The following is a 40,607-nucleotide window of genomic DNA, read 5'->3' on the forward strand; positions in this document are numbered from 1 at the left end:
CGATCATCTTCGGTGCGCTTGGCGCGATCGGGCAGGAAAATCTGAAGCGCCTGCTGGCCTATTCGTCGATCAACAATATCGGCTTCATCCTGCTAGGTCTGGCGGTTGCCAATCCCAGCGGTGCCAGCGCGATGCTGGTCTATCTGTTCATCTATGTCGCCATGAGCATCGGCAGCTTTGTCGCCCTCCTGATGCTGCGCGGCGAGGACGGCGCCTTGTTTGAAACCTTCGCCGATATTCGCGGGCTTTCAGTGACGCAGCCGGCGATTGCCTGGGCGCTGCTGATGTTCATGTTCAGCCTGGCGGGTATTCCGCCGCTGCTCGGCTTTTACAGCAAGTTTGTGGTGTTTCAGGCGACGATTGAGGCAGGGCTGGTCGCTTTCGGCGCCATTGCCATCGCTGCGAGCGTTATCGGGGCGTTCTACTACATCAAGTTCGTGAAGGTGATGTTCTTTGATGAACCGGCCGGCGTGGTCACCGGCAAGAGTAATACGGGGCACTGGGTGCTGCTGGGCCTTTGCGCGCTGATCGTCTCGCCGCTGGGCTACCTGCTGACCCCGTCGCTGACCGATCTGGCCGACAAGGCTGCGGCTTCGCTGTTCCTCCCGGTTTGACCAGAACGCCTGACATTGTGCTGGTTGAAGAGACCGGCTCGACCAATGCCGACCTTGCTGCTGCCATTCGCGCTGGCGAGGGCTGGCCTGAAGGCAAGTGGCTGGTGGCCCGCCGCCAGACCGCAGGGCGCGGTCGCCAGGGCCGGGCGTGGTTTGACGGGGCTGGCAACTTCATGGGGTCGGCCGTGGTTGCCATCGGGGAGGGCGGGCCGCCGCCCGCCAGCCTCAGCTTCGTGGCCGCGCTTGCCGTACGTGATGCCGTCGCTGCGGTGCTGGGAGAGGACGCAGACCTTGCGCTGAAATGGCCCAATGATGTGCTGCTGTCAGGCGGCAAGCTGTCCGGTATCCTGCTTGAAATGGCGCGCGGCCATATCATCGTCGGTATCGGCGTAAACCTTGCCAAGGCGCCCGATCTTCCGGATCGCAAGACCGCTGCTGTCGCGCAGGTCACACCCCCTCCCGCGCTTGAGGATTTTGCCGCCAGTCTGGCGGGCGCGTTTGATCGCAGGCTCGAAAGCTGGCGTACCTATGGCCTTGGCGCGACGCTCCAGGCGTTTCTGGTGCAGTCGATCCACGCACAGGGCTCCCCGCTGACCGTGCACGATACCGATGGTTCGGTGCTGTCGGGCTCCTTTGCGGGGCTTGAGGAAAGTGACGGCGCGTTACGGCTGCGCTTGGCGGATGGCAGCGAACGTGTCATTCGCGCTGGCGACATTTCGTAAGGGAAGGACTGCCAGAGATGCTGCTCGCCGCCGATGTCGGGAACACCAATGTCGTCTTCGCCCTGTTCGCCTACGGGGAGGACGGCACGCATCACATTCGTGCGCGCTGGCGCATCGCCACCGATCCGCGCCGGACGGGCGATGAATATGCGGTGTGGTTGCTCCAGCTGCTGAAGATCGAAGGGGTTGAGCGGGACCAGATCACTCAGATCATCGTTGCTTCGGTCGTGCCGCGCGCCGACCACAACCTGACCGTGCTCTGCCAGAAGTATTTCGGCATTACGCCGCTGTTCGCCGGGCAGGGCAAAGCAGCGTGGCAGTTCGAGATCGATGTCGATCAGCCCTCTTCGCTGGGAGCGGACCGGGCGCTCAACATTCTGGCGGCGCACCACAAATTTGGCGGCGATCTGATTGTGGTCGATTTCGGCACGGCGACCAAGTTTGAAGCGGTCGATTACACCGGCGCCTACAAGGGCGGATCGATTGCACCGGGGATCAATCTTTCGCTGGATGCCTTGGTCGGCAAGACCGCCAAGCTCCCGCGGATCGCCATCCGCGCGCCGTCCACCCGCAGCGTTATTGGTCGCAACACCGAGGATCAGATGCTGATCGGCGTGTTCTGGGGCTATGTTGCGATGATGGAAGGCATGGTTGCCAAGATGAAGGCCGAAATTGGTCGCCCGGCAAAGGTTGTAGCGACCGGCGGGCTCGCCATATTGTTCGATGACGCCACCGAAATTTTCGATCACGTCGATGCCGACCTCACGCTGGACGGCCTCGCAATTCTAGCGCGTCAGGCTGAAGCCGCCTGACCATTTTTCAAAGAACCGGAAAACTCTTGAAGAACGATTTTACTCCCGAAGACGAACTCCTGTTTCTTGCTCTTGGCGGATCTGGCGAGATTGGCATGAACGTCAATCTCTACGGCTGTCAGGGCAAGTGGATCATGGTTGATCTCGGCATGACCTTTTCGGGCAATGAATATCCCGGCGTGGAACTGGTGTTCGCCGATCTCGATTTCATCGAGGAACGGCGCAAGGACCTGATCGGCATCGTGCTGACCCACGCGCACGAGGATCATATCGGCGCCGTGCCCTATTTCGCGGGCGAACTGGGCGTGCCGCTCTATGCCACGCCCTTCACCGCCGATCTGGTGGCGCGCAAGCTGGAAGAAGCCGGGCTGCTCGGCAAGGTCGAGATCATCATCATCGAGGAAGATCACGGTGAGATTGAACTCGGCCCGTTCACCATCACGTACCTCCCGCTGGCGCACTCGATTGCCGAGGGCAACGCGCTGCTGATCGACACGCCGCATGGGCGCATCTTCCACACCGGGGACTGGAAGCTTGATGATGATCCGATCATCGGCGAGCCGACGACCGAGGAAGAACTGCGCGAAATCGGCGATGAGGGCGTGCTTGCACTGGTCTGCGATTCCACCAATGTCTTCAATCCCAAGCCTTCAGGCTCGGAAGGCGCGGTGCATTCGGCGCTGATGGAGGAAGTCGCGCGCCACAAGGGCAAGCGTGTCGTCGTTACCACCTTCGCCAGCAATGTCGCCCGCCTGCAAACGCTGGGTGAGGTCGCGCGCGAAACTGGTCGGCAATTGTGTGTTGCGGGCCGCTCGCTCGACCGGATTATCGAGGTGGCGCAGGATAATGGCTATCTTGAAGATTTTCCCACCCCTGTCAGTTTCGATACCGCGATGGGCCTTCCGCGCGGCGAGATTTTGATCATCGCGACCGGCGGTCAGGGCGAACCGCGCGCGGCGCTGGGCCGGATGGCGGACAACAACCACCCGATCGAACTGGTCGCAGGCGATGTGGTGCTGTTCTCCTCGCGCCAGATCCCCGGCAATGAAATCCCGATTGGCAAAATCCAGAACCAGCTTGCCGCGCGCGGCATTCAGATGGTGACCGATCGTCAGGCCTTTATCCACGTGTCAGGCCACCCCGGTCGGCCCGAACTCGAAGCGCTGTATAGCTGGCTGAAGCCCCAAATCCTTGTCCCCGTGCATGGCGAGATCCGCCACATGGCCGAGCAGGCGCGCGTCGGCAAGGCGAGCGGAATCCCTTCTCAGGTCGTGCAAAAGAATGGCGATCTGGTCCGGCTCGCTCCGGGCAAGCCCGGCAAGATTGCCGAGGTGCGTGCCGGGCGCCTGGTGCTCGATGGCGATATCATCGCGCCGGCCAATGGCGATGCGATCACGATGCGGCGGCGCATTGCGCAGGATGGCGTTCTGGTGGTGGTGCTGGCGCGCGGAGCCAAGCCGATGATCGAGGCGATCGGCCTGCCGCTTGATGAAGACCTGCCCGATTTCCTTGAAGAAGCGGCGAATGACGTTCTGGCAGCCATCAGCCGTCTCAAAGGCAAGGACGCCCGCGATCAGGCTGTTATCCGCGAAGCTGCGCGGCTTGCCGCACGCCGCGCGGCCCAGCGCTGGTCTGGCAAGAAGCCGCAGGTGCGGGTGGTCATGCCGGGGGGGGGGGCGGCAGCCTGATGCAGATCACCTCCGTCGCGGCGATCTATTTCCTGTTCTGGGTGATGAGCGCCTTCGTGATGCTCCCCTTCGGGGTGCGGACGGCCGAGGAGGCGGGTGTGGATCATGTCCCCGGCCAAGCCGAAAGCGCGCCGGTGAACTTTCAGCCGCGCAAGCTTGTTCTGCGCGCGACCATCATCGCTACAGTGCTGACCGGGCTGTTCATTGCCAATTACATGAATGGCTGGGTAACGGCGGCCGATATCGATTTTCTGCCCAAGCCGCCGTTAGCAGGCCAAACCTAGCGCAGGCGCTGGATCGCGTGGGCGAGGGCGACGTAAAGTTTGCCCATGTCCGATCCCAGCATCGTCACGCTCAGCACATGCCCATCGCGGGTTGAGAGCGTTTGCCGCAGCAGCGCTTCAAAATCGTGGATGTACCGGCTGACATTCGCCTTGAAGCTGTCGTCATTCGAATAGAGCGCGGCGATATCCCTGGCGGTGCCATTATCGATCAGGCGGACAGCCCGGCGTGTAAAGATGCCGCGGTCACCTTTCAGATAGGCGTCCCATGCGGTGTCGGCGATTTCGGTCGACAATGCGCCTGAGATATCGATGGCGGCCGAATTGAGGCTGTCCGTGATCAACGCCATGCGCCGGGTGAAATCATTATTCACCTGCTCCTCGGCCAGTTCGCGCGCCCGGTTGACGCGTTGTTCGAGATTGCCGGTGAGCTCGTTGACCTTCACCAATTGATCGCGCAGCTGAATCGCAGCCTCGCGCCCGACGCCTGAAGCATGCGCGGCCGACTGTTCGAGCTTGCCGAGGGTCGTCGCGCTTTCGTTGCGCAATGCCCGTTCGAGCACTTCGACTGCCTCGCTGCCGATACTGTTTGCCAGCGCCAGCATCTTTTCGCGCGCGCCGTGTTCAAGGGTGGAAAAGGCCTGCGTGATCGCGGCCTCCAGCCGGCCGAGCGATTGGCGCAAAGCCTCCTGCGTTTCGCTGGCGAGCGCGCCGCTTTCCTCTGCAAGCCGGGCAAAGCCGCCTCGCAGGCCTTGCAACCGCGCCAGCGCATCGTCTGCCCCTTCGGCCAGATTGCTGCGCAGCCCAGCAATTGCGCTGTCAGCCGCGTCAATTTCAGCGCGGGTGCCCTGCAAATAGGCCGACAAATCGGTGCCGGCGTTGGCGCTGCTCAGCATCAGCGTTTCAACCCGTGCCGCCCGCGTCTCGACATTTTCAAGCGCGGCGTTGGCGCTCTGAATGGCACCCGTCAGATCGCCCTTGCAGGTGCGTTCCCCGGACTGAAGGATCTCCAGCAACCGCACGCTGCTGTCTGTCAGCTCATTCAATTGCGCCGCTGTTGCAGCAAGGGCAGCGCGCTTGTCGGCGAGTTGCTGCGCGAGGGCCCCGATGCCGGTGCCCAGACTGGTGCGGGCCGTCTCGCCCAACTCGCTTGCCTCGCCAATGATCCGTGCCAGCTCTGCGGTTCGCCCGGCGAGGGCATCACCTTGCGCCACCAGCTTTTCCGCATCGGCGATTTGCGCGTCGCGGCGCTGGGACAGGGCATCATCCAGCGCTGCAAGCCGCTGGGCCAGCACTTCGCTCGCCTGCGTCTCGTGGGTGTCAAATGCCGCCTGCCGCTGCTCCATCGCTTCGGCCAGAGCCAGATTGCGGTCGGCAAGCTGAGCGCTGAGGTCTCCGATTTGCGCGCGCAGTTGTGCGATACGATCAGCCGCAGCCTCGCTCGTCTGGCGCTCAATCGCTTCCACTTCGGCCAGCTTTTGCGCCATTTGCGCATGCAGATCGGCCATGGCTTTTTCAAGCTGCTGCTGCGCGGTCTGGGCGGCAGCCTGCATGGCAGAGGCAAGCGCATCGGTTGTGGCTGAGGTCTGATGCGCCCGTTCGCGCAGCGCTGCCAAAGCCTCCGTTTCAAGATCGCTCACACGGGCGCGGTAAGCATCAGCCTCGGTACGGAGCGACGCAAACCGGTCGCCGATCAACGCCTCGATCCGGGCCAATTGATTTTCAACGCCGGTCAGGGTTTCAGCAACGGCGGTTCCCACCTGATCGACCTGCACTTCGCTGGCCTTGCCCGCTGCGGTAAGGCGATCAAAGCCGCCCGCCAGCTGCCCCAATTGGTCTGCGGCCACCCGTCCGGCGCTGCCGATCTGATTGGCGACGTCGCGCGCGGCATTGGCGATGACGGGCAGGTCATCGCGTAGCTGGTTCATGTTGCCGAGCGCGGTCTCGCTGGCGCTGCCGATGGCTTCGACCTGCGCGCCATTGCTGGCGATCAGCGTCTGCAATTCGCCCGCATGGACCGACAACCGTTCAGCTGCGATCCTGCCCAGCGCATCGAGATCGCGCGACTGTGCTGCCAGGAACTCACGGGCGAGGCTAAGCTCGCGGTTGACCACCTTGAGCCGTTCTTCCAGGGCAGCGCTCTCGCGGTTCATCAGAGCAGCCGTGGCGGCAAAGCGGTGCGCCTCGGCGCGCGAGGAGCGCATGGCGAGAAGCCATGCAATTCCGACCAGCGTCACAGGAACCGACCACTGCGTGGCCCAGTTTGCCCATTGCGCAGGCGCGGCACCGGCCTGCATGGCGGTGAGGTGCGCCCAGCCATAAAATGCGGTCCACCCGGCAATCGCCAGCCCTGCCAATGTCGGCGCAAGCCAGGGCGCAGATGCTGACGGCACAGAATCTTGCGCCGCGTCTTCAAGCCAGGGTTCACCAAGATCAAGAGGTTCGCTCAACGCTGGCACGTCCGGCAAAGCCGGCGCGTCCGCTTCGTCATGGCCGCTTGTGCGCCCGACGGCGCTCATCTTGTTTTGTCCCGTCATGACACAAGGCATACCACACCCCGGGCCGTGATAAACCCTGCTTTAACCTAATCCGGTCTATCCCCCGGTCATGGCATTCAGTTACGGAGCCCTTGATGCGACCCTCGCGGCAGCGGCCGGCAATGATGCCGCCTTGCTGCGCGAGCTGCGCACAGCCTTTCTCGACAGCGCCGCGCGTCAGCTTGATCTGCTGAAACGGGCCCGCTGCGATGGAAACTGGCATGTCGCAGCGATGCGCCTCAAGGGGCTGGCGGCAAGTTTTCATGCGGATGACCTGCTTCAGGCGGCGGAAATCGCGCTCCACGCCGCGCCCGGTGAACCGATGGCGATCCGTGAGGTTGAAGCGGTGCTGGCCCGGTTCCAGCGCGCGCAAAGCCGCGATCCCCAGCGCTAAGCGCGGGCGCCTGACGCAAGGCGGGGGCAAAGCTGCTCTGCCTGCTTGAACGTGCTCCCACAAACCGCCACCTTTGCGACCACTGCACCAGGCAGATGGTCGAAAGGGGTTAAACAATGCGCATCGGCCTGATAGCCGCGCTGAAGCGCAGCGACGAGGGCGCACGGCGGGCAAACCTGCTGCTGGCGGGGCGCAGTGTCATCGGATGGCAAGCAGCCTTGTTGCAGGAACTTGGGGCCGAGCGGGTGCTGTGCCTGACCGACAGAACGCCGGCATCGGGCGAGATTCTGGCATTGCAGCATGCGCTTGAAGCCGGCGGTTGCGATTTTCACGCGCTCACCGGGTTTGCCGCGCTTGCCGCTTTGGTGCGCGCCGAAGACGATCTGGTGATTATCCAGGATGGGTTGGTGCCCGGCACGGATATGGCCAAATCGTTGTTCAATGCAGGGCCCGCGCTGCGCCGGGGTGTGGCGACGCTGGCTGCGGATCATCCGCTGGCCGCCGCGTACCCGGATGATTTCGAGCGGATCGACGCAGCAAGGCATTGGGCCGGCGTCTTGGTGATGCGCGGCGCCGCCGTACAGCAGATCGCTGACTTTCCAGCGGATTGCGATGCGATTTCGCTCCTGCTGCGGCTCGCCCTGCAGGCTGGGACACCGTGCCGCGATCTTGGAGCGCGCGAACTGGTGACAGAACAATGGCTGTTGGCCAGCGATCTGCAGACTGTTGATCATTATCAGGCAGGATTGATGGCGCGCCTTGCCCCGCCTGCCGATGGGTGTGCGCCGTTCCATGCGCTTGCCGGGATGCTGGCGCGCGATCTTGTGACGCGCGGTCTGGAGCAAGGTGGCAAGGTGGCCGCTGGCGCCGGGCTGATCGTGCTGCTGGCGGCTATCACAGTCGCTGTGTTCGGCTTTCCGGCCATCGGGCTTGGGCTCGCGGCACTTGGCGCTTTTGGCGCTCAGGTCTCGCTGGCGCGGCTTGCGCTTGTCAGCCGCCTGCAAAATCGCCTGTCACCGGCACCTTCAGCAAAGCGGCTTGGTGGCGTCACTGACGGGTTGGTTGGTGTGACGTTATGGTGTTCATTGACCCCAGACCTGACCGGGCAGCCGCTTGCGGTGCTGGGCCTGCTGACCATCGGCCTTGCGCGGCTTGCAGCCCGGATGCGGCCTGCGCCTGTCGGCATCATTGCGTCAGACCGCGTCACCATTGCGCTCGTATGCTGCGGCGCGGCCAGTTTGGGCGTACTGCTCGAAGTGACGGCCTGTCTCGCCTTGGGGCTATTGACAGCTTTGCTACTGCGCACTTCCCCGGAATAATCTAACCCGGCCTTAACTATACGAATGTTATGGCCGCAGGAGCATGGGCGAAGAGACGATTGACCTTGCCGCCGACAACGCTGTCGAGGCGATTGTGCGGGACGAGCTCGCGCGGGAAACCCGCGCGCTGAAGGCGGTTGTCCCAGTCTTGCGCCACCTGCTTGCCAGTGATGCCCATGCCTTGGTCAGCGACGCCATCTTGGCGCGGGTGAGAGGCATGATTACCGATCTTGCCGGGCAATTGCTGGCCGCCGAGGCTGGATATGACCCTGCCATCCGCAGCGGCGCCGTCAATCCTGCTGCCGTTGATCAACTGGCCCAGACACTGATGGCGCAAGAGGCGTTGCTGCGCTTTTGCCACGCTTTGGCGGCGGAATATCTCATTGCCGAGCGATTGCAGCAGCGCCATGCCATCGATCCGGTGCTCAGCCCCTTGTTACAGGAACTGATTGCCTCCGACGATCCGGGCATTGCTGGCCTTGCGATGAGCACGCTCGCCGCGCAGTCCCGTTTTATCCAGAGCCAGCGGCGAATGGAGCTGGCGCTAGGCGAGCTTCCGGCCGAGCTTTTTCACGGCCTCGCCGCACGGGTTGACAACAGCGCGGGTCTGGCCCGCTTGCAGGCCGATTATGACGAGGCGAGGGGGCGGTTGGGCTTGCTCGCCCGTCTGGTTGCTTCCATGCGGCGCGGCATGGTTGCCGCCCTGGGCCTCGATCATGCCGGGCTCGCTCTGTTTGCCAGCGCGCTTGATGCGAGCACGCGCTGCGGGCGGGATGATGCCGTGCTGGCCTGTCATGAAGGCCAGAGCATGCGCCTCGCCTTGCTGCTGCGCGTCAGCGGCCTGAGCGATCCTGCCATCGGGCGTCAGCTGGTGCTGGTCGATCCAGCCGGCCAGCTGCCACTTGCGCATGGTCAGCTTGCCGCAGACCGTGCCGCTGCGCTGCTTGCCTCGCACGATAGCTTGCAATGAATACGATGGACCGCACCGACAGCCTGCTCGGTACCTATGTGCTGACCGACGCGCGGGACCGGCTGCTCAGTGCCGATGCGCCGTTGGCCGAGTTGCAGGAACGCTGCGGCGGTGATCTGCCCGGAACGCTGGCGATCCCTGAACTGTTGGCGCTGGTGCAACAGGCCCGGCGCATGGGTCTCAAGATCGCGCGCAGCTTCAGCGCCTTTGACGGAGAGGCCGAAGTTACCGGCTTTGCCCGCATCCATCCGTTGGGCGAGCATGACGGCGGCGGCTGCGAGGTGTTGGTCGAAAACTGGCAGCGAAGCCCGCTTGTCCAGCCCAGCACGCGCGAATTTGCTGCCCGGCTCGACGCGATCGACCGGGCCACCGCCGAAGTCAGCGCGCGGCTTGATGCCCGCCAGCAACTCCAGGTGCTCAGCACCAGCGCGCCCGATGCTGCAGCGCTTCAGGTTGCCGCTCTGGCCGCGCATGGGACAGTGTGGAGCGCCTTGGTCGAATTGACCGGCATAACCCACCACCAGCCGCTGCACTGGCGCTTGCTGGACGGGGCTGCCTGCCGGTTTGCCGGATCGCAGCGGCATTGGCGCGTGCGGCTGATCCCGCTGGGGCCAGATGAACAAAACCCCTCGGGCTTCGAACTGCTGTTGATCGCCGATGAGCCGATGGCGGAAGAGACCCCGCCCGATCACGCTGAACCGGCTGCTGCCGAGGCCTCACCTGCGCGGCTTGTCGGCATGTCGCTCACGCCAGTACTCCGCAAGCCGGTTGCGCGGATTATTGCCAATGCCGAGACGATCCATGCCCGTCTCGCTGGCCCCTTGCGCGAAGAATACAGCGAATATGCCGGAACCATCGCCAGCGCAGGTCAGCATCTGGCCGCGATGCTGGACGATCTGGCTGACCTCGAAGTGGTCGAGACGCCGGGCTTTGCAACCGCGCGCGAACCCGTCGATCTGGCTGACGCTGCCGCGCGGGCGGCGGGCATTCTCGGAGTGCGAGCACAAAATCGTGACACCGTGCTGCGGCTCGAGGGCGTTCGCGGGGCGGCGGTGGCCAATGCCGAATTCCGCCGCGTCTTGCAGATCCTTATCAACCTGATCGGTAATGCCATCGCCTATTCCCCTGCGGCCAGCACGGTGACCATTGCGGCGCATGGGGCAACCGCGGGGCGGGTGGCCGTTACGGTCGCTGATGAGGGGCCGGGCATAACGCCTGAGCAACGCACCCGCATTTTCGACAAGGGCGAGCGTCTGGGCCGCGATAGTGATGGCGGGCGAGACAGCGGTTCGGGCCTTGGCCTCTATATCTCGCGCCGTCTGGCCGAAGCCATGGACGGGAGTCTGACGGTCGAAAGCGCCCCGGGCGGCGGGGCCCTGTTCCGGCTTGAATTGCCGGCCGGCTGAGGCACCTGGGTACCCTACTGCAACTGCAAAAAACGCGTCATTTGCTGCTGCGGTACCGAACTAGTCCAATAATCGCTGCGCCTGCAGCTGACAGGGCAAGACCGCGCAGCACCCAGTCGCCTTGCCCCAGCATGAAACTATCCGCAGGCCAGCCGAGCAATCCGGCGCCCTGCAGGGCCCAGATGATGCCCAGCGCAATCAGGAACAGGCCTGCTGCGCGGAGCATCATCATGGGAATGGCTGCCGCTTAACGCTTGCCCAGCGGCACGTAATCGCGCTGTGTCGGGCCGGTGTAGAGCTGGCGCGGGCGACCGATCTTCTGGCCGGGATCGCTGATCATCTCGTTCCACTGTGCCACCCAGCCCACGGTGCGGGCCAGCGCGAACAGCGCGGTGAACATGGTGGTCGGGAAGCCGATCGCCGACAGGATGATGCCCGAATAAAAATCGACGTTCGGGAACAGCTTCTTCTCTATGAAGTACGGATCGTTGAGCGCGATTTCTTCAAGCTGCAAGGCGGTCTCGAACAGCGGATCGGTCACCTTCAGGGCCTCGAACACTTCGCGCACGGTCTTCTGCATCACCGTGGCGCGCGGATCGTAGTTCTTGTAGACCCGGTGACCGAAGCCCATCAGGCGGAACGGATCGTTCTTGTCCTTGGCGCGCTCGATGTAATGCGGGATCTTGTCCGGGGTGCCGATCTCACGGAGCATGTTGAGCGCCGCTTCGTTCGCACCGCCATGCGCCGGGCCCCACAAGCAGGCAATGCCAGCCGCGATGCAGGCAAACGGGTTCGCGCCCGAAGAGCCGGCAAGCCGTACAGTCGAGGTCGACGCGTTCTGTTCGTGATCGGCATGCAGGATGAAGATCCGGTCCAGCGCGCGTTCGACCACCGGGTTCACCACATAGGGCTCAGCCGGCACGCCGAAGGTCATGCGCAGGAAATTGCCGGTGTAGCTCAGCGAGTTATCAGGATAGATAAAGGGCTGACCGACCGAGTACTTGTAGGCCATAGCCGCGATCGTCGGCATCTTGGCAATCAGGCGGTGCGAGGCGATCATCCGCTGCTGCGGATCGGCAATATCGGTGCTGTCGTGATAAAATGCCGAGAGCGCGCCGACCACGCCGCACATCACCGCCATCGGGTGAGCATCGCGGCGGAACCCGCGATAGAAGGTCATCAGCTGCTCGTGCAGCATCGTGTGGCGGGTGATGGTGTAGCTGAAATCGTCCAGTTCTGCCTTGCTCGGCAGTTCGCCGTTGAGCAACAGGTAGCTGACTTCCATGAAGCTGGAATCTTCCGCCAGCTGTCCGATCGGATAGCCGCGGTGCAACAATACGCCCTCATCGCCATCGATATAGGTCAGTGCGCTTTCGCACGATGCGGTCGACGTGAAGCCGGGGTCGAAAGTGAAGGCACCCGTCTGGGCATAGAGCTTGCGGATGTCGATAACATCCGGGCCGGTGCTGCCCTCCAGCACGGAATAGTCGAAGGATTTACCCCCGAGTTCGAGTTTCGCCAGCTTGTCTGCCACGATGATTCTCCTGTCCAAGTTTTCTGCCCCCGCAGCGGCGCGGCTATGCAGCCTGTGCGTCGAGCCGAGCGAGAGCTTCGTCCCGGCCCAGAAGGACCAGAACGTCAAAGATACCGGGTGAGGTGGTCGTCCCGGTGAGCGCCGCGCGCATCGGCTGCGCCAGCTTGCCAAGTCCCAATCCCAGCTCCTCGGCGAGCGATTTCGTAGTGGCTTCGAGCGCCTCGCTTGTCCAGTCGTTTTCCGCCTGAAGCGCCCCGTGGATCTTGCGTAGAATCGAACGCGCGTCGCCTTCGAGCAGGCTTGCGGCTTTCTCGGTCATTTCCAGCGGATGCTTTGCGAACAAGAAGCCAGCACCGTCAGCCACTTCATCGAGGTTCTTGGCACGCACTTTGAGCACCGGCATGGCGCGGGTCAGCAGGTCCACGTCAGCTGCCTCGCCGATGCGCGCCGCCACCAACGCGGCCAGGCGCGCATCATCGGCCTCGCGCAGATAATGGCCGTTGAGGTTCTCGAGCTTCTTCATATCGAACCGCGACGGGCTCTTGCCGACGCCTGCCAGATCGAACAGCTGGGTCGCTTCTTCGCGGGTGATCTCCTCGCGGTCGCCGTGACCCCAGCCCAGCCGCAGCAGATAGTTGAACAGCGCTTCGGGCAGGATCCCGAATTCGTCGCGATAAGCCTCAACCCCGAGCGCGCCGTGGCGCTTGGACAGCTTGGCACCGTCGCTGCCGTGAATCAGCGGGATATGGGCGTAGACGGGATCGGGCCAGCCGCCCTCGATTTCGTTCATCGCCCGGATAATCGGCAGCTGGCGGAAAGCATTGTTGAGGTGATCGTCGCCGCGGATCACATGGGTCACGCCCATGTCGTGATCGTCCACCACCACCGCGAGCATATAGGTCGGCGTGCCATCGGCGCGCAGAATGATGTAATCGTCGATTTCCTCATTCTTCACCGTGACCGCGCCCTGCACCTGATCGTGAATGGTCACTTCGCCCTCGGTGGGGGTCTTGAGGCGGATGGTGAAGGGCGCGCCTTCGGGGGCCTCGGCAGGATCGCGGTCGCGCCAGCGCCCGTCATAGCGCAGCGGCTTTTTGTTGGCCCGCTGTTCGGCGCGCATCGCTTCGAGTTCTTCGGCCGTGGCAAAGCACTTGTAGGCGTGGCCAGCGTTCAGCAGCTGCCAGGCGACCTCGGCATGGCGCTCGGCCCGGTCGGATTGGAACACCGGGGGGGCATCGTAATCCAGACCCAGCCAGGCGAGTCCTTCGATGATTGCATCGATCGCATCCTGGGTAGAACGCTTGGCGTCGGTATCCTCGATCCTGAGCAGTGTCCGGCCGCCATGGTGGCGGGCATAAAGCCAGTTGAACAGCGCCGTGCGGGCGCCGCCGATATGCAAGTAACCCGTGGGCGACGGGGCGAAGCGGGTGACGACTTCGCGGGCCTTGCTTGCGGCGGGGCTGCTGCTTTCGCTTGCCATATGCTTTGAATTCCTGTTCACTTTGAGCGGCTTGGCGATGGCCTGAGGTGGGGCCTGACATGAGACGGGCCGATCGGGGGATGAGCCGATGCGCAACGTGCCGATCATTCCGATGGGCGAGGACCCGGACGGGCGCGGTGCCGCCGGACAACCGACGCCGCGCCCTTGGCAAACACCGCGCCCCTTGTCCAGCACCGCGGGCCGGAACGGGCGTTGGATCGGCACAGCCGACCGTTTTCTGGCCGAGGCCGGGTTTGACCGTGCGCCCTGGTTGGCGGTGATCTTTGCGCTCGGGATCGTGGTCTGGTTTATCCTGCCCAGCAAAGGGATGTGGTTGGCTGCCATCAGTGCCAGTATGCTGGCTGCGCTTGGCGCAATGGCGGCCTGGCCGACCGGCAGCCCTGCGGACGAAAACCGTGCCAGCCTGCGCCTCGCCGTGGTTACCTGCGCATTGGTCTTTGCGCTGGGCATCGCGGTGATCTGGGCCCGGTCCAGCATTGTTGGTGCAGAGCCCATCGCGCGCCCTGTCGTCATGTTGCTGCATGGCAAGGTGATCGCGCGTCAGGACCAACCCGCAGAAGGGCGGCTGCGGTTGACGCTGGCCGTCCGCGAGCCCGCAACGGGCGCGGCGCGCAAGATCCGGGTCAATGTGCCACTGGATGCGCTCGGGCCAGCCGGGCCGCCGCCGGGCCTTGCCGAAGGCGCTGTGGTACGACTGCGGGCGAGGCTGATGCCCCCGGCCAGTCCGATGCTTCCGGGCAGCTACGATTTTGCGCGGGCCGCATGGTTTCAGGGCCTGTCGGCAACCGGGACCATGGTCGGCCCGTTGGTGGTGATCAACCCGGCCATCGCCGACCAGGGGATCGCAGGCTTGCAACGGTCGCTGGCAGAGCATGTCCGCGCGCGGGTGGATGGTTCGCCCGGCGCCATCGCTGCCGCATTTGCCAGCGGCGACCGCGGCGGGATCGCCGAGGCGGACGAGGCGGCGATGCGCGATTCGGGGCTGACGCACCTGCTATCGATCAGCGGGTTGCATGTGAGCGCGGTGATCGCGGCGGCCTATGTCGCTGCGCTGCGATTGCTGGCGCTGTGGCCAGCTTTGGCGCTTCGGGTGCGGCTGCCGGTGGCGGCGGCCGGGATCGGCGCGCTGGCCGGGATCGGTTACACCTTGCTCACCGGCGCCGAAGTGCCCACCGTGCGCAGCTGCGTCGCCGCTTTGCTGGTGCTGGGCGCGCTCGCGCTGGGGCGCGATGCGCTATCGATGCGGATGGTGGCTGTGGCGGCAGGGTTTGTGCTGCTGCTCTGGCCGGAAAGCGCCATCGGGCCGAGCTTCCAGATGAGTTTTGCCGCAGTGCTGGCGATCATCGCTGTGTCCAGCAGCGCGCCGGTGCGCGCCTTTCTTGCCCCGCGCGAAGAGCCGTGGTGGAGGCGGACCGGGCGTCAGGTGGTGATGCTGTTTGTCACTGGCGTGGTGATCGAACTGGCGTTGATGCCAATCGTTCTGTTCCATTTTCACCGGGCGGGCATGTACGGTGCACTCGCCAATGTGGTAGCGATCCCGTTGGTAACATTTGTCTCCATGCCGCTCATCGCGCTCGGTTTACTGCTCGACCTTGTGGGCCTCGGCAGTCCTGCATGGTGGCTGACAGAGCGCTCGCTCGCATTGCTGCTGGCGATTGCCCACATCACGGCCGCACAGGCAGGCGCGGTCACATTGATGCCGCAGATCAGCGGGCTTGCGGTCGCGCTATTTGCGGCAGGCGGCCTGTGGCTGGCGCTCTGGCACGGACGGGTGCGGCTTGCGGGATTGGCGCCGGTGATGCTGGCAAGCCTGCTGGTCGTGCTGACCCCGGTTCCCGATCTTCTGGTCGCAGGTGACGGTCAGCAGGTGGGCATCACCGTGCCCGGCCCTGATGGAAGGCCGCGCCTTGTCTCCCTGCGTGATAGCCGTTCATCCTACACCCGGGACAATCTGATGGAGCTTGCCGGCGTTGCGGCCGAGCCGGTGCCGATTGCCGATTGGGAGGGCGCAAACTGCTCCTCGGCATTTTGCACCCTGGTGCTGAACCGGGGTGGACGTGACTGGGTGGTGCTGCTCGGGCGAGGGCGGGCCCAGGTCGAGGAGCGCGCTCTTGCTGCCGCCTGCGCTGAAGCCGATGTCATTGTGTCCGAGAGGTTCCTACCGCGATCCTGCCGCCCCCGCTGGCTTAAGGCTGACCGGCGCTATCTGGCTCAAAGAGGAGGGCTGGCGATTGATCTGGCCGCTGGCCGGATCACCACTGTTGCTCAAAGCCAAGGCACGCATGGATGGTGGCGTCCCGCGCCCGATCAGCCCCGCCCGGCCGCGCCGCAACCACCGTCCTAGCCGCATCAGGCAGAGGTCAAACCCGAGGCAGAACCGATCTGGCAGGGGGGCTAAAGCGATCAAGGCCGCCCCAAGGATCCGCCTGGAGCGGCCTGATGTTCGATCTAACTATTGTAATATCCTGAAAACAAGCCGGGCCTGCGGTTTTGTACGCGAAGGTCAGCTCACCACCTCAATGATAGCGGCGCAGCAGCCCGGCCAGCTTGCCCTGAACTTCGACTTCATCGGACCGGTAGAATTGCGGATCATAGGCCGCATTGGCCGGATCCAGCCGCACCTGACCGCCTTCCTTGCGCAGGTATTTGAGCGTTGCTTCCTCGCCGCGCACCAGCGCCACCACGATCTCGCCATCGCGGGCGGTGTTGGTGCGCCGCACCAGCGCAAAATCGCCATCGAAGATCCCGGCTTCAATCATCGAATCGCCTGATACTTCAAGCGCATAATGCTCCCCGGGCCCAAGCAGGGCCGCAGGCACCGGAAGGGTCGAATGGCCTTCGAAAGCCTCAATCGGCGCGCCGGCCGCAATCCGCCCGTGCAGAGGCAGTTCGATCACGTCATTCGCTGCAACGCTCTCCGCGACGCGCGGCGCAGGGGGGACCATCGGTACCACATTATCGCCCGCCGGCACGGCGGCGCGGGCCGGGGTCGTGTCACCGGGTTCGCGGATCACTTCGAGCGCGCGCGCGCGGTTGGGCAGGCGGCGCAGGAAACCGCGTTCTTCCAGCGCGGAAATCAGCCGGTGCACGCCCGACTTGCTTTTCAAATCGAGCGCTTCTTTCATTTCCTCGAAACTTGGCGAGATCCCGGTTTCCTCCAGCCGCTGCTGGATGAAACGGATCAACTCGTGCTGTTTGGCTGTCAGCATGGATCAAAACTCCCTTGGTCGCATTCACGCCCCGCCAATCGGCCCGGCGCCAGTCCCAGATGTGCTCCAAGAGGCACCGGCCCGGATGAGCCTGTGGTGCTTTGCGTGCACGCCCGTTCCGCCTTGGCATGGTTGATGCCATTAAGGTGAACGAACAAGGAACAATTAGGCAACTGCCGCAAAGCTGTCAAGCGCGCCGAACGCCAAACCCGCGCAATTCAGCCATTTTGGAGCTTGAACACCGGAACAGGCGACCCTGCGGCAAGCGGCGGGGCATGGGCGGGGCGATCGATCAGACAATCCGCCGCCGCCAGCGCAGACAGGGCCGAGGAATCCTGCGAGCCGGCCAGCTGCGGCGCGCCGTCATGAAACACCGCGCGCAGGAATTCGCGCCGGGGGCCAACAGCGGGCAGGTCTTCACCCGCATAGGCCATCTCTACCTTGGGCAGCGGTTCGGGATCGCCCTGTGCCGCACGCACCAGCGGCAGCGCAAACAGGAAGGCGGTAACGAAGCTCGACACCGGATTGCCGGGCAGGCCGAGGATCACCTGCGTGCCGCTCGCACCCGGCCGGGTGGCGACCAGCAGCGGCTTGCCGGGCTTTATGGCAATCTTCCAGAACGCGATTTGGGCGCCCCAATCGGTCAGCGCGGGCTTGATGAGGTCGTGATCGCCCACCGAGGCCCCGCCCGAGGTGATGAGGATATCGGCCCCTTCCGCCTTGGCCAGCGCAGCGGCGAGCGCGGCGCGGTCGTCCGGTACCGGGCCCATGCGCGTGATCTCGCAGCCCAGCGGCGCCAGCATGGCTGCAATCATGGCCGCATTGCTGGCGGGAAGCTGGTGAGGGAGGCAATCGGCAGGGTCAGCCGCCAATTCGTCGCCGCTGTCCATCACGGCCACACGGACCGGGCGGGTTACGGTCAGCGTGCCGTGTCCCGCCGCCAGCGCAAGAGCGAGGCGGGCGGGGGTGATGCGGGTGCCTTTGGTCAGCAACAGGTCGCCCGCATGAAAATCGAAGCCGCGTGCCCGGATATGGCGACCGGGCGGCGGCAGCTCGGTCGCCAGAATGAGGCCAGCTTCATTGACCGCGTCTTCCTGAAGCAGCACCCGGTCCGCGCCCGGAGGAATGACCGCGCCGGTCGAGATCCGCACGCACTGATTTTCGGCCAGAAGCTCGCGGTAGGGCGCGCCGGCGCGGCTTTCTCCCACGAGCAGCCAGGGCCCTTCGCCGGGCGCGAGGGCATAGCCATCCATGGCCGAAAGATCGGCGGCAGGCTGGGTGCGCGCGGCGCGGAGATCTTCGGCGAGGATCCGACCAAGCGCGGTATCGGCGGCGACAGGCTCAGACGGCAGCAGCGGCGCCAGCGCCAGCAGCATTGTCTGGGCTTCTTCAAGGTCGAGCAGCGCGCTCAAGCGTCGTCCATATCCCGGGCGGCCCAATCGCCCGAGTTGCCGCCCGACTTGGCCACCAGGCGGATGCTGCCGATCACCATCCCCTTGTCCAGCGCTTTGGCCATGTCGTAAATCGTGAGGAGTGCGACAGAAACTGCTGTCATCGCTTCCATTTCGACCCCGGTTCGGCCCGTCAACGAGGCTGTGGCGGTGACGCGGATCCCGGAAGTTTTGTCGCTATCTTCATAGGCAAAATCGATGCTGACCGCCTCCAGCCCCAAGGGGTGGCACAACGGGATCAAGTCGCCCGTGCGCTTGGCCGCCATGATCCCGGCAATGCGGGCGGCGGACAGCACGTCGCCTTTGGGAGCGTTGCCTTCGCGGATCGCTGCCAGCACCTCGGCCGCCATGGTGATCCGCCCCGATGCCACTGCGCGGCGGGCGGTTGCGGGCTTCCCGCCGACATCGACCATGTGCGCAGCGCCGCTTTGATCGAGGTGGGTGAGTTTGCTCATGCAGCCTGTTCTGGCCTGAGCAGCGCGGCTGTGGCACTCGCAATATCGACAGCGCGCATCAGGCTTTCTCCGACGAGAAAGGTGCGTACGCCTGCCGTTTCCAATCGCTGGCAATCCGCGTGGCTGTTGATCCCGCTCTCGCCCACGATCAGCGTGCCGGGCGGCATCAGGGGGGCGAGCCTTTCGGTGACGGCGAGCGAGGTCGTGAAGGTCTTGAGGTCGCGGTTGTTGACCCCGATCAGGCGGGATTGGAGCACGCGAGCGGCGCGCTCCAGCTCGGCCTCGTCGTGCACTTCGACGAGCACGTCCATATGGTGTTCGCGCGCGGCGGCTTCGATCTCGGCCATCTGCGCGTCTTCCAGCGCGGCGACGATGATCAGGATCGCATCGGCCCCGATGCTGCGCGCCTCAAGGCATTGCCACGGATCGACCATGAAGTCCTTGCGCAGCACCGGCAGGTCGCAGGCGGCGCGGGCGGCGACGAGGTAATCCTCGTGCCCCTGAAAATAAGGCGCGTCGGTGAGGACCGAGAGGCAGGCCGCGCCGCCTTGCTGATAGGCGGCGGCGTGCGCGGCGGGGTGGAAATCGGCCCGAATGAGCCCCTTGGAGGGGCTGGCCTTCTTGATCTCAGCGATGAGGGCATAACCGCTGGCGGCACGGTCGCGCAGTGCGGTTTCGAACCCGCGGGGGGGCGATTGCGCGGCGGCGGCCTCGGCCAGCGCGGCGGTGCTGGTCGCGGCCTTGCGGGCGGCGACTTCCTCGCGCTTGGTGGCGCAGATTTCTTCGAGCTTGTTCATATCTCTCACTTCGCCAGCGCGATCCACTTGTCCAGCAGCGCCATTGCCGCGCCGCTATCCAAGGCCTCCGCCGCCACGCCTGCGCGTTCCCGCCAGTCGCTGCCGCGCCCTGCCACCGTCAGCGCGCCTGCCGCGTTGAACAGCACCGCGTCGCGATAGGGTCCGGGGGTGCCCATCAGGAGCGCCTTCAGCGCAGCGGCGTTGTGCCTTGCATCGTCGCCCCGGATCGCTTCAATCGGGGTGTGGGGAAGGCCCGCTGCCGAAGCGTCGATGCGTTCCATCGTGAAGGCGTTGCCGGTCACCACCGCGACCTCGTTGCCGCCCGCAAGGCTCAGTTCATCCAGCCCCTCGTCGCCCGAAACGATCAGCGATTGGCCGGTGCCCAGCCGTGCCAGCGCGCCGGCATAGATCGGCACATAGGCAGGGCGCGCAATGCCGATCAGCTGGCTGGTGACGCCTGCGGGGTTCGAAAGCGGGCCCATCAGGTTGAAGATCGTGCGCTGGCCGATGCGCACCCGGATGGGCTGGATGCGCGCCATGGCCGGGTGGTGGTTCTTGGCGAAGAGGAAGCAAATGCCGATCTCGGCGAGCGTCTTTTCCGCCGTGCGCCCGGCGGCGTCCATGTCGAGCCCCAGCGCCTCCAGCGTGTCCGCCGCGCCCGCTTTCGAGGATGCCGCGCGGTTGCCGTGCTTGGCGACCGGCACACCGCAGGCCGCAACCACCAGGCTGACAGCGGTCGAGACGTTGAGGGTGTGGTGCCCGTCGCCCCCCGTGCCGCAGACGTCGATCGCGCCTTGGGGAGCGTCGATGGGGATCAGCCGAGCCCGAAGGGCACGCGCCGCGCCCGCGATCTCGTCCGCCGTCTCGCCGCGCGCGGACAGGGCAACGAGGAAGTCGGCGATCTCGTCTTCGGAAGGACCGCCATCAAGCAGCACGCCGAAGGCGGCTTCAGCCTCGGCCTCGCTCAAGGGCGCGGTCACATCGGGGAGAACGCTCATGCACTCAGCCTTGCGGGCAGCATGGGATCAAGCCCGCAGAGGCGCACGAAATTGGCAAGCAGCGCGTGCCCGTACTCGGTGGCGATGCTTTCGGGGTGGAACTGCACCGAGTGGATCGGCAGGCTGGCGTGGCGGAAGCCCATCACGCTCAGGCGATCGCTGCCCGGCGTTTCGGCATGGGCGTTGGCGACCAGTTCCTCCGGCACATTTACCACCTCAAGGCTGTGATAGCGCGTAGCGATGAAGGGGGAGGGCAGGCCCGCAAACACTCCCGACCCGTCATGCGTGACGGGCGAAGTCTTGCCATGCATCAGCCCGCCGCGCTGCACCGTGCCGCCGAAATGCTGGCCGATGGCCTGATGGCCCAGACACACACCCATTAGGGGCTTGCCTGCGTCCGCACAGGCAGCCACCAGATCGAGGCTGATGCCCGCCTCGTTGGGTGTGCAGGGGCCGGGCGAGATCAGGAAGCCCGCCGCGTTCGTCCGCAGCGCCTCGGCAGCCGTGAGCGCATCGTTGCGTTCCACGCGCACTTCGGCCCCCAGCTCCATCAGGTAATGGACGAGGTTGAAGGTAAAGCTGTCGTAATTGTCGATCACGAGTATCATTGCGCGGCTGCCTTCTCGCGTTTCGTCACCACGATGATCGGCCCGACGCGGCCCTTGTCGAGGCGCCCGGTCGCCGGATCCCACAGGCTCGACACCTGCCCGTCGAGGTAAAGCGCCATGGTCACCTTCACCTCATCACGAAAATAGCGCGCCAGCTGCCCGAAGCTGATCGGCGCGTCGGAGATGACAAAATGCGCCTTCCCGCCCGCGTCCACGCCTACGCCGTTGCGGATGGCGCGCGATGGGCCATTATCCTGAATCTCCGGGTGCAGCTTGCCATCGATCAGCAGCAGCGGGCCGGATTGGGTGCCGAATTCGGGCCGGTCACCGACTGTCTCGAAAAAGGTATTGCTGCCCAGCACCCGCCACTTGCTTGCCGAACCGAAGAACACCCCGTTGGGCTTCATGTAGAAGTTGGAGGTGTTGCCTTCGGGCCGGGCGCTGCGGTCAAGTTCCGACCGGCGTTCGCCCGCTTCGACATAATAGCCCATGGCCTTCAGATCATCGCCATACATCCCGCCATTCATGGCAAAGGCGATGGTTGCCGGATCTTGGCTGGCGGAAAATGCGGCAAGCGAGCCGAACGGCTGCTTGTCTGCGCCAAGGTTGGCCATGCCAATCCGGTGCTGAGCGGGATCGGCGGTGCAATGGGTGAGCGGTACGTCCTCGAACACCACAGCGCGGCAGGCGGACGGGGTGGTAGCGTCAGCCTTGCTGGGCGCGGCGGCGGGCGTATCCTCGCGCTCTGACCCGTCGAGATTGATTTTGACGACAGCCTCACCCGCCGGCGCCTCGGAACAGGCGGCAAGGCCAAGCAGCAGGCTGGCAGCAAGCACGGCGCGGGCCATCATTGCCCATACCCCGGCTCGCCCGCGACCCGCACCGCTTCACGCGCGGCAGCGATCAGTGCGCCGGCCTTGGCGCGGCATTCGGCAAGTTCGTAATCGGGATCAGAATCGGCAACGATGCCCGCACCGGCCTGCACGTGCATCACCCCGTCCTTGACCACGGCGGTCCGCAGCACGATGCAGCTGTCCAGGCTGCCGTCGGGCGCGAAATAGCCGACGCCGCCCGCATAGGCGCCGCGTGTTTCCGGTTCGAGGCTGGCGATGATCTCGCACGCCCGGATCTTTGGCGCACCCGACACGGTGCCTGCCGGGAAGCCTGCGAACAGCGCATCGAGCGCGTCTTTCGCCGGATCGAGCTGCCCCACCACATTGCTGACGATATGCATGACGTGGCTATAACGCTCGATGGTGAAGCTGTCCGTCACCTCGACTGTGCCCGCTGCCGCCACGCGGCCCACATCATTGCGCCCCAGATCGAGCAGCATCAGATGCTCGGCCCGCTCCTTGGGATCGGCGAGGAGGCTCGCTTCGTTGGCGTCATCTTCTTCACGCGTGGCTCCGCGCGGGCGCGTTCCGGCAATCGGGCGGATGGTGACTTCATCGTCGCGCACGCGCACCAGGATTTCGGGCGAGGAACCGACCAGCGCAAAGCCCGGAAGGTCGAGGAAATAGAGAAAGGGCGAAGGGTTCACCCGCCTGAGCGCGCGGTAAAGCGCCAGCGGGGGGAGGGTGAAGGGGCAGGTAAAGCGCTGCGCCAGCACCACCTGAAAGATATCGCCCGCAACGATGTATTCCTTCGCCGCCAGCGCCATCGCCTTGTAGTCATCGGGTGCAATCACCGGGGCAAGGTCGGGGAGGGTGTCAGGCAAGGTCTCGCTGTGGGGGACCGGCGCGGCCTGCGCGAGCTGGCTTAGCGTTGCATCGATCCGCTCGCCCGCGCGCGCGACGGCTGCGTGTGGGTCGGCGGCTTCCCAGATCGGGGCGATGGCGAACAGCGCATCCGTGAGACGGTCAAAGACGAGGATCACCGTCGGCCGCACGAACAGCATGTCAGGCAGGTCCAGTGCGCTTTGCGGCGCGCGCGGCAGGGTCTCGACGAGGCCGATCGTCTCGTACCCAAAATAGCCGACCAGACAGGCGAGCGCGGGCGGCAGGCCTGCGGGCATGGGATCAATCCGGCAGGTCGCCGCCAATGCGCGCAATTCGGCCAGCGCATCGCCGGCCAGCGGCGTGAACGCCTCGCGGTCGGTGCGCCAGTTGCGGTTGATCTCGGCGCCCGATCCCTTGGCGCGGAACACCAGATCGGGGTCAAGGCCAAGCAAGCTGTACCGCCCGCGCACTTCGCCGCCTTCGACTGATTCGAGCAGAAAATCGCCGCGCCCCGGTACGATCAGCCGCCGCGCTGCGCCCACCGGCGTATCGCTGTCGGCGATGATCCGCCGCCACACCAGCGCGGCCCGGCCATCGGCCAGCATGGCGGCGGCAGCGGCGGCGTTTTCCGGCAATCCTGCGGCAATTGTGGTCACGACGCGCTCACGCCTGTGCTTAGGGCTGTTCGCCGGTCAGCTGGCGGCGCACCGCAGCAATCCCGTCTTCATTGCGCGTAACGCCCACTTCCTTGCGCATCGCTGCGGTCGCCTGGCTGCGATATTCCTGCGACAAGGCCTGGCCCAGCTGCTGGCGGGTCTGCGCAATCAGCGCGCCCTCCTTGTCCAGCGGAAGCGTGCTGATGTCTTCCAATGCCACGACGTACCAGCCCAGATCACGCGGCCCTTCCAGCGTCTTGACCGTGCCTTCGGCCATGCTGAACATCAGCACCAGCGGCGGGGCGATGCCGGCACGCTGGCGGGCCAGCAATTGGCGCCGTTCCAGATCAATCGCCTCGCGCTCGAACCCTGGCTTGTTTTCGGCTGCCATCGCCGCTGCCAGCGGCATCCCGCCGCGCACCTTGGCAAGAATGCGGTCAGCCGCCTGTTTGGCGAGCACAGCCCCTTGCGCACGCTTCCATCCGGCAATCGCGGCCTCGCGCACTTCGGCAATCGGCGGGGCAGAGGCTTCTTCGACCCGCGCGACTTCAAAGATGACGAACTGTTCGCCCGGCACCACTTCAGCCAGCTGCGGCTCGCTTTCTTCCATCTGGAACGCGGTGGACAGCACCGGCACCAGCTGGGGCACGATTTGTACGCCGGGCTGACCAAAGGCCTGTCCATTGGCAAGCAGCGCAGGGGTCGTTTCGACTGTCAGCCCATAGGCCTTGGCAACTTCGGGCAGGGCCGTGCCGCCATCAACTTCGCCTTCGATCTCGGCGATGAGATCGGCGATGGCCGCGACCCGCTTTTCCTTGGCAAGCTGTTCGGTGATTTCAGGCGTCGCCTGTGCCAGCGTGCGGGCCGGCGTGCGCGCGATGGTGTCGAGCCGCGCGACATACCAGCCCAGTGTGCCCTGCGCCGGTTCAATCATTGCGCCCTGGGCAGCCTTGAACGCAGCCTCGGCAAAGGCAAAGCTGGTCGCGCCCGCCATCGCCTCACGGTCGCGGGCTTCCGATTTCGAGGCGGTGAACCCGGCCTCGCGCGCCGCCGCTTCCAGCGAAACACCGCCGCGGATGCGCGCGGTCAGCGCCTTGGCGGCGTCCTGCGTGGGGACAACAAAGCTGGTGACACCGCGCGTTTCGCTTGCCGCATACTGGGCCGCGTCACGCTTGTACCGCTCGGCGATTTCAGCCGCGGTCGGCGCGGCGTTCACTTTGAGGCTGTCCGCGCCGAACACCGCAAAGCGCAGCGTGCGCCGTTCGGGACGGATGAACTGCGCGCGATTATCCTTGTACCACGCGGTCAGCTGCGCTTCGGACGGGGCACCGGCAGGCGCAAAGGCGCTGCTGGGGATCAGCGCGATTTCGCCCTTGCGCTTTTCCAGCACGAGCGCGGCATACTGGCGCGCGATCTTTTCGGGCAGCTGCGGCGCGGCCACGGCGGAACGCAGTAATTGCTGTTCGATCAGCCCGTCCTCAAGATCGCGGCGGAACACCGCATCGCTGAGGCCACGTTGGCGCAGCGCGCCGATATAGGTCTGTTCGTCAAATTCTCCTGTAAGACCCTGGAACGCCGGGATCTTGAGGATTTCGCTGTTCACCAGATTGTCGCCCGCGCGCAGGCCGTAGCGGCGGCCATATTCGCCCACCGTGAAACGATCGATCAGTTGGCGCACCACTTCGTCAAAGCCGCCGTCGGCGACGAATTCGGGCATGGTCAGCGTCGGGTTCTGGCTGCGTACCTGATCCAGCGCGGTGTTGGCCGAAAGGGTCAGATCGGTCAGCGGGATGGAAGTGCTGCCGACAACCGCCATACGGTCATTGTTGGAAATCCCGCCAAACGTGTTGCCGGTGATGTCCGAGGCAGCAAAGGCCAGCGCCATCAGCCCGAGGAAGGCTAGCGCGATCGAGAGGCCGATCTTTGACTCGAAAAAGCGGCGGAAAAACGAAATCATGACGTAACGGACCCCATCGGAGGCTGGCTGATGGCAGGGCGCGCTGGCTACCCATGCGCGCACTGCAAAGGCTTGCGGCGTTGGGGCGCTTTAGAGAGCATGCGACCGCGCGGCAACAGGTTCGCGCGCCTTTTGACTAGTGCGGCGTCCTCGGCTAGCGGCTGCAGCCCCGGGGCACTACAGCAAAACACAGAATCGCAGCCCTTGGGGTCAAACCCTCTCAATTTTCAAAGAAGTGCAGGACAGATCATGACCCGCCGACCCTATATCGTCGGAAATTGGAAGATGCATGGCACCCGCGCCATGCTGTCCGAAGCGCGTGCGATCGACCGCGCGGCGCAGCGTCACATGAAGGTCGAGGTGGCCCTTGCGCCGCCCTATACCTTGATCCACCCGATCCACCGCGAGGCTGAACAAATCGCTGTGGGCGCACAGGATTGTCACGAGGCTGACGGCGGCGCGCATACCGGCGACATATCGGCCGCGATGGTCGCGGATGCCGGGGCCAGCTTTGTCATCCTCGGACATTCCGAACGGCGTCAGAACCACGCAGAAAGCGACGCATTGGTGCGCGCCAAGGCCGAAGCGGCGCTCGCAGCAGGCCTGCGCATCATCATGTGCTGCGGCGAAAGTGCCGAAACCCGCGAATCGGGCAAGGCGGTGGCGTTCGTGAAGCGCCAGCTCAAGGCATCGCTGCCGCCGGCAGACCAGATGCCTGCCGATCTGGCCGAACGGCTCACCGTGGCTTACGAGCCGATCTGGGCCATCGGCACCGGCACGGCCGCAACGACGGCCGACATTGCCGAAATGCACGGTGTTATCCGCGCGCTCCTGATCGACCTGCTGGGCGAAGAGCAGGGGCGCGAAGTGCGCATTCTGTACGGCGGTTCGGTCAAGCCCGATAACGCGGCTTCTATCTTTGCCGTGCCCGATGTCGGCGGAGCGCTGGTGGGCGGGGCGAGCCTGACCGCTGACAGCTTCATGGGCATCGCGCTGGCCGCAAGCGAGCCGTTCGACAGCTGAGCTGACCTGCCCGCAGCCCCGAGACGGGCGCGCGGGCTTGCCGCAGCGGCTTTGCGGGCCTACATGGCGCGCACGCAACCACCGGGCGCATATCGCCCTCCGCACGAGATCAATGCATGTCCTTGTTTATCTTCCTCACCGTCATTCAGGCCCTGGTGGCCGCTGCGCTAGTCGCTGTTGTGCTGATGCAGCGCTCGGAAGGCGGCGGGCTTGGCATTGGCGGCAGCCCGGGCGGCGCCTTTGGAGCGCGCGGGGCAGCGGACTTTCTGACCCGTTCGACCAAGTGGCTGGCGGTGGCATTTGTGACATTGTCGATCGTGCTGGCCGCGCTCGCCGTGCGCGAAAGCCGGGTTGGCGGCGTCACGACAACGCTGGAACGCGGCGCGCCGGCTCCGGCAGCCCCTGATCTGCTGGCTGATCCGGTGCCCGCACCGGCAACACCCCCGGTTCCGGCAGAACCCGCACCGGCAGCGCCGGCTGACGAGGGTCAGTCCGCGCAATAAAATCATGATGTGCCGCCCCCTGCGGCACGTTTAGTTCTCGCATCAACGGCACTGTGGATGGCGCGCTGGTTGCGGCCGCAATTCGCTTGCTCCGAATCCCTCTCGACGCTTAAGGCCCAACTCCCATGGCGCGGTTCATTTTTATCACCGGCGGCGTGGTCTCCTCGCTCGGCAAAGGTCTCATGGCAGCCTCACTGGCGGCCCTCCTTCAGGCGCGCGGCTACAAGGTCCGCATCCGCAAGTTCGACCCCTATCTCAATGTCGATCCGGGCACGATGAGCCCGTATCAGCACGGCGAGGTCTATGTGACAGATGATGGGGCCGAGACCGATCTCGATCTCGGGCATTACGAACGTTTCACCGGGGTGTCGGCGCGCCAGTCGGACAACATCACGAGCGGGCGCGTTTATCGCGACATCATCGCGCGCGAACGCCGCGGCGATTATCTGGGCGCAACCGTGCAGGTGATCCCGCACGTGACCGACGAGATCAAGGCCTTCGCGCTCGCCGATCAGGACGATCACGATTTCATCCTGTGCGAAATAGGCGGCACGGTCGGCGATATTGAATCGCTGCCGTTCATGGAAGCGATCCGGCAGCTGCGCAACGAGCTGGAACCGCTCCAGACCCTCAGCGTCCACGTCACGCTGGTGCCTTATATCAAGGCCGCGGGCGAGCTGAAGACCAAGCCGACCCAGCACTCGGTGCGCGAGTTGGCGAGCCTGGGGATCAAGCCCGACATCCTGCTGTGCCGCGCCGAACATCCGATCCCCGAAAGTGACCGCCGCAAGATTGCGCAATTCTGCAACGTCCGGCCTGAAGCGGTCATCCCGGCGCTTGATGCGCCGTCGATCTACGCTGTGCCGCAGCAATATCATGCCGAAGGGCTCGACCGCGAAGTGCTGCGCGCCTTCGGCATTACCGATGCTCCTGCGCCTGACCTGTCCGCCTGGGAAGACGTCACCGACCGCCAGTTCAATCCCGAAGGCGAAGTGACCATCGCGGTTGTGGGCAAGTATGTCGGCCTGCAAGACGCCTATAAAAGCCTCAACGAAGCGCTGGTTCACGGCGGCATGGCCAACCGGGTCAAGGTCAACATCAAGTGGATCGACGCCGAAATCTTTGAAGGCGACGACGATGCCGAAATCATCGCCGCATTGGAACCCATGCATGGCATCCTCGTGCCCGGCGGCTTTGGTGAGCGCGGCAGCGAAGGCAAAATCGCCAGCGTCCGCTTTGCCCGCGAGCGTCAGGTACCGTTCTTCGGCATTTGTCTTGGCATGCAGATGGCCTGCATCGAAGGCGCACGCGCGGCCGGATTTGCCAACGCCTCCTCCACCGAATTCGGCCCGACACAGGCGCCCGTGGTGGGTATCATCACCGAATGGATGAGCAAGGAAGGCATCCAGAGCCGCGCCGAAGGCGGCGATCTGGGCGGCACGATGCGGCTTGGTGCCTATCCGGCCAAACTCAGCCCCAACAGCCACACATCGCGTATCTATGGCGGCGCCGAGGTGATCTCTGAACGCCACCGCCACCGTTACGAGGTCAATAGCGCCTTTATCGAGCCACTGGAAAAGCAGGGGCTGATTTTCTCAGGCATGTCGCCCGACGGGTTGCTTCCTGAAATTGTCGAGCGGCCCGATCATCCGTGGTTTGTCGGGGTGCAGTTCCATCCGGAGCTGAAATCCCGTCCGTTTGATCCGCACCCGCTGTTTGCCGGTTTTATCGCCGCGGCACTGGAACAATCGCGGCTCGTTTGATCGCATGAAACGTCGGCAACGACGCGGGTGCTGCGTCCGGCCTTGCGACCCATTGTTTTGCAATTGGGGCGCGATGTTTTGTTTTCTTGCGCGGCGCGCAGATTGGACTTGCGTGTTTTTGTCAATCCGCATTAGACGCGGGCCGGGGTTGATGATTTCCTAAAGACGCACGCCTAAGCCTCAGCTATGGCCGCTGCACGAGATGGCGACACGGTTGGCGCAGCAATTGGCAGCGTGGGTTCAACGAGCTTGCCTGGTTTTGTCCGTCTTCTGCGACCCGGACGGATAGGCCCAGGCAGGGCGGCGAAAGTCGCGGGGGCGGATCGCAAGATCCGCCCCCTTTTCATTGCAAGCCAAACATCAGACCGCTTATGCGGCGCTGGCAGCCGTATCGCTATCGTCGCTGGGCACCGCTGTCAGCGTGGCCGTGCCGCCAATGGCGATCTTGCGCGGCTTCATCGCATCGGGCACTTCGCGCACCAGATCGATAATCAGCAAGCCATCGGCCAGATCGGCGCGCTCCACCCGCACGAAATCGGCCAGTTCAAACCGGCGTTCGAACCCGCGGTTGGCGATGCCGACATGGATCAGTTCCGACCCGTCCTCGATCTCTTCGCGCTTGCGGCCCTGCACAGTCAGCAGGTTCTGCTGCGCGGTGATATCAATATCCCCTGCGCGAAAGCCCGCTACCGCCAAAGTAATGCGGTAATTGTCTTCGCCGCGACGCGAAATGTTGAAGGGCGGGTAGTTGTCGCCTGCATTCAACCGCGCCTGATTTTCGAGCAGGTCGAACAAACGGTCAAAACCGACAGTGGAGCGGCGATAGGGCGTAAAATCAAAACGTGACATTGTTGCAAATCCTCGTGTCTGAGCAATTTGGTTCGGTTTGCAGGCCTGCCGGATGCAGCACCTGCCGTGCCGCCGATGTGCTTCCCAAGGCTGGCGAAACACGGCGACACCGCCTATCTGGTTTGGCGACACAAGCTTTCAAGAGGGATTCATGACAAGCCCCCACATCGATATCTACACCAAGTTTGGCTGCCCCTATTGCGTGCGGGCCAAGCGCTTGCTCGATCAGAAGGGCGCGGCCTTCACCGAGCATGACATCACGATGGGCGGCCCCAAGCGCGACGAAATGCTGGCCCGTGCGCCTGATGCGATGACAGTGCCGCAGATTTTCATCGGTGATACGCACGTGGGCGGATCGGACGATCTTGCTGCGCTGGAGGCTGCGGGTAAGCTTGACGCATTGCTGGCAGGGTAGGGGCTTGCTGCCTTATGCCTAAGATCGCGATATTGCAGATGTGTTCGGGGATTGACCCGAACCGCAATTTCGAGACCATTCGCGCTGCCGCCCACGCCGCGCGCGAGGGCGGGGCGCAGATGCTCTTCACGCCGGAAATGTCGCTGCTGCTTGATCGCGAGCGGGCCCGCGCGGCGCAGCATATCGTGCCGCAGGATCAGTCGGATCATGTCGCGATGCTGCGCAATATCGCCGAGGAGTGCAGCCTCACGCTCGCGCTCGGATCAATGGCGGTCGCGGTGCCGGGCGGCAGAAACGCCAACCGCTCGATGGTCTTTCTGCCAAACGGAGAACCTCCTGTCACCTATGACAAGATCCACATGTTCGATGTGGAACTTGCCACGGGCGAAAGCTGGCGGGAAAGTGCGGCCTATCGGCCCGGCGACGCGGTTGTCACGGTAGGCGATACGCCGATTGGGCGGCTTGGCCTTGCGGTTTGCTATGATCTGCGCTTCCCGGCCCTGTTCGGCGAGCTTGGCAACCGCCGCTGCGACGCTATCGCGGTGCCCGCCGCATTCACTAAGCCCACCGGCGCTGCCCATTGGCACGTGTTGCTGCGCGCCCGCGCGATCGAAGCGAGCGCGTTCGTTATCGCCGCCGCGCAGGTCGGCCGCCACGAGGATGGGCGCGAGACCTATGGCCACAGCCTCGTCATTGATCCGTGGGGTGACGTGCTGCTGGATATGGGCGCGGAGGCACCGGGCCTCGCCTTTTGTGACATCGATCTGACGCGCATTGCGGAAGTCCGAGCCCAGGTGCCGGCCCTTGCCAACCGCCGCGAAATCGTCGCATCGTAATCCGCCATGATTGTATTCGACCTTTCCTGCCACGAAGGCCACCGGTTTGAAGGGTGGTTCGGCTCGTCCACGGACTACGAAGACCAGCGCGCCCGCGGGCTGCTGGCCTGTCCGTCATGCGGATCAGCGCAGGTGACCAAGGCGCCGATGGCCCCTGCGGTCCCGGCCAAGGGCAATAGCCGGCAAGAGGTGCTGCCGCCGGCCGCTCCGACGCAGCAGCTCGCCAATGCGCCGATGCCGCCGCAAGTGCAAAAGGCGCTCGTGGCGCTGGCGAAGGTGCAGGCCGAAGCGCTCAAGAACAGCACCTGGGTCGGCGACAAATTTGCCGAGGAAACCCGCAAGATGCATTATGGTGAGCGCGATGAAGCCCCGATTCACGGTCAGGCAAGCCTCGCCGAAGCTAAGGCGCTGATCGATGAAGGCGTTCCGGTCGCACCGCTGCCGTTCCCGGTCGCGCCACCGGAAAAGTTGAATTGAATGGTGGTCCCGCGGTGCTATGAAGCGCGACGGGACCCCGTAGCTCAGCCGGATAGAGCACCAGATTCCTAATCTGGGGGCCGCGCGTTCGAATCGCGCCGGGGTCACCACATCTTCAGCAGAAACGAGAATAGGGCGCTCGGCCCAACCGGAGTGACGGGAATATTAATCCGTCATTCGGTATCTGGCCGTAGCGCCCTACGAACCCTTGTTTACCGACAGAGGGCTAATTTTTCGTAAACTGTAAATCGCGTTTTGTCAGTCGGTTTTGACAGACTGCAACCGCCGCCAGCGCCGTTCCGCGTGGAGCGACAGCCCCAGCACGCACAGCGACAGGCCGAACATCAGCGCACAGGTTCCGCCCCATCCCGACCAATCGTAAACAGCCGTGCCCGCCGCGCTGCCAATCGCGCCGCCGATGAACATCGCAACGATATAGGACGTGGTCAGCCGCGTGCGGATTTCAGGGGCGAGCGTGAACAGCGTCATGCGCCCGGTCACATCAATCGTCGGGCCGACCATGTTGACGATCAACAGCGGCACCAGCAGGCCCCCGATGCTGAAGCCAAGGGGATAGAACAGCGCAATGCCCGCCAACTGCACCGCCGCTACTGTTAATCGCGCCTTGCGCGCACCCACACGGTCGGCCCAGCGGCCCAGCCTTGGCGTGGTGAACACGCTGATCGCCGCAACGCCTGCCAGATAGCCGACATCATCCGTTCCATAGCCCATCGCCGGGCTGGTCAGGTGCAACGCCAGTGCCAGCCAGCTTGCCGTGAAGATCGCAAAGTTCAGGCCCTGAATGGCCGCTGACAGCCGCATGTCCGGGTGCTTGGCCGCAAGGCTGAAGACTGACGCGATCAGCGCAGAATAACGCGCCTGCGCCTGTTTGGGTGCGGCGCGCTCGCTGCGCATGGCAATCGGCAGGAACGCCGTCACCGCCGCCATCAGTGCGAAGGCCCCGACATAAACGGCGTGCCAGTCGGCATATTCGGCGATGATCCCTGCGCCCATCCGCGCCACCAGAATCCCGAAGATCACCGCTGCCGTGAGCTTCGCTGTGACCTGACCCAGACGTTCCGGCGCGACCCGTTTGGACGCGAAGGCCGGGATCAGATAGGGCGCGATCGTGCAGAACCCCAACAGAGTGGAGGCGGCGGCGAACAGCACGAAGTCCTGCGCCAGCACCATCCCGCCCAGACACAGCGTCTGGCCTGCAACAAAGATCAGGCACAGACGGCGGTTGGCGTAAAAATCGCCGAGCGGCAGCAGCAGCAAAATGCCCAGCGCCAGCGCCAATTGGTTGAGCGCCGGCACCAGCCCGATCTCAGCCTCGCCAACCCCGAAGGCGCGCGCCACATCGCCGATGATCGGGTGGATGTAATAGGCATTGGCCGTCACCACCGCGATGGTGAGCGCCAGCGCTGCTTCCTGCGTGCGAGTGAGTAGGGCAGGGGAAGGGGCATCGGGGGCAGGGTGGCTCATCGGCGAGGCGAGTAGCAGATCGAAACGGGATTGCCATGCCCTGCATCTTGTCCGAAGGCTCTCATATTGGTGAGTTGGATTGGGCGCCCGCAAGCCGCCAACCCGCCATCACAGACAGGAGAGGATGCGTGCCAATGTCCGATCACGAAACCGATGAACTCGCGGACATCCGCCGTGCGGTGCGATCCTTGTGCGATGGGTTTCCGGGGGAATACTGGCGCGCCAAGGACGCGGCGCGGGCCTATCCGTCGGAATTTGTCGATGCGCTGACGAAGGCCGGGTTTCTGGCCGCGCTGATCCCGGCGGAACACGGCGGCAGTGGTCTCAGCCTTGAGGCGGCTTGCGTGATCATGGAGGAAATTCAGGCCAGCGGTTGCAACGGCTCTTCCGCCCATGCGCAAATGTACATCATGAATACGCTGCTGCGCTATGGCTCGCCGGAGCAGAAGGCGCAGTACCTTCCCCGCATCGCCAGCGGGGAGTTGCGGCTTCAAGCGTTTGGCGTGTCGGAACCTACCAGCGGGACAGATACCCTCAGCCTCAAGACCCGCGCGGTCCGGGACGGCGATGACTACATCATCACCGGCCAGAAGATCTGGACCAGCCGGGCCGAACATTCCGATCTGATGCTTTTGCTCGCCCGCACGACCCCGCGCGAGGAGGTGGCCAGCAAGACCGAGGGGCTGTCGATCTTCCTGGTGGATATGCAGGCTGCGCTCGCGCGCGGGATGACGGTCAAGCCGATCCGCACGATGATGAACCACTCGTCCTGCGAGGTTTTCTTCGATGACTTGCGCATCCCCGCATCCGCGCTGGTGGGCGAGGAAGGCAAGGGCTTCCGCTACATCCTGTCGGGCATGAACGCCGAACGCATCCTGATTGCGGCCGAGTGCATCGGCGATGCGAAATGGTTCATCGAGAAAGCGACCGCCTATGCCAAGGACCGCAGCGTATTTGCGCGGCCGATCGGCCAGAACCAGGGTGTGCAGTTTCCGATCGCGCGCGCCTATGCCCACATGCGCGCTGCCGAATTGATGGTGCTGCACGCCGCGCGCGTTTACGACGAGGGCGGCAATCCCGGCGAGGAAGCGAACATGGCCAAACTCCTCGCGTCAGAGGCCAGCTGGGCCGCTGCTGACATGTGCGTGCAGACCTTCGGCGGGTTCGGCTTTGCCGAGGAATATGATGTCGAACGCAAATTCCGCGAGGCGCGGCTTTACACCGTGGCTCCGATCTCGACCAATCTGATCCTGTCCTATCTCGCCGAACATGTGCTGGGCCTCCCGCGGTCTTACTGAAACGTCGCAGTCTTCCCGAATTGTCGGCAATCCGCAGGGATTTGCGCGCATTGCGGCGTATTGTTCTTGCAGGCAGCCGCCAAGTGTGATTCTGTAGGCACGACGAGAAAGGGATCTTTCGCCACATGCGCAAACCGGTATCGGACAGCAAGCTCAAGCGAGTGGTAGCCCTTGGCGCGCTGCTGCTGATGATGGGTTTCGCCGTGGCTGGCCCCACCGGCCTGCTGGCATGGAGCGAAAATGCCGCCGCGTTGGAAACGCGCAAGGCTGAAATCGCCAAGCTCACCGCCCAGCGGGACGCGCTGCGCAACCGGGTGGTTCTGCTTGATCCCGAAGCGGCCGATCCCGACCTTGCCAGCGAACTGGTGCGCGAACAGCTCGGCGTGATGCGCGAAGATGAGGTCGTCATTACGCTGGAGGATTGATTCGGAGCAAACGCTCAGGATCGCCTGATTTCGTATGCGTGTTGCATTTTCCGCTACGGCTTGGCGTTGCGCCGCGCCCATGTCCCTGACTATAGGACAGTAGTGCGCTTCTCCTCCCCATGAGTGCGCCACAGAGAGGGATACTTGTCTTGGCCAAACAGCCTGCCAAACCGTCCGCGACCGCAGCGGACGATACCGATTTCATGCTCCGTTCCTTGCAGGAGGCCTTCGAAGCGAAGAAGCGCTATGCAGCTTCGCCCGAGGAGATGCTGGAGTTCTACCGTCAGATGCTGCTGATCCGGCGGTTCGAGGAAAAAGCGGGCCAGCTTTACGGCCTTGGTCTGATTGGCGGGTTCTGCCACCTTTATATCGGCCAGGAAGCGGTCGCCATCGGTCTGCAATCCGCGCTCGATAACGAGCGTGACAGCGTCATTACCGGGTATCGCGACCACGGCCACATGCTGGCCTACGGGATTGATCCCAAGGTGATCATGGCGGAATTGACGGGCCGCGAGGCCGGGATTTCCAAGGGCAAGGGCGGGTCGATGCATATGTTCTCGACCGAGCACAAGTTTTACGGCGGCCACGGCATCGTCGGCGCGCAGGTGGCGCTGGGCGGTGGCCTGGCGCTCGCGCACCAGTACAACGAGGACGGGGGCCTGTGCCTTGCCTATTTCGGTGACGGTGCGGCCAACCAGGGCCAGGTTTACGAGACGTTCAATATGGCGGCGCTTTGGAAGCTGCCCATCGTCTTCGTGGTTGAGGACAACCAATATGCGATGGGCACCGCCAGTTCGCGTTCGTCGGCAGAAACGCGCTTTCACCGGCGCGGGACCGCGTTTCGGATCCCGGGTATGGAAGTGAACGGGATGGACGTGCTCGAAGTGCGCGCCGCCGCCGAAGTCGCCTTTGCTCATGTGCGCGCAGGCAACGGCCCGGTGCTGATGGAGTGCAACACGTATCGCTACCGCGGGCATTCGATGTCTGACCCGGCCAAGTACCGCACGCGGGAAGAAGTGCAGGAACAGCGCGACCATCACGACCCGATCGAAGGGCTGAAGAAGACCCTGATCGAGGCCGGGAAGACCGAGGAAGATTTGAAAGCGATCGACAAGACGATCCGCGCCGAAGTGGCGGCTGCGGCTGACTTTGCCGAAACCTCGCCCGAACCGGGCGCGGGTGAACTCTACACCGATGTTCTCGTGGAGGAGTATTGAGCCATGGGAATCGAACTGAAGATGCCCGCCCTGTCGCCGACGATGGAGCAGGGCACGCTTGCCAAGTGGCTCAAGGCTGAAGGCGACCGGATCGAACCGGGCGATATCATCGCCGAAATCGAGACCGACAAGGCGACGATGGAATTCGAAGCCATTGATGAAGGCGTGCTGGAAAAGATCCTGATCCCCGCCGGGACCGAGGATGTTGCCGTGGGCGCAGTGATTGCGCTGATCACCGGGGATGGGGAGGAGGCCCAGCCTGCTGCCGCGCCCGCTGCTGCTGCTGAACCGGCTTCCCAGCCCGTCGCTGCCCCGGCCAAGCCGCCAAAGGCCGAAAAGCCCGCTGCTGCCGCGCCTGCCGCCGATCCTGCGATTCCCGCCGGAACGGCGCTCGTCAGCACTACGGTGCGCGAAGCGCTGCGCGACGCGATGGCCGAGGAAATGCGCGCCGACCCGCGCGTTTTTGTGATGGGTGAGGAAGTCGCCGAATATCAGGGCGCCTACAAGGTCACGCAGGGCTTGCTGGCGGAATTCGGCCCCAAGCGCGTGATCGACACGCCGATCACCGAATACGGCTTCGCCGGTATCGGCACGGGCGCGGCGATGGGCGGCCTGCGCCCGATTGTGGAGTTCATGACCTTCAATTTCGCGATGCAGGCAATCGACCACATTATCAACTCGGCCGCCAAGACCAACTACATGTCAGGCGGCCAGATGCGCTGTCCGATCGTGTTCCGCGGACCCAATGGCGCGGCGTCACGCGTGGGCGCGCAGCACTCGCAGAACTACGGGCCGTGGTATGCCAGCGTGCCGGGCCTGATCGTCATCGCGCCCTATGATGCAGCCGATGCCAAGGGGCTGATGAAGGCGGCGATCCGCTGCGAGGATCCGGTCGTCTTCCTCGAAAACGAGCTGGTCTATGGCCGTAGCTTCGACGTGCCCGACATGGACGACTACGTCCTGCCCATCGGCAAGGCGCGCATTGTCCGCGAGGGCGCCGATGTCACCATCGTCAGCTACTCGATCGGCGTCGGCCTTGCGCTTGAGGCCGCGAACATGCTGGCGGATGAGGGGATCGATGCCGAGGTGATCGACCTTCGCACGCTGCGCCCGCTCGATAAGGAGACGGTGCTGAAAAGCCTCGCCAAGACCAATCGTCTGATCGTGGCGGAAGAAGGCTGGCCGACCTGCTCGGTCGCCTCGGAGATCATTGCGATCTGCATGGAGGAAGGCTTCGACGATCTCGACGCGCCGGTGCTCAGGGTCTGCAACGAGGATGTGCCGCTGCCTTATGCGGCCAACCTTGAAAAGCTCGCACTGATCGATGCCGCGCGCATTGCCGAGGGCGCGCGCAAGGTATGCAACAAGTAACCAGCCAAATGCCGCCCGGCCCTAGGTGGGCCGGGCGGTGATCAGGTTGGGCGGTTAGCCGAGTAGGTGCTGCAACTCGCCACCGGCGCGGCCGGGTTGCCGGGAAACAGGCCGTTCGCGCTCGGTCCGCCAGACAGATTGCGGTTGTCGCGCACATTGAAGACCGCGGTGTAAACAATCTGTTGTTCGTCAAAGAGGTTCATCGGCGTGAGGGAATCGAAGTCGTAAGCAACCTCGACAAACATCACGGCAGTACCTTGAGCTGCGGTGATTTCCTGTCCGGCCCTGCCCATGCCGGCAAATCCGGTGCCGGTGGCGCCGTTACCCTGAACGCCGTAGGACGAAGGGTGATTCTTGGCCCCGCGGCACCGCTGCCACGCGATCCACTGGCCACCTTGCGCATTACGCTGAAGGCTTGAAAGGATGATCCGGCCGCGGGTAAAGATGCCGATGTTTTCGCCGACCTTTTCGGCCCCGACGAAAGTTTCGTTAATGTCGGCTTCGGTCACCTCATAAACCGACAGTTGGTTGGAAGTGCCGACGCGCGAAGCGTTGTCTGCCGTTTGCGTCGCAATCTGGCTGACCAGCATATGCGTAATCACCAGCGATGCGGTGTCGGTGCCAAACATTCCCATGCCCAGTACCAGAGGCGCAGCAAAGGCAAATTCGACCATCGCCAGACCGGATGTGCAGCCGCAAAGCCGCCGCACCAGCCGACGCTGGCGGGAGAGCGGCAGATGTTCGGAAAAACGCATCATTAGCATGTCCTCACAGACGTACCTCGACCAGTCTGAACATCGAACGGCTGAGTTCGCAGCACGGTCGATCCTCTCAGCGTCACATTGCTCGGCAGACCGATCAAGCCAGCCATCGGAAACAGGCGCGGGTAGGTGACGGTTGCAGTGTAGAGAATCACGTCGCGCGCCCCTCCGATCCCGGCCTTGCCGCCCTTTGCATCCCACCCGTTATTATTGTTCGCGTCGATATAGGTGTCGCCGGCATCGCAGTTGCCGTTGTTATTGGTATCTCTGGTGAGTTGTTCGGCTTTGTTGACGTCAGAAAAATCATAGAATGATTGCGGCGTCATAGTGATTGTCGCATTGTTTGGCATGACCGCGCGAACTTGCGATGACAGGAAGTCGTCGATTGTGGCCGTGTTGGCCCTTCTGCTCTGTATTGTCAGATCGCGACCGGCCTTTTGAAGCGCGCCCTGCAGAACGGAAGACGTGTATTGCGAATGGGCCATGTCAAACAGGCCTATGATCATCACGACCAGAACGGGCCCGACAATGGCGAATTCCACCAGCGTCACGCCGCTGCTATCACCACACAGGCGCCGCAGCAGCTTAAAGCGGAACGGATTGCGTACCATCATGATGTGAGCCTCAGTGCGGCGATCTGTGACGCTATTCGCTGGAAAGCATTGTTCAGATCGGCATTGTTGTCCGCTTCAAAAGCCCGGTCTGGCGAGGCGCAGTTTCTGAGGCTTGTGGTTAGATCGGTGCCGAAAGCCACTACCCAAACAGTGATGTTTTCAGCCTTCGCTGCCGCGCACGCAGCTTGGAACCGCGCTTCGTGACGGGCATTCATCTGATCTTGGCCGCCGTTGGTTGTGATCCGGCGATCCCACGGTTCAATTCCGTAAGGGGTGTAAGAAAACCGGTTCGGGGCGAGAAGACCGTCCGTCATAAAAACGATGTGCCGCGAGATGGCCTGTCCGTTTGGCGCTGTCTGGTTTTCAGAGGCGAAGATCCCGCGCGGCGAAAGATAGCGCGCGCCCCAGATCATGCCAATGTCATGATACGTTCCACCCAATGCAACAAGACCGTTCACGTACGTTTGAACTTCGGCTTTGGTCATGACCTGCAATTTGCGCGCCCGCGGTACGCAAACGTCCCACCCCGTCCGGTCGGCGCGCCAGGTTGGTTCGTCCGCTGCCTTGGTAACGTTGTTCCGCGTAATATCGCCGTCCGAATTAAACCGCATCCACACCGCGCGGTTCAGCATCGGCTTCCATCTTTGGGCTTCAGTGGTTGGAATCAGATTGATGTTGAGGTCGTTCGCGTCTGTGGGCACGGGATTGAACGAACTGGCGTTTGTAGTGGACGCTTCCTCGATGCAGCCTCTCCAGGTGATCGTTTCCCACGTGCCGTTCGTCCCTGTCGGCATTTGAATCTGCTTGTTGGCATTGGTGTAGAGCGTTGACAGGTTGACCGATCCCCAGCCGGGTAGTCCCGTAGCGGGCGTGTAACTGCAGTTGTTGGCAACCCCCGTGGTGACCAAGCAATAACGATATTGCGAGAAGCCTGCGTTAGAGTTGAAGATGGGTACACGCGACTGGTAAGAATGGCTTGATGCCAAATAGCTGACCGGAAGGTCGAACCCGACATTGACCGCGTTTGAGTAAGGCATAAACCCATAACGCACGCGCGAGGCGGTAGACGCGGTCAGCGCAATTGAATCGTAAAAACTGACCACGGCAGCGCGCAGGCCTACGATCAGCGAATTTGAAGCCTCGCTATTGTTGTTATTGCCGCCGCCAGGACAGTTATCCACCCGATCTTCCGGACAGTTCATCGAGCCGGTCACATCAAGTACAAACATGATGTCGGTATTCGAAATGTTCTGGTCTGCGCTGCATGTTACGCTGAGATTGAACTGGTTGTAGCCAAACGCTGCCATGATGGTTGTTGGCAGCACACCGGTGGCCGTGCCAGTCACAACGCCGCTATTGTTGGCGGTGTAGTTGCGGGTGCGGTTTGTTACCCCGAAGGTGCCATCACTGAAGTTCTGATCGAAGAAGTTGAACCCGACCTGCTGGTTGGCCGTGGTCAGAACGATGCCTGTCATCGCCTTGCGCGCGGCCAGCGCGCCGGCATCGCAGGCGGACTGCATGCGCGCGGCGGCCATGTAATACCGGCTGGCATCCACCCCGCCGCCGACCATCGCCATCAGCGGAACCAGCGCTGCTGCCGAGATCGCAAGCGTGTTGGCCGTCTTGTCGCGCAGCAGCCTTCGCATGAACGGCATGTTGGCCTGCTTTTCTTGCCCCATCGGATCGTAACCCTTCCCCTGATGCCTTCGCAAACCTATTGCGGGCAATACAGATGCACCGTCCGCCACTAACCTGTTCTGGTAAGCGGAACGCAAAAGATCATGGTTAAGAATGTCTTAAGCACAGCCGCAGGGCCTTGTTGTCAATGGACACCCAGTGTTACGAGCTAAGGCGACACCCAGTGTTACGAGGTGTCTCGTTGTGACCGTGCGATGATTTCAGGGGCGGGGAGCATGCTCCCCGCCCCTGAAATTTCGCTGCTG

The 40,607-nt window shown here is 63.7% G+C and carries 38 protein-coding genes and 1 tRNA gene (1 of these 39 running past the window's edge); 21 read left to right on the plus strand and 18 right to left on the minus strand.

Annotation, left to right across the window (positions count from 1 at the left end):
• The 5 genes in view from nuoN to C0V72_RS03365 are tightly spaced (at most 26 nt apart) and all read left to right on the plus strand, a layout consistent with a single transcriptional unit that may run on beyond the window.
• On the plus strand, positions 1–614 hold the end of the coding sequence (gene nuoN / locus C0V72_RS03345; protein WP_101791797.1) for an NADH-quinone oxidoreductase subunit NuoN. Its footprint begins 865 nt before the window's first position; the window shows 614 of its 1,479 coding nt (coding positions 866–1,479); its start codon lies beyond the left edge, outside the window; its stop codon occupies positions 612–614.
• On the plus strand, positions 611–1,336 hold the full coding sequence (locus C0V72_RS03350; RefSeq protein ID WP_233999754.1) for a biotin--[acetyl-CoA-carboxylase] ligase: 726 nt from the start codon (positions 611–613) through the stop codon (positions 1,334–1,336). The genes nuoN and C0V72_RS03350 overlap by 4 nt, the downstream gene beginning before the upstream one ends.
• Positions 1,337–1,353: 17 nt before the next feature.
• Positions 1,354–2,148 carry a type III pantothenate kinase gene (locus tag C0V72_RS03355; RefSeq protein WP_101791798.1) on the plus strand — a complete coding sequence of 265 codons (795 nt, stop codon included), beginning with the start codon at positions 1,354–1,356 and terminating at the stop codon, positions 2,146–2,148.
• Between the two features lie 26 nt (positions 2,149–2,174).
• Positions 2,175–3,836 (plus strand): ribonuclease J, encoded by a 1,662-nt coding sequence (locus C0V72_RS03360; RefSeq protein WP_172438893.1) that lies wholly within the window; start codon positions 2,175–2,177, stop codon positions 3,834–3,836.
• Positions 3,836–4,120, plus strand: a complete 285-nt coding sequence (locus tag C0V72_RS03365) for a DUF1467 family protein (RefSeq protein WP_101791799.1) — start codon at positions 3,836–3,838, stop codon at positions 4,118–4,120. Before C0V72_RS03360 ends, C0V72_RS03365 begins: the two co-directional genes overlap by 1 nt.
• On the opposite strand, the gene C0V72_RS03370 is transcribed toward C0V72_RS03365, so the two are convergent.
• Positions 4,117–6,576 (minus strand): ATPase, encoded by a 2,460-nt coding sequence (locus tag C0V72_RS03370; RefSeq protein ID WP_233999760.1) that lies wholly within the window; start codon positions 6,574–6,576, stop codon positions 4,117–4,119. The genes C0V72_RS03365 and C0V72_RS03370 overlap by 4 nt on opposite strands.
• Positions 6,577–6,724: 148 nt before the next feature.
• Between C0V72_RS03370 and C0V72_RS03375 the strand changes: the two genes are divergently transcribed.
• The 4 genes from C0V72_RS03375 (at position 6,725) to C0V72_RS03390 (ending at position 10,743) form a co-directional block, all read left to right on the plus strand.
• Positions 6,725–7,048 carry an Hpt domain-containing protein gene (locus C0V72_RS03375; protein WP_101791801.1) on the plus strand — a complete coding sequence of 108 codons (324 nt, stop codon included), beginning with the start codon at positions 6,725–6,727 and terminating at the stop codon, positions 7,046–7,048.
• 116 nt (positions 7,049–7,164) lie between these two features.
• A complete protein-coding gene (locus C0V72_RS03380; protein WP_101791802.1) occupies positions 7,165–8,367 on the plus strand; it encodes a hypothetical protein in 1,203 nt (400 codons plus the stop codon).
• 43 nt (positions 8,368–8,410) lie between these two features.
• Positions 8,411–9,337 carry a hypothetical protein gene (locus C0V72_RS03385; RefSeq protein WP_101791803.1) on the plus strand — a complete coding sequence of 309 codons (927 nt, stop codon included), beginning with the start codon at positions 8,411–8,413 and terminating at the stop codon, positions 9,335–9,337.
• A gap of 5 nt (positions 9,338–9,342) precedes the next feature.
• Positions 9,343–10,743 (plus strand): sensor histidine kinase, encoded by a 1,401-nt coding sequence (locus C0V72_RS03390; protein ID WP_101791847.1) that lies wholly within the window; start codon positions 9,343–9,345, stop codon positions 10,741–10,743.
• Positions 10,744–10,780: 37 nt separating this feature from the next.
• On the opposite strand, the gene C0V72_RS03395 is transcribed toward C0V72_RS03390, so the two are convergent.
• From C0V72_RS03395 to gltX, 3 genes are read right to left on the minus strand one after another with little or no spacing between them, the layout of a single operon-like run.
• Entirely contained in the window at positions 10,781–10,975 is a 195-nt protein-coding gene (locus tag C0V72_RS03395; protein WP_101791804.1) for a hypothetical protein, read from the minus strand.
• A 15-nt stretch (positions 10,976–10,990) separates the two neighbouring features.
• Positions 10,991–12,277 carry a citrate synthase gene (locus C0V72_RS03400; protein WP_101791805.1) on the minus strand — a complete coding sequence of 429 codons (1,287 nt, stop codon included), beginning with the start codon at positions 12,275–12,277 and terminating at the stop codon, positions 10,991–10,993.
• Between the two features lie 43 nt (positions 12,278–12,320).
• Entirely contained in the window at positions 12,321–13,757 is a 1,437-nt protein-coding gene (gltX, locus tag C0V72_RS03405) for a glutamate--tRNA ligase (protein WP_101791806.1), read from the minus strand.
• 88 nt (positions 13,758–13,845) lie between these two features.
• Here gltX and C0V72_RS03410 point away from each other — a divergent pair, with 88 nt between their 5' ends.
• On the plus strand, positions 13,846–16,122 hold the full coding sequence (locus C0V72_RS03410; protein WP_233999755.1) for a ComEC/Rec2 family competence protein: 2,277 nt from the start codon (positions 13,846–13,848) through the stop codon (positions 16,120–16,122).
• Positions 16,123–16,294: 172 nt separating this feature from the next.
• Here the strand turns inward: C0V72_RS03410 and lexA are convergent, their stop codons facing one another.
• From lexA to C0V72_RS03455, 9 genes are all read right to left on the minus strand, one after another.
• Positions 16,295–16,987, minus strand: a complete 693-nt coding sequence (gene lexA / locus C0V72_RS03415) for a transcriptional repressor LexA (protein WP_101791807.1) — start codon at positions 16,985–16,987, stop codon at positions 16,295–16,297.
• 218 nt (positions 16,988–17,205) lie between these two features.
• Positions 17,206–18,399: a molybdopterin molybdotransferase MoeA gene (locus C0V72_RS03420; protein ID WP_101791808.1), complete on the minus strand. Its 1,194-nt coding sequence runs from the start codon at positions 18,397–18,399 to the stop codon at positions 17,206–17,208.
• The gene (moaC, locus tag C0V72_RS03425) at positions 18,396–18,893 is read right to left on the minus strand and encodes a cyclic pyranopterin monophosphate synthase MoaC (RefSeq protein WP_101791809.1); all 498 of its coding nucleotides are present in this window, start codon (positions 18,891–18,893) and stop codon (positions 18,396–18,398) included. The genes C0V72_RS03420 and moaC overlap by 4 nt, the downstream gene beginning before the upstream one ends.
• Positions 18,890–19,690: an indole-3-glycerol phosphate synthase TrpC gene (gene trpC / locus C0V72_RS03430; RefSeq protein WP_101791810.1), complete on the minus strand. Its 801-nt coding sequence runs from the start codon at positions 19,688–19,690 to the stop codon at positions 18,890–18,892. The genes moaC and trpC overlap by 4 nt, the downstream gene beginning before the upstream one ends.
• Positions 19,691–19,695: 5 nt before the next feature.
• Positions 19,696–20,688: an anthranilate phosphoribosyltransferase gene (gene trpD, locus C0V72_RS03435; protein WP_101791811.1), complete on the minus strand. Its 993-nt coding sequence runs from the start codon at positions 20,686–20,688 to the stop codon at positions 19,696–19,698.
• Entirely contained in the window at positions 20,685–21,296 is a 612-nt protein-coding gene (locus tag C0V72_RS03440; protein WP_101791812.1) for an anthranilate synthase component II, read from the minus strand. The genes trpD and C0V72_RS03440 overlap by 4 nt, the downstream gene beginning before the upstream one ends.
• A complete protein-coding gene (locus C0V72_RS03445; RefSeq protein ID WP_233999756.1) occupies positions 21,293–22,147 on the minus strand; it encodes a phosphodiester glycosidase family protein in 855 nt (284 codons plus the stop codon). The genes C0V72_RS03440 and C0V72_RS03445 overlap by 4 nt, the downstream gene beginning before the upstream one ends.
• Positions 22,144–23,619: an anthranilate synthase component I gene (gene trpE / locus C0V72_RS03450; protein ID WP_101791849.1), complete on the minus strand. Its 1,476-nt coding sequence runs from the start codon at positions 23,617–23,619 to the stop codon at positions 22,144–22,146. The genes C0V72_RS03445 and trpE overlap by 4 nt, the downstream gene beginning before the upstream one ends.
• Before the next feature lie 70 nt (positions 23,620–23,689).
• A complete protein-coding gene (locus C0V72_RS03455) occupies positions 23,690–25,627 on the minus strand; it encodes a peptidylprolyl isomerase (RefSeq protein ID WP_101791814.1) in 1,938 nt (645 codons plus the stop codon).
• A gap of 249 nt (positions 25,628–25,876) precedes the next feature.
• Between C0V72_RS03455 and tpiA the strand changes: the two genes are divergently transcribed.
• The 3 genes from tpiA to C0V72_RS03470 all read left to right on the plus strand — a co-directional run bounded on the left by tpiA (position 25,877) and on the right by C0V72_RS03470 (position 28,916).
• The gene (tpiA, locus tag C0V72_RS03460) at positions 25,877–26,650 is read left to right on the plus strand and encodes a triose-phosphate isomerase (RefSeq protein ID WP_101791815.1); all 774 of its coding nucleotides are present in this window, start codon (positions 25,877–25,879) and stop codon (positions 26,648–26,650) included.
• A gap of 116 nt (positions 26,651–26,766) precedes the next feature.
• A complete protein-coding gene (gene secG / locus C0V72_RS03465; RefSeq protein ID WP_172438894.1) occupies positions 26,767–27,153 on the plus strand; it encodes a preprotein translocase subunit SecG in 387 nt (128 codons plus the stop codon).
• Between the two features lie 125 nt (positions 27,154–27,278).
• Positions 27,279–28,916 carry a CTP synthase gene (locus C0V72_RS03470; protein WP_101791816.1) on the plus strand — a complete coding sequence of 546 codons (1,638 nt, stop codon included), beginning with the start codon at positions 27,279–27,281 and terminating at the stop codon, positions 28,914–28,916.
• Between the two features lie 369 nt (positions 28,917–29,285).
• Here the strand turns inward: C0V72_RS03470 and C0V72_RS03475 are convergent, their stop codons facing one another.
• Positions 29,286–29,765 (minus strand): Hsp20 family protein, encoded by a 480-nt coding sequence (locus tag C0V72_RS03475; protein WP_101791817.1) that lies wholly within the window; start codon positions 29,763–29,765, stop codon positions 29,286–29,288.
• Positions 29,766–29,916: 151 nt separating this feature from the next.
• Here C0V72_RS03475 and grxC point away from each other — a divergent pair, with 151 nt between their 5' ends.
• The 4 genes from grxC to C0V72_RS03495 all read left to right on the plus strand — a co-directional run bounded on the left by grxC (position 29,917) and on the right by C0V72_RS03495 (position 31,603).
• Positions 29,917–30,180, plus strand: a complete 264-nt coding sequence (grxC, locus tag C0V72_RS03480; protein WP_101791818.1) for a glutaredoxin 3 — start codon at positions 29,917–29,919, stop codon at positions 30,178–30,180.
• A 14-nt stretch (positions 30,181–30,194) separates the two neighbouring features.
• On the plus strand, positions 30,195–31,016 hold the full coding sequence (locus C0V72_RS03485; protein ID WP_101791819.1) for a carbon-nitrogen hydrolase family protein: 822 nt from the start codon (positions 30,195–30,197) through the stop codon (positions 31,014–31,016).
• A gap of 6 nt (positions 31,017–31,022) precedes the next feature.
• The gene (locus C0V72_RS03490) at positions 31,023–31,493 is read left to right on the plus strand and encodes a DUF1178 family protein (protein WP_101791820.1); all 471 of its coding nucleotides are present in this window, start codon (positions 31,023–31,025) and stop codon (positions 31,491–31,493) included.
• 33 nt (positions 31,494–31,526) lie between these two features.
• A tRNA-Arg gene (locus tag C0V72_RS03495) sits at positions 31,527–31,603 on the plus strand.
• Between the two features lie 148 nt (positions 31,604–31,751).
• On the opposite strand, the gene C0V72_RS03500 is transcribed toward C0V72_RS03495, so the two are convergent.
• Positions 31,752–32,978, minus strand: a complete 1,227-nt coding sequence (locus C0V72_RS03500; RefSeq protein ID WP_101791821.1) for an MFS transporter — start codon at positions 32,976–32,978, stop codon at positions 31,752–31,754.
• Between the two features lie 134 nt (positions 32,979–33,112).
• Here C0V72_RS03500 and C0V72_RS03505 point away from each other — a divergent pair, with 134 nt between their 5' ends.
• The 4 genes from C0V72_RS03505 (at position 33,113) to C0V72_RS03520 (ending at position 37,289) form a co-directional block, all read left to right on the plus strand.
• The gene (locus C0V72_RS03505; RefSeq protein WP_101791822.1) at positions 33,113–34,276 is read left to right on the plus strand and encodes an acyl-CoA dehydrogenase family protein; all 1,164 of its coding nucleotides are present in this window, start codon (positions 33,113–33,115) and stop codon (positions 34,274–34,276) included.
• A gap of 125 nt (positions 34,277–34,401) precedes the next feature.
• The gene (locus C0V72_RS03510) at positions 34,402–34,701 is read left to right on the plus strand and encodes an FtsB family cell division protein (RefSeq protein WP_101791823.1); all 300 of its coding nucleotides are present in this window, start codon (positions 34,402–34,404) and stop codon (positions 34,699–34,701) included.
• Positions 34,702–34,904: 203 nt separating this feature from the next.
• Entirely contained in the window at positions 34,905–35,918 is a 1,014-nt protein-coding gene (gene pdhA, locus C0V72_RS03515) for a pyruvate dehydrogenase (acetyl-transferring) E1 component subunit alpha (RefSeq protein ID WP_233999761.1), read from the plus strand.
• A gap of 3 nt (positions 35,919–35,921) precedes the next feature.
• A complete protein-coding gene (locus C0V72_RS03520) occupies positions 35,922–37,289 on the plus strand; it encodes a pyruvate dehydrogenase complex E1 component subunit beta (protein ID WP_101791825.1) in 1,368 nt (455 codons plus the stop codon).
• A 41-nt stretch (positions 37,290–37,330) separates the two neighbouring features.
• On the opposite strand, the gene C0V72_RS03525 is transcribed toward C0V72_RS03520, so the two are convergent.
• The 3 genes from C0V72_RS03525 to C0V72_RS03535 are packed head-to-tail and all read right to left on the minus strand — an operon-like array spanning position 37,331 to position 40,343.
• On the minus strand, positions 37,331–38,047 hold the full coding sequence (locus C0V72_RS03525) for a TadE/TadG family type IV pilus assembly protein (protein ID WP_233999757.1): 717 nt from the start codon (positions 38,045–38,047) through the stop codon (positions 37,331–37,333).
• Complete coding sequence (locus C0V72_RS03530; protein ID WP_101791827.1) at positions 38,047–38,664, minus strand: TadE/TadG family type IV pilus assembly protein; 618 nt, start codon at positions 38,662–38,664, stop codon at positions 38,047–38,049. The genes C0V72_RS03525 and C0V72_RS03530 overlap by 1 nt, the downstream gene beginning before the upstream one ends.
• Positions 38,661–40,343, minus strand: a complete 1,683-nt coding sequence (locus C0V72_RS03535; RefSeq protein WP_101791828.1) for a TadE/TadG family type IV pilus assembly protein — start codon at positions 40,341–40,343, stop codon at positions 38,661–38,663. The genes C0V72_RS03530 and C0V72_RS03535 overlap by 4 nt, the downstream gene beginning before the upstream one ends.
• Between the last annotated feature and the right edge of the window lie 264 nt (positions 40,344–40,607).

Source organism: Porphyrobacter sp. TH134 (assembly GCF_002855495.1).
In the GTDB taxonomy this organism is placed as follows: Bacteria; Pseudomonadota; Alphaproteobacteria; order Sphingomonadales; family Sphingomonadaceae; genus Erythrobacter.

Excerpts from the sequence above, each read along its gene's own strand:
- C0V72_RS03490 (WP_101791820.1), top strand. The coding sequence starts at position 31,023 with ATGATTGTATTCGACCTTTCCTGCCACGAAGGCCACCGGTTTGAAGGG.
- tpiA (WP_101791815.1), top strand. The coding sequence starts at position 25,877 with ATGACCCGCCGACCCTATATCGTCGGAAATTGGAAGATGCATGGCACC.
- C0V72_RS03385 (WP_101791803.1), top strand. The coding sequence starts at position 8,411 with ATGGGCGAAGAGACGATTGACCTTGCCGCCGACAACGCTGTCGAGGCG.
- trpE (WP_101791849.1), bottom strand. The coding sequence starts at position 23,619 with ATGCTGGCCGATGGCCGGGCCGCGCTGGTGTGGCGGCGGATCATCGCC.
- C0V72_RS03390 (WP_101791847.1), top strand. The coding sequence starts at position 9,343 with ATGGACCGCACCGACAGCCTGCTCGGTACCTATGTGCTGACCGACGCG.
- C0V72_RS03530 (WP_101791827.1), bottom strand. The coding sequence starts at position 38,664 with ATGATGGTACGCAATCCGTTCCGCTTTAAGCTGCTGCGGCGCCTGTGT.
- C0V72_RS03380 (WP_101791802.1), top strand. The coding sequence starts at position 7,165 with ATGCGCATCGGCCTGATAGCCGCGCTGAAGCGCAGCGACGAGGGCGCA.
- pdhA (WP_233999761.1), top strand. The coding sequence starts at position 34,905 with ATGCTCCGTTCCTTGCAGGAGGCCTTCGAAGCGAAGAAGCGCTATGCA.
- trpD (WP_101791811.1), bottom strand. The coding sequence starts at position 20,688 with ATGAGCGTTCTCCCCGATGTGACCGCGCCCTTGAGCGAGGCCGAGGCT.
- C0V72_RS03355 (WP_101791798.1), top strand. The coding sequence starts at position 1,354 with ATGCTGCTCGCCGCCGATGTCGGGAACACCAATGTCGTCTTCGCCCTG.
- C0V72_RS03470 (WP_101791816.1), top strand. The coding sequence starts at position 27,279 with ATGGCGCGGTTCATTTTTATCACCGGCGGCGTGGTCTCCTCGCTCGGC.
- C0V72_RS03500 (WP_101791821.1), bottom strand. The coding sequence starts at position 32,978 with ATGAGCCACCCTGCCCCCGATGCCCCTTCCCCTGCCCTACTCACTCGC.
- C0V72_RS03395 (WP_101791804.1), bottom strand. The coding sequence starts at position 10,975 with ATGATGATGCTCCGCGCAGCAGGCCTGTTCCTGATTGCGCTGGGCATC.
- lexA (WP_101791807.1), bottom strand. The coding sequence starts at position 16,987 with ATGCTGACAGCCAAACAGCACGAGTTGATCCGTTTCATCCAGCAGCGG.
- trpC (WP_101791810.1), bottom strand. The coding sequence starts at position 19,690 with ATGAACAAGCTCGAAGAAATCTGCGCCACCAAGCGCGAGGAAGTCGCC.
- C0V72_RS03505 (WP_101791822.1), top strand. The coding sequence starts at position 33,113 with ATGTCCGATCACGAAACCGATGAACTCGCGGACATCCGCCGTGCGGTG.
- C0V72_RS03535 (WP_101791828.1), bottom strand. The coding sequence starts at position 40,343 with ATGGGGCAAGAAAAGCAGGCCAACATGCCGTTCATGCGAAGGCTGCTG.
- C0V72_RS03365 (WP_101791799.1), top strand. The coding sequence starts at position 3,836 with ATGCAGATCACCTCCGTCGCGGCGATCTATTTCCTGTTCTGGGTGATG.
- C0V72_RS03485 (WP_101791819.1), top strand. The coding sequence starts at position 30,195 with ATGCCTAAGATCGCGATATTGCAGATGTGTTCGGGGATTGACCCGAAC.
- secG (WP_172438894.1), top strand. The coding sequence starts at position 26,767 with ATGTCCTTGTTTATCTTCCTCACCGTCATTCAGGCCCTGGTGGCCGCT.
- C0V72_RS03455 (WP_101791814.1), bottom strand. The coding sequence starts at position 25,627 with ATGATTTCGTTTTTCCGCCGCTTTTTCGAGTCAAAGATCGGCCTCTCG.
- grxC (WP_101791818.1), top strand. The coding sequence starts at position 29,917 with ATGACAAGCCCCCACATCGATATCTACACCAAGTTTGGCTGCCCCTAT.
- C0V72_RS03520 (WP_101791825.1), top strand. The coding sequence starts at position 35,922 with ATGGGAATCGAACTGAAGATGCCCGCCCTGTCGCCGACGATGGAGCAG.
- C0V72_RS03445 (WP_233999756.1), bottom strand. The coding sequence starts at position 22,147 with ATGATGGCCCGCGCCGTGCTTGCTGCCAGCCTGCTGCTTGGCCTTGCC.
- C0V72_RS03410 (WP_233999755.1), top strand. The coding sequence starts at position 13,846 with ATGCGCAACGTGCCGATCATTCCGATGGGCGAGGACCCGGACGGGCGC.
- moaC (WP_101791809.1), bottom strand. The coding sequence starts at position 18,893 with ATGAGCAAACTCACCCACCTCGATCAAAGCGGCGCTGCGCACATGGTC.
- C0V72_RS03525 (WP_233999757.1), bottom strand. The coding sequence starts at position 38,047 with ATGATGCGTTTTTCCGAACATCTGCCGCTCTCCCGCCAGCGTCGGCTG.
- C0V72_RS03375 (WP_101791801.1), top strand. The coding sequence starts at position 6,725 with ATGGCATTCAGTTACGGAGCCCTTGATGCGACCCTCGCGGCAGCGGCC.
- gltX (WP_101791806.1), bottom strand. The coding sequence starts at position 13,757 with ATGGCAAGCGAAAGCAGCAGCCCCGCCGCAAGCAAGGCCCGCGAAGTC.
- C0V72_RS03475 (WP_101791817.1), bottom strand. The coding sequence starts at position 29,765 with ATGTCACGTTTTGATTTTACGCCCTATCGCCGCTCCACTGTCGGTTTT.
- C0V72_RS03440 (WP_101791812.1), bottom strand. The coding sequence starts at position 21,296 with ATGATACTCGTGATCGACAATTACGACAGCTTTACCTTCAACCTCGTC.
- C0V72_RS03510 (WP_101791823.1), top strand. The coding sequence starts at position 34,402 with ATGCGCAAACCGGTATCGGACAGCAAGCTCAAGCGAGTGGTAGCCCTT.